Below are 56931 nucleotides of genomic sequence, written 5' to 3' on the forward strand. Positions count from 1 at the left end.
CGTTTGGCTCATCGAACCGTCCGCATTGGTGGTGTAGGTGGGCAGGCTCGCCTGGCTCAGCAGGTAACCGGACGTATCGGCCAGCGCATAGGCAGGAACCCATGCCGCCTTCAGCTCCATCGCCATGGACAGGTAGTCAATGGCCATCTCAAGGCTGGGAATGGTCGCGCCGCTCTGGGCCGCGACAAGTGTCTTGGCCTTTTCGATATCGTCCGCGTTGCCACCGATCGCACCGGCGATGACGGGCCCCAGCTCGGACTCGGCTGCCTCAAAGGCCGCGATGATCTCTTTGATCACGTCCTCGGCCACGACATCCAGACAGAAGGACAGCAGGAACATTGCGTTCAACGCGCCCTGTTCGCCCGAAGTCGAGGCATAGTCATTCACCAGCCCGTAGATCAGCGCCTGACAGATCGAAGTGTGATCCGCCGGAAACTCCTCGAACGTGGTCGACGACGGCTCTGCCAGTTTTTGCGCCCGAACATAGCCAAAGGGGCGGTTGGTATGGACGCTGTAGTAAACCAGCGGCGCGGGATCATCCGCGGTTGGTTGTGTGGCCGGCGTCAGAAACAGAACCCCGTCGCTGCCCGCCTGTGCAACCGTGTCGTTCACCTGGTCGGTCTTCGATCCGCGTGCCAGTCCCGTCGTGACCCCTGCGCCCTGCACCTCAAGGCTGTCGCCATCCAGACGATAGAAGAACTCGCTCGAAAAGACATAGCTAGGGTCGTCACCGGGCTGTTCGTTCGGGAAGGTGCACGCCTGACCCGCCTGGCACAGATCATCCGTCACGGTCGATGTCAGCCACAGGAACATCTGCGACGACCATTTGAAGAACGAACAATTGGTGTTTTCGTTGGCGTAGTCGCCGCTCAGGTTCTCGGTGAAATTCGGACCGTCCGCCGGAAAGACGTACACCATGCCCGATGTCTTGTCATAGGCCGGGCCAACCGGTCCGTCGCCGACGATCCTGGCCGCCAGTGATCCTTCGGGGAACGTGATCTTGGCCCAGTCGGTGTTGAATGTGTCCTGATCCAATGTGCAGCTCATCGCGGTGTCGGAGGGCAACACGGCGGATGGGTCCGCATGGGCAAGGGTGGCTGATGCAGCCACAAGGGCCGCGCTTCGAAATAGGATTTTGTGTAACATCTTTTCCTCAATTGCTCGATAATCCGTGCCCGTATGGAATATCCACTCAGGGTTGAAATCAACTCTAAAGAGCGGCGCTGTTACCTCATATTTTTATTGCTTTTGTGCAGCCGTTATGCCTACCAATACGGGAAGTCGTCTTTGGCTGCATGTCTTGCTGCGGTCTAGTTTTCTATGGCGACCAGCGTTAAGGTTTCGGTAACAAACCGGACCGTTCGCCCCGTTAACCCCTGCCATTTGACCATTTCGGGGTACGACCGGTGCACAGGGTGTGTACAGGCTGTGTACGGGTTGTGACCAGGCCAACCGCCTTGTTTGCAGGGGTTAACGGCCCTGTTTCGATCGGACCCTGTCGCACGGCCTGCAGGTGTTGCGCGTACGGTGCCCCGTCAGGCGAACGACCCGTGACAGAACCACCCCGGCGACATGCCGCCCCCATGGGCATAGAACAACCACAGCCGCTGCCCGTCCGTCGTATCCGTCACCCAGTAATCCCGCGTCCCCGACCGCCAGTTCGGATCGTCCAGCCACCATTCGGGTGCAATGCGTTCAGGCCCGATGGCGCGCTGCCGGGTCAGGTCCATGCCGCGCCAGCGAAAGGTCTGTGGCATCTTGGGTGTGGCCGGCGCATGCACCGGCTCGGGATGCCACAACAGCAAGGGGCGCGGGTTCGTGGGCTTCGGCCACGGCCCCTCATGTGGTTTGGACCAGGCGGCGGACAGGATTTTGTGCGACTTTTCAGGGATATTGCTGTCGGCCGGTTCAAAGCGCCTGATGGCGTCCAAACCCACACGCGCGCCCAGCCGACCGATCAGATCGTCCAGCGCATTTGCATTGTTCAGACGCGCCTGCACCGCCGCGCCCGCCTCGCGGTGGCCCACGGTCATCACGTCATGGATGGGTTCGACCTGCGTGGCCAGCACCCGGATCATGTCGATGCCAAAGCCCGCGTCGATCTCCTCGATCTTCATTTCCAACAAGGGGCGGATACGGTGCGGATCATGGGTTGGCCGGGCCAGACCAACCTCGATCACCTCGACCGCATGGTCGCTGCGATAGGCCTGCAACATCACGTGCCGCGCGCCTTTTCCCTTGTCCTCCAACATCTTGCAGAGGCGCGGCAAGGTCCGGTCGATGGCTGCCATCACGTCCTCGGCCAGGCCAATGGGATCGGGCAGGGTCATGCGCACCGCAAAATGATCCGGCGGCTTGGCCGGTGACACAGGTTCCGGCGCGCTGCCCATCGCCTGATCCAGCCGCAGCACCAGACCCCGGCCAAACCGGCGCGCCAGCCCAGCGCGCGGTTGCCCCAGCAGATCCCCCACCCGACGCAGACCCAACCGGCCCAGTTGCGCCGTCATCTCCGGGTCCAACCGCAGCGCTGCGATGGGCAGGGGCGACAGCGCACCATAGGTCTGACCGGGGGGCGCAATGCGTGTGACATCAGGGGCGTGCGCCGCCACCGCCGGGGCCGCACCTCCCTTGGTCCAGTGCCGGCGCTTGCCTGCACGGGACCGCGTGGCACGTGCCTCCTGATCAATGGAATCCCCCGACCGGTCCGACCCTGCCGCCTTGCCTGCATACCGCGCCAGCGCCCAGGCCGCCCCGCGCGTATCGGCCATGCCCATCAGCACGCTCAGGCCCAGATCGGTACAGTCATCCTGCACCACCTGCATCAACTGCGGCTCTCCCCCGAACAGATGCGCGCAGCCGGTCAGATCCACCACCAGCGCATCCCCATCCTCCGGTGCGACCCAGGGGGAAAATTTGCCCGCCCAGCGCTGCAAGGCCTCAAGAAACCGGGTTTCGGCCTGTTGTGACCGGGGAAAGGTCAGCAATCCGGGACACATCGCATGGGCGTCGCGCACCGGCTGACCGATCTGCAAGCCGTCGACCTGCGCAACACCGTTCAGACTTGTGATAACCTGCATGTTCTGGTGCTCTTCCACAACGGCCACAGGCTGATCGACCAGCATAGGCTGACGACGGATCAGACGCTCGACCCCCAGCCGAGGGAACCAGATGGACAGGATACGACGGTCGGACATCACCAAATGTTCGCATTTTGTTCTAAATCTGGATACGCTGAGTCGGGGACCCGAGTCGAGACATCAGAAACGGTAAATCAGGCGCCGTAGCGGGCCAGAAAGGTCTCGACCGCGCTGTCGACAACCCGGTCGATATCGGCATCCGTGACCGTATCGATCACCCCGAACATCAGACGCGGCCAGATGTCGGCCTTGCACAACTCGCCAAACTGATCGGCAGCCAGGGTAAAATCCTCGATCTGCAATTCGCCGCGCGCCACGGCCGCCTGGAAATACTCGCCCATTTCGGCCCGCATACGTTCGGGTCCCGACTTGTAAAAGGCGCGCCCGATCTCGGGAAAGCGGTCCGATTCCCCCACACAGATCCGAAAGATCTGCTGGCCGAATTTCGACGTGATAAAGCGCAGGAAATGCCTGCCCGCCTGACACAGCACGTCGCGCGGCGGGGCGGTCAAGTCGATATTGTCGATGGCATCCTGGCTTTGACGTGCGCATTCCATGTTGGCCACTTCCATGAACAACAGGCGCTTGTCAGGAAAATAGCTGTAAAGCGTCGCCTTGCTGACACCTGCCGCGCGGGCGATGTCGTCCACGCTTGCGCCTTCGAAACCGTCAACCATGAACACGTCGCGTGCACCATCCAGAACCTGGTCAAACTTCCGGCCCTTGCGGACGATGGGGGTGGCGTCGTTCATCTGCCTTCCTGTCTTGCGGAGTGAAACACAATATAAACCGCCTCGTTCACTTTCTATAAGAAAAACCGCCGCAGGGACATGACATATTGTGTCAGCAGCCCCGTATGGCCGGGAGGTGAAGATCAGCAGTAGATTGCGGGCCGCTCACAAGCTATCCAGAGGTCATGCTGCCCATCCTTTTCAAAACGCTTCCCTTTTTTGCCCTGATCGGGCTGGGTTACTGGGCCGGGCGGACCCGTTTCTTTACCGAAGAGGCAACCGCGTACCTCACCAAGTTCGTATTTTACTTTGCGCTGTCGGCCATGATCTTCCGCTTCGCCGCGAACCTGGAATTGGCGCAGGTCTGGGATGGCCGCCTGGTGGCCGCCTACCTCTGGGGCACGGCTTTCGTCTATGGCATCGCGACCATGGTCGGCTTTCTCAGGGGGCTGGATGTCGAAACCAACGCAGTCGAGGCGCAATGCGCCGTCATCGGCAATGTGGGGTTTCTCGGCCTGCCCATGCTGGCCCTGCTCTTTGGACCCGAAGCCATCGGCCCGGTCATGCTGGTGCTGGCGACCGACTTGATCATCTTCTCCAGCCTCATTGTCATCCTGATCACGGTCAGCCGCGATGGCCGCATGTCGCCCGCAATATTCAAGGTTGTTGGCCTTGGCCTGATCAGGAACCCCATGATTGTCGCGATGGCACTTGGCCTCTTGTGGTCGGGCCTGCAAATCCCGATCCCCGACCCGATGAATGATTTCCTGTCGATCCTCGGGGGCGCCGCCACGCCGGGTGCCCTCTTTGCCATCGGCGCCTCGCTTGCGACCAAATCGGCGGAACGGGTGCAGATCGCGGGATGGCTCAGCTTTTGCAAGCTGGTGCTGCACCCGGCCTTCGTCGCGTTCTCGGCCCTCTACCTTTTTGGCGTATCGGACTTCGGCACCGCCATGATCATTGCCTGCGCCGCCATGCCCGTGGCCGGAAACGTCTACATCCTCGCCCAGCACTACGGGGTCGCCCCGCAACGCGTGTCAGCGGCCATCCTGGTCTCGACCGCGATCAGCATCGCAACCCTCACAGCGGTCATTGCCTGGGTCAGTTGATCTTCTTTCGACCAAAAATACGACCGCCGGAGGCTCCCGCAACTTGCCGCAAGCGCGTACGCCCGCTAGCGAGGGAGGAACGAAAGGATCACGCCCATGCAAACCCAATCCGAAAACGCCTGCTTTGGCGGCACCCAAGGGGTCTATACGCACCGCTCGAACGCCTGCGCGTGCGACATGACCTTTGGCCTGTTCCTGCCGCAAGAGGCCAGGGACGGCCCCGTGCCCCTGCTGTGGTACCTGTCGGGTCTGACCTGCACGCATGAAAACGCCATGACCAAGGCCGGGGCGCAGGCCTGGGCGGCCGAACACGGGATCGCCATCTGTTTCCCCGACACGTCCCCGCGCGGCCAAGACGTGGCAGATGATGATGGGTATGACTTGGGCAAAGGTGCAGGGTTCTATGTAAACGCCACCGAAGACCCCTGGGCGTCTCACTACCGCATGTGGGACTATGTGATGGACGAATTGCCAGAGCATCTTGGCAATCACTTCGCCCTCGACATGGACCGCCAATCGATCACCGGGCATTCGATGGGCGGGCACGGGGCGCTGACGATGGCGATGTCCCCGCGGGGACAGTTCCGGTCGGTGTCGGGCTTTTCCCCGATCACGAATCCCACCGCCAGCGACTGGGGGCGCAAGCAGCTCTCTGCATATTTGGGGAACAATGAAGACCTCTGGTCCCCTCATGATGCGACCCTGTGCATGCGAGACCGCGGCTTTGACGGGCCGATGCTGATCGACACGGGCACCGATGACCAGTTCATCGACCTTCTGAAGCCCGAGGCGCTGGCCGAAGCCGCCGCAGCGCGTCGCCAGCAAATCCAGTTCCGAATGCAGCCCGGATATGATCACTCGTACTTCTTCGTGTCGACCTTCATGGAAGACCACGTGGCGTTCCATGCGGAACATCTCTGGGCATGACGACCCTCTATATCGATGCGGATGCCTGCCCGGTCAAAGCTGAAGCGGAAAAGGTGGCAACACGTCACAAGATACCGATGAAAATCGTATCGAACGGCGGGCTGCGGCCATCACAAAACCCGTTGGTAGAGACCGTCATCGTCCCCGAAGGCCCGGACATTGCGGACATGTGGATCGCGGACCGGGCAACCAGGGGCGACGTGGTCATCACCGGCGACATTCCCCTTGCCGCCAAATGTGTCGAGGCCGGCGCGCGGGTCCTCAAACACAATGGCGAGGCGCTGACGGCCGCCAATATCGGCAATGTGCTGGCCACCCGCGACCTGATGGCCGACCTGCGTGCGGCGGACCCGTTCCGCCAAGGCGGCGGCAAAGGCTTTACCAAGGCCGACAGATCGCGTTTTCTGGATGCGCTTGAACGGGAATTGAGGGCCGCCAAAAGATGAAGATCGAAGCCGTCGTGTTCGACATCGGAAATGTACTGATCGAATGGCAACCCGAACGCTTTTATGACAGCGTCATCGGCGAGGACCGCCGCCGCGCCATGTTCCGGGCGGTGGACCTGCACGGCATGAATGACAAGGTTGATCTGGGCCACCCGTTCACCGAAACCATCTATGCCACTGCCGAAGACCACCCGGACTGGCGCGACGAAATCCGCATGTGGCACGACCGCTGGATCGAAATGGCGACGCCCGTGATCGACAGGTCCGTACGCCTGATGAAGGCACTGCAAGCCAAGGATATTCCGGTCTTTTCGCTGACGAATTTCGGCATCGGCAGCTACGATTTTGCGGCCACCCACTACGGTTTTCTCAATGATTTTGACCGCGACTTCATCTCGGGGCACATGCAGGTGATCAAACCGGACCCATCCATCTACCGCATGCTGGAAGAAGCGAGCGGCCTGCGCGGCGAAAGCCTGATCTTTGCGGACGACAGGGCCGACAACATTGCCGCAGCCCAGATGCGCGGCTGGCGCACCCACCATTTCAAGGGCCCCGAGGGATGGGCCAACCGACTGGTCCGCGAGGGATTGCTGACCGAGAGTGAGGCCGCGTGACATCCGTCCCCCATATCCCCTTTACCGAGGGCGAGGCGGTGCTGGACTGGATTGGCCTGACCGATGCGCTGGTCGCGGGCCACACCCTGCCCAAGGCCGAGATTGGCGACACCTTCCTTTACCGCGATCCCGACACGCTGCTCAGCCGCGCGGCATGGATCGACGGGATGGGCATGGCAGTGAAAACCGCCACCGTCTTTCCCGGCAATCCGGGGCGTGGGGCACCCATGATCAACGGGGGCGTGAACCTTTATTCCGACGCGGACGGCACACTTCAGGCCATCATCGACTTTCATCTGGTGACCAAGTGGAAGACCGCCGGTGACAGCCTTCTGGCGGCGCGCAAGCTGGCGCGACCCGACAGCCGCCACATCCTGATCGTCGGCGCCGGCACCGTCGGCCGCGCCCTGCATGATGCCTATTCCGCCATCTTCCCCGACGCACATTTCCAGATCTGGAACCGCACCCGCGACAATGCCCTGACCATGGCCGCCGAACGCCCGATGCTCAGTGTCGCCGACGATCTGGAACAGGCGGTGCGCAAGGCCGATATCGTCACAAGTGCCACGATGTCGACCGAACCCCTGATCCGGGGCGACTGGTTGCGCCCCGGCCAGCACATCGACCTGATCGGCGCCTACCGCCCCGACATGCGCGAAGTTGATGATGCTGCCCTGCTGAAATCCCGGGTTTTCGTAGACAGCTTTGACACCACGGTGGGCCATATCGGAGAGGTCAAGATACCGCTTGAGGCAGGCACGATCCAACGCGATCATCTTCTGGCGGACTACTACGATCTGCACGCCTTCGAACGGACGCCCGAAGACATCACCCTCTTCAAGAACGGTGGCGGCGCGCATCTGGACCTGATGACCAGCCGCTACATCCTGGATCGGTGGATTGCCTCGTGACCTGGGTTTTGCTCATCCTGCTGGGTCTGATCGCCATTCCGGTAACCACCGAATTGATGCGCACCGGCATGTCCGATGCAGTGCGCAGCAACGCGCCTGGTGAATTTGCACTCTTGTCCCAGGGAACGACCCATTACGAATGGCTGGGACCGGAGCGGGGCGCGGTGGCGGTTTGCGTGCACGGCCTGACCACGCCGTCCTACGTCTGGTACGGCATGGCGCGGGGGTTGGCGCTGCTTGGATTTCGGGTCCTTATCTATGACCAGTACGGGCGCGGTTTTTCGGACCGCATAGGCGGAAAACAAACCGCCGCGTTCTTCAACCAACAGCTGACCGACCTGTTGTCCCATCAGAACGTGACCGAACCGGTGACCCTGCTGGGCTATTCGATGGGGGGTGCTGTGGCCGCACATTTCACGGCCCTGCATCCGGAGCGGGTCAAGCAACTGATCCTTCTGGCCCCGGCCGGGATGATGCAGCTTGGCGGGCGCAAGATTGCCCTGACACGCGATTTGCCGGTCATCGGCGACTGGCTGTTTCTGGCGGGCTACCCCTGGGTCGTGCGGCGCGGCATTGCCGCCGAAGCACATGTGCCCAGTTCGGTGACCGACATCTACGAACTGCAACAGGTCGAAACGGGGCGGCGCGGGTATTTCCCCGCTGTGCTGTCCAGCCTGCGGGGTCTGTTGCGCAACACATGCGAGGACCAGCACAAGGCAATTGCTGCGGCGGGTGTCCCGGTTCTGGCTGTCTGGGGGGACACGGACGACGTCATACCGCTGTCCTGCAAGGATACGTTGGCCGCGTGGAACCCGGCAGCACTGCAATCGGTGGTGACCGATGCGGGGCACGGGTTGCCGCATACGCACACGGATGCGGTGATCGACGCGATCCGAGGCTCTCGGGGTTAGGCCACCGCAGGTTGGCCCAGGGGGCGTTCCCGGATCGGCAAGTGCACAACCGCGCTGAACGCGCCGACGGCGACGCCGATCCACCAGACCTGATCATAGGTGCCGTACGCATCGTAAAGCCGCCCGCCCAGCCACACGCCCAGGAACGACCCAAGCTGATGGCTGAGGAAAATGATCCCGTAAAGCGTGCCCATGTACCGCAACCCATAGATATGCGCGACCAGTCCGCTGGTAAGCGGCACGGTCGCCAACCACAGCGAACCCATGGCGATCGAAAACAGAATCACCGTGGTCGGCGTCATCGGCAGGATGATGAAAAGTGACGCAACCACCGTCCGGCCCGCATAGATTCCCGCCAGCAGGTATTTCTTTGGAAAATATTTGCCGGCCCAGCCCGCCGCCAGCGTGCCAGCGATGTTGGCCAGACCGATCAAGGACAACGCGACAGCACCCAGCGCGGACGTGGTCGTGATGCCGATATTGTGCAACATACCACCGGGCACGATGGGGCCGCAGACCTCGGTCACAAAGGCCGGGAGGTGCGCCGTCATGAAGGCCACCTGATAGCCGCAGGAAAAGAATCCAAGGAAGATGAGGGTATAGGACGGGTCCCTGAACGCCTTGATCAGGACCTGCCCAAGCGATTCCTCCAACTCGGCCTTTGATGCCATCGGCGGCACCTTCATCGCGGGCAGGGTCAGGACCAACAGGATGACAGCAACGGCAAACCATAGAAAGACGGACTGCCAGGGCATGAATCCCAGCATCCACTCCGCGACCGGCGCGCCAAAGATCTGACCGGCCGATCCCATGGCCGCCACGATGGCAAGCGACATGGACCGGTTTTCATCACTGCTGGCGCGCCCAACCACTGCGAGGATGACGCCGAACCCGGTGCCCGCGATACCAAAGCCCACCAGCCACGCGTATAGCTGATGTTCGATCGGGGTGGTCGATCCGGCACTCAGGACCAGACCGACAGCATAGACGATTGCCCCCATGAGGATGGCCTTGCGATCCCCGATCTTCTCGGCAATCGCGCCAAAGATCGGCTGCCCGATCCCCCAGGCAAGGTTCTGGATGGCGATGGCCAGCGAAAACTCTGTCCGCAGCCACCCGAATTCGTCGGCGATCGGGATTTGAAACACGCCAAAGGATGCGCGCACGGCAAAGCTGACCATGATGATCACGCAGCCCACGATGAGGACAGGGGTAAACAGGGGCATGCGGTCTGACATGGCGGTACTTCCTTGGTGCTGTGACGACTGTCACGGACAAGCTGGCAGCGGTCAAATCAGGAATTCTTGGCGTCGCATCACTATTCCTGAACCGGCGCCGGTTTTCCTTGGGCTTCCCATGGACGGATACGCGCGCTACCACGGACCGCGATGACCGATTTGCTGACTGAATATCAGGCGCTTGTGGACAAGGGCGCGTTGCGTTCCGACGATGCGCAACTGGCTGTTCTGCCTGAATTCGAACGCATTCGTGCAGCCCTGGCCACGCCCGCAAAAAAGGGGCTGTTCCGCAAGGCGCCCGAACCGCCAAAGGGCTTGTATCTCTGGGGCGGCGTCGGGCGGGGCAAATCGATGCTGATGGACTTCTTTGCATCCCGTCTTGATGTGCCTGCGCGCAGGGTCCATTTCCACGCGTTCATGCAGGAAATCCACGCATCCATGCATGCCGCCCGCCAACGCGGCGTGGATGACGCAATCGCACCTGTCGCCGCCGATGTGGCCGCGTCGGTCCGGCTGCTGGCCTTTGATGAAATGCAGATCACGGACATCACGGACGCCATGATCGTGGGCCGCCTGTTCGAAGCGCTGTTCGCCGCGGGCGTGGTGGTTGTGACGACGTCGAACCGCGTGCCGGATGACCTCTACAAGGATGGGCTGAACCGGCAGCTTTTTGTGCCCTTCATCGACCTGCTGAAGGACAAGATGAAAGTATGGGAACTGGCCTCGCCCACCGATTACCGGCAGGACCGGCTGTCCGGAAGCCCGGTCTATTTCACACCGCTCGGGGCCGCCGCCCGCGCGGAAATGGACGCGCTTTGGACCGACCTGTCGGGCGGGGCGTCAGACCCTTTGGACATAACGATCAAGGGGCGGACCGTGACCATCCCGCAGTTCCGCAATGGCGTGGGGCGCAGCAGCTTTTTTGACTTATGTGCGAAACCGCTGGGGCCGGGCGACTATCTGGCGGTGGCCGATGCCTGCAAAGTGCTGATGATCGACGATATTCCCTGCCTTGGGCGCAGCAACTTCAACGAAGCAAAGCGTTTCGTGACCCTGATCGACGCGCTCTACGAAGCACAGGTGCGGCTGATCTGTTCGGCAGCGGACACGCCCGAGATGCTGTATCTGGAAGGCGAAGGCACGTTCGAATTCGAACGCACCGCATCACGGCTGAGAGAAATGCAAAGCGCAGATTGGGGCGGTTGACGCCTGCAACACACAGATTGCAGGGTCAGCGGCTTTCTGGAAAACGCGCCAGCCGACATCTGATTATTCAAAGCGCAGAACCGCCCGAACCGACCCCTATCCCTGTGACTGGCGCACAAGCGCCATCAAAAGCGTTTCGGTGTCCAATCGGCCTGCGGCGGTCGTCAACTGGCGTGGCAGGGCAAATTCGCCCCGCGCCGCTGCCGTGTTCAACAGCGCATCGATATAGGCGTTCGACTGCCCTTCGGTCAGCGCCTGCACCAGCAAGGCTTGCAGGCGGTCATCCTGCTGCGGCGTATGTCCAAATCCGATCAGTACCGCGGCGGTCAGGCTGCGCAGGTCCGTGTGTCGGGCGTCGGTATCTGTCAGGCGGATGGGTTGGCGCAACTGGCGGCTCACCGCCTCGGATGCCGGCAGGGACCGAATGTCCAAAAGCGATGCATCGGCCCGTGTCACCTCTGGCTCAGGCTCGTCCGACCCGACACTTGAAAGGGGCACGTTTGCGACGTCCTGAACCGGCGCGGTGGCCGGACCCGGTTGCAACAGGATCAACCCGATCGTCACCACCAGAAAGGCGGCCGCGATCAACAGCATCTTCATGTTGGATGAGGAATATTCCTCGGGCTCCCTGGCCCCTCGCGGCGATGAAACATCCGCGTCTTTACGCCTGAACATACTGCTTCCCCAAAAGCAGACCCGTCACGGTTGATCCATGTTGGGGTCTAAAACTGCACCAGATATAGCAAATTCGACCCCGTTTGGTCAACATAATGCGGCATCGGGCAGGTATTGAGAACTCGTTTCGGCGCGATGTCAGCCGTTTTCCCGCAACACCGCGCCAGCAAGGTACAGCGATCCACACACAAGCACGCGCGAATGGGGCACGCGGGTCAGGATCGCCTCAAGGGCCGCATGGACATCCTCTGCCTCGTCCGCGTCAATTCCGACATCGCGTGCGGCTTTGGCGGTCTGGGCAGCAGGCAGCGTGTTCTTTTCACCGGGGATCGACAGGGCGGTCAGGCCGTCGATCTCGGCGCCGAGCGGGGCAAGATAGCCGCGCGCGTCCTTGGTGTTCAGCATGCCGCAGATCAGGTATGTGGGCCGGCGCGGCAGGCCGTGCAGAACCGATGCAATTGCCTGTCCCGCTGCCGGGTTGTGCCCACCATCAAGCCACAGTTCGGCCCCGGCTTTGGCCGCCCTGTCCGCCAGTGGCCCCGTGCGCAAGCGCTGCATGCGCGCAGGCCATTCGGCCTTGGTCACAGCGGCATGGCAGGCGGCCTGGTCGCAGCCCAGATGGCGCAGCGCGGCCAGCGCCATACCGGCGTTCTGGATCTGGTGATCGCCGGGCAAGACCGGGCGCGGCAGATCAAGCAGACCGACCTCATCCTGATAGATCATTCCGTCCCGTTCGGGCGCGGCATGCCAGTGCTGCCCAAAGGCCAGAACGGGTGCGCCCAGCCGTGTCGCCTGCGCCTCGATCACGTCCAGCCCGTCATCCTCTTGCGGGCCGACGATACAGGGCACGCGACGTTTGATGATCCCGGCCTTTTCGCCCGCGATCTTGGCCAATGTGTCGCCCAGAAACGCCTCGTGATCCATGGACACCGGTGTGATGATCGTCAGCGCGGGCGTGTCGATGACATTGGTCGCATCCAGACGCCCGCCAAGGCCCACCTCCAGCAGGGTGTAGTCTGCCGGAGTGCGTGCAAAGGCCAGGATCGCGGCACAGGTCGTGATCTCGAAATAGGTGATGTCCTGATCACCGTTCGCCCTGTAACACGCGTCCAGGTGCGCGGTCAGGTCGGGCTCGGAAATCAGCTCGCCTGCCAGCCGGATCCGTTCGTGAAACCGCGCCAGATGGGGCGAAGTATAGGCATGCACCCGGTGCCCCGCGGCCTCAAGACCCGCGCGGATCATCGCCTGGGTCGATCCTTTGCCATTGGTGCCTGCAATATGGATGACGGGCGGCAGGTCGTTCTGGGGATTGCCCAGCGCGTCCAGCAGACGCCACACCCGGTCCAGGGTCAGATCAATGATCTTGGGGTGCAGCGCCATCATCCGGTCCAGGATGGCGTCGGAACCGGTGCTCATTCCTTGGGGGCGTCCTCGGTCACGGCCTCTTCCTGCGTGGGCTCGGGCGCAGGAAGATCGCCCTTCACGGCGGGGGGTAACCCCATGAGCATGCGGACAATGGTGATCAACTCGTCCCGCATCTCGGTCCGCTTGGTCACACGGTCCAGCATACCGTGATCCAGCAGATACTCGGCCCGCTGGAACCCCTCGGGCAGCTTTTCACGGATCGTCTGTTCGATCACACGCGGCCCGGCAAAGCAGATCAGGGCGTTGGGTTCGGCAATATGCACATCGCCCAGCATGGCATAGCTGGCCGTGACGCCGCCCGTGGTGGGGTGAGTCAGCACAACGATGTAAGGCAGGTTCGCCTCTTTCAGCATCTGCACCGCCACGGTTGTGCGGGGCATCTGCATCAGGCTCAGGATACCCTCCTGCATCCGCGCACCGCCGGCGGCGGAAAACAGGATCAGCGGGCGCTTCAGCTTCACCGCCTCTTCGGCGGCGGCGATGATCGCGTTGCCCACATACATCCCCATGGACCCGCCCATGAAGGAAAAGTCCTGACCGCAGGCCACGATAGGTGTGCGCCCCATCTCTCCGGCGGCGACCAGCATCGCCTCGCTTTCGCCCGTCGACTTTTGGGCCGACTTCATCCGGTCGGGATACTTCTTCTGATCGCGGAAATGCAGCGGGTCGGCCAGCGGCGCGGGCACCTCGATCTCGGTGAAAATGCCGCCGTCAAACAGGGCGGTGAACCGATCCCGCGGGGTGATCGCCATGTGATGCCCGCAATTGGTGCAGACGTTCAGATTGTCCGACAGCTCGCGGTGAAACAGCATCGTGCCGCACTCATCGCATTTGGTCCACAGGTTGTCCGGGGTTTCGCGCCGCGAAAAGATCGAATTGATCCGGGGCCGGACATAGTTGGTGATCCAGTTCATAAAGGCTTCCTGCTGCGGTTCACTGCATCAGTTAATCCGGGGCTGCGCCAATTGCAATCAGGCGCGGATCGCCAACCGGGCCGCCAACCAGCTGACCAACATGAAACCGAAGTCGACGGGCAACCACGCTGCCATCGCTGCCTCGTCCCCGATGCCGAAGGGCAGGACATAAAGCGCAAGGCCCGACATCTCGTCCGGGGTGGCGGTCAGCACCATGGCCGAGATGTTGTTGGCGAAATGCACCGCCATCGCCGGACCCAGCGTGCCGGACCGCGCAGTCAAATCCGCCATCAGCATGGCGAACACGGTGGCCCACAGGGCAATTGTCACCGCATTGCTGCCGGCGCTGTCAGGCAGGTAGTGACCGGCACCGAACAGGATGGCGGGCAGGACCATCCAGACCAGGGGCGACCGGAATCGCGCGGCCAGTTGTTGCTGCAGGTACCCGCGAAACAGGATTTCCTCTGCCCCGATCTGTACCATCACCGCGACCACCGCGATGGGCAACAGCAGCATCCACCGGCCGATCGGCATGTTCGCGGTCAACGTGCCTTCGCCGATTTCATAGGGCGGCAAGATCCAAAGGGCCGCCGTCAGCAGGACCATCATGAACAGCACCGCACCAAACTGTCGCACTGCAAGGCCAAGGGGCCCGACCAGCGTCCAGGGTCGGCGCCGGTGCACCATGATCACGACCATCGCCGTAGCGACGGCCAGAAGACCCAGCTGAAACAGCAACAGCAACATGCCACCGGCGGTCTGCCCGGTCTGTGCGTCACGCAGCACATCCGATGCTGTCTGCGGGTCCAGCACGCCAAGGATCGTGCCGAAGACCAGATTGCTCAGCACCAGGAAAAACCCGGCCACCAGCACGATGCCCAGCACCAGACGCCACAGTTGCGCCCGATCACGCGCAGGGTCGATGAACCGCGCATGCGGCCGGTAATCAAAGCTTAGGACCCGCATCATTCGTCCAGGGGCGGAGGGGGTGGCCCCTCGTCCTGCGGTATCTGCACATTGGCCTGCCGCAACAACTCCGCCGCGCCCGTCAGGTGGCCTGCCACGGTGTTCAGCAGGCTGCGCAGCACGGTCGCGTCTTCTTCCAGCACCAACCGGAATTCAGCCGCCCCGATCCGCAGAAAGGTGACCTCGGTCAGCGCCGTCAGGTGCAACTGGCGCGGCTCGTTCAGGATGATCGCCAGATCCCCGATCAAGCGCCCCGGTTCGACAACGGACACCTGCCGGTCTTCGCCGTCTTCGCTGTCGTAACTCAAGACGGCACTGCCCTTCACACACAGATAGGCGGCATCGGGTTTCTCCTCCATCGAGAAGATGCGTTGCTCCGGCTCGGCCGTGTACCACTGCGCGGCAAAGGCCAGCAGGCGCTGGTTCTGGCTGGTCACGCGCGAAAACAGGTCCGCGCGGGAAATCACCCGCAATTTCCGGCTCAGGTCGTCGGCCTCTTCATCGTCGTCTTCATTGCCCTGAACCCCGTCAATCCGCCCATCCTTGATCTCGACAAACAGGTCATAGGCGTCCGGGTTGTTGAAACTCTCCTCAAGGAAAACAAGGGTCGCATCCGGAAGCAATTCGCGCAGGGCGTTGCGCGTCTTGCGGCGCTGGTTGGCGCCATGGCTCGACAGGGCGCGATCCAGAACAAGGATATCGGGCCGCTTGATACCCGCCCGCGAAAACGCGGCGCGTTCGTGGAAAATGGTGGGCAGGTTCGTTCCGCCCAGCCCGGTGCGAATGTCAAACACCGTCTCGGCCACCTGCCGACGCAGATGATTGTCATTCAGCAATTCGGCCACAAGATCCTCGATCAACTCGCCCTTGGTTCCCGCCACCATCGATATCCGACCATACAGCGCGTTTTCCAGCAACGTCAGACGTGGCAGATAGGTGTCCGGGGCAATCGGAATGAAAATCCCTTCGGTCTGGGCGCGCAAGGCCGCGCCACTGGTCTTGCGGATCTGGACAATCTCGTTCTTGAAACTTTCGGGAAAGGCAGGGCCGATCTGTTCCGCCGTAAAGGCAAAGGGCACCGTCAGCAAAAGCGAAAATTCGTCATCCGTCAGGGCAACATCACCCCGTTCGCGACGCCGGGCCGAAATATCGACCAGCTGCTCGTACATCTCTTCTTCGATGTTCAGCGCGGTGAACAACGGGTGGCTGGTGCCATCGCGGCCAAAGGTCTGGTGCAGGGTCTCGATCAGCGTTTGCGAGATGGCAATACCCTGTTCGGCCAGTCCATGTTCGAACACCAGGTTGATGAACCGGTGGTCACGCGCCAGGCCCTGTTGCGAAATCTCTCGCGACGGGGCGGCGAACAACAGGTTGCCCCCAAGCGGCACAGCCGGGTTGAACTCGTCGGGATCAAAACGGTGCACGTCCTCCAGCACGCCCTTGTCGCGCAGGCACTCTTCGACCGCGGGCCGCAGATCGACGATGGCCTTGGCCAGGCCCGGATGGCGCTCCGGGTCAATGCGGCTGTTCAACATGCGGCGGAACATGAATTCGTCGATGCCCATCGCCTCGACCAGTTCGAACCACCAGGCGCGTACCTCGTCCTCGGTGCCCAGACCGGCAAGACCCGGATCGACCCAGTCGGTGTCGATGCGATCCAGGCTGTTGCCGGACCTGCGCGCTTCGGACAGGAACCGGTCCTTGCGGCCCTTGTCCCACGGCACGGTGTTCGGGCGCGTCATAAGCGGCATCAACAGGTTCGACCCAAGGGTGCCGTCAAACAGGTACGGGCGCGTTTGGGCATAGCCGATGCGGGCAGACACGACCTCTTGGTGCAGCTGCGACAAGTCATGCCCGGCCACCGAAATCTTGCCCCTAGTCGGAAGAACCTCGCGCACCAGCAATTCGGCCAACGCCTGCCTTTCGCTTTGGTTCTTGACCTGTACGGCAACGCGCGCGCCCGCTGGAATGGTCAGATCGATCCGCTCAAGCACGGGTGTGTTTTCGGCATTGCGCACCGTTACATTGTCCAGAACGATGTCGCCCTGCAGATGCGGGATAACCTCGGGCTCGCCTTCGAACAGGCTTTCGTCGATCATGTCGCGCGGGGCAAAGCGGTCGGTGACAATTTCCCACCGCAGCGCCATGTCCTGCGTCTGGTTGTAGTAGGTCAGCAGCTCTTTCCACGGGCTGGACAGGTCCTTGTAGGCGGCAATGGCCGCCACAAGCGCGCCCACGGTGATATCCCCGCGAATGGCAAGGTACCCGCCCACGGAATAGAAGAAGAACGGCGTCAACTGGGTGATGAAGTTGTTCAGGAACTTCATGAAGAATTTTTTCTGGTAGATCTTGAACCGGATCTCGAACAGCTTGCCCAACCGGTCCGTGAACTGCGCCAGCCGATAGCGCAGCCCGCCATTGGTGCGCAGGTCGGAAATACCCGCCGCGCTCTCGCCAATCTCCGACGAAAACGCACGCACTTCGCGGATACGCTCCTTGTTCAGCAGGTTGATCTGGCGTTGCAGCATCGGGATGATCCACGCCTGCAACGGGATCAGCGCGATACCGGCCAACCCGAACCACACCGATTGCAGGAACAAGAACACCACGATGATCAGCATCTGACCCGCCTGGAACACCGGCTGGGCCACCATGTCGCCCATCAGCCCGCCCATCGGCTCGGCCTCGGACGACACCATGCTGACCAGTTCGCCCTGGCTGGTCGAACGGAAATAGCTGCGGGGAAACCGCAACATACGGCTGATCAACTGGAACCGGAAACGGCGCAACAGGCGCTCGGCCGTGACGCCCTTCATGGTGTTCAGGCGCATCTTCAGCAGACCATGCGCCAGAACGGCCCCCAGATACCCAAAGCACAAGGTCAACAGGAACTGGATTTGGGTCAAATCGAACCCGAAGAACCCGACGGTATCACCTGACGCACCGATGGCGTCGTTGATGATCCGCTTGGGCAGTTCCAGCGTGGCATACAGAAACGGGAACGTGACAAGTGTCAGTCCCAACAGCATCATCTGATCACGCTTGGAGTGCTTCCAAATGAAAGCGAAAATGGTGGAATCCATAACTCGTCCTGCCGGGTGCCGCCCCTGTCCAAACGGCTGACACGGCAGCCGGGTGCGACCCGTCCGGAAAACCTAGTGCCCGCAATGCCCTATTACAACCGCACACGCTTGCAGGGCGCGGGACCAATGGCTATTCCGGTCGGCAACGCTTTTACCGGGAGACGCCAGATGCTCAAAGGCAAGTTCGACAAGTCCAAATTGCCCAGCCGCCACGTGACCGAAGGGCCCGCACGCGCGCCGCACCGGTCCTACTACTACGCCATGGGCATGACCGAGGCTGAGATTCACCAGCCCCTCGTCGGCGTCGCCACCTGCTGGAACGAGGCGGCCCCCTGCAACATCGCCCTGAACCGTCAGGCGCAAGCGGTGAAGATGGGTGTGAAATCAGCCAGCGGCACGCCCCGCGAATTCACCACAATCACCGTCACCGACGGCATCGCCATGGGGCACGAGGGGATGCGGTCGTCGCTCGCCAGCCGCGAGGCCATCGCAGACACGGTCGAACTGACCATGCGCGGTCACTGCTATGACGCCCTCGTGGGTCTGGCAGGCTGCGACAAATCCCTGCCCGGCATGATGATGGCGATGATCCGGCTGAACGTACCGTCCGTTTTCCTTTATGGCGGATCGATCCTGCCGGGCCGCGCACCCGTGGGTGCCAAGGTTCCGGCGGAATACGCCAACCGCGACCTGACCGTGCAAGACATGTTCGAAGCGGTCGGCCACCAGCAAAACGGCACCATGACCGAAGCAGAGCTGGACGTGCTGGAACGCGTCGCATGCCCGTCTGCGGGCGCATGCGGCGGCCAGTTCACAGCCAACACCATGGCCTGCGTGTCCGAGGCCATCGGCCTCGCCCTGCCCAACTCTGCCGGTGCGCCCGCGCCGTACGAGTCCCGCGACCAATACGCCGAAGCGTCCGGTGCGGCGGTCATGACACTGATCGAGAAAAACATCCGCGCCCGCGACATCTGCACCCGCGAAGCGTTCGAAAATGCGGCCCGCGTTGTGGCTTGCACTGGTGGGTCCACCAACGCCGGTCTGCACCTGCCCGCCATGGCGCACGAGGCCGGGATTGATTTCTATCTGGATGATGTGTGCGAGATTTTCCGCGACACACCCTACTTCGTCGACCTGAAACCGGGCGGGCAATACGTTGCCAAGGACATGTACGAAGCCGGCGGCATCTATGTCGTGATGAAGGAACTGCGCAAGGCGGGCCTCATTCACGAGGATTGCATGACAGCCACCGGCTATTCCATCGGCGAAGAGCTGGACAAGATCAGCCTCGAAGCCGACGGGCGCGTCATCTATCCCATTGAAACCCCGATCACCAAGACGGGCGGTGTCGTCGGCCTCAAGGGCAACGTGGCCCCCGAAGGTGCCATCGTGAAGGTCGCGGGCATGGAAGCGCAGCACCAGATCTTTACCGGCCCGGCCCGCGTGTTCGAATGCGAACAGGACGCGTTCGAGGCGGTCCAGAACCGCACCTACGAGGAAGGTGACGTGTTCGTCATCCGTAATGAAGGGCCGTCTGGCGGCCCCGGCATGCGCGAAATGCTGGCGACAACCGCGGCCTTGTCGGGCCAGGGCATGGGCAAGAAGGTGGCGCTGATCACCGACGGCCGCTTTTCCGGCGCGACGCGCGGTTTCTGCATCGGCCATGTCGGACCAGAGGCAGCCCATGGGGGCCCCATCGCGCTGCTGAAAGACGGTGACGTGATCACCATCAACGCGATCGAGGGGACGATCAATGTCGACCTCACGGACGAGGAACTGGCCGAGCGCAAGGCCAACTGGTCCGGCCCGCGCGAAAACATCTATGCCTCGGGCGCGCTGTGGAAATACGCGCAACTGGTTGGCGAAACCTACAAGGGCGCAGTCACGCACCCCGGCGCCAAGGCGGAACGGCATGAATACTGGGACCTCTAGGGGGGTCCTGTTCGGGTCCATCCTGCTGGGTCTCGCAGCGTGCGAGGATTTCGCCGCGCTGGACCTGGCTGGTGCGACCACAGGCGAAAACCTGGCCTTGACCAACGCGACACTTGGCGGCGGCATGATTAAGCTGGTTCCGCCGCCGGGTTTTTGCGTGGACAAACGCAGCCTGCGGCAAAGCTTTGCCATCATGGCGCGGTGCGACACGCTGGGCGGTCAACTGACCACGGACGCGCCGCTGGCCCTGATCACGGCGACAACTGTCAAAGTGACGGGCCCCGTGGCGGTCAGCACATCGGATTTTGAAAGCCCCGCGGAACAGGTGCTGCAACGGCGCGATGACAATGACCTTGCGCTGGTACAGGTGCGCGGCAGCCCCCCCGGCGACGGCATGCGCGACACCTATTGGCGGGCGGCGGCACGGATCGGCAACCAGGTGGTGGGCCTTGCGCTTTATGAACCGTCGGATGGCCGCGATCTTGGCGCGACTGCCCCGGCATTGTTGACGCAGATGGTGGAACGAACGCACGAACAATCGGTCATTGCGGCTGTCGCCGCACAGGACAATTCTGCAACGGCGGGGCCGAAACCGGCACGACAAGGGTTCCTCTCGGGTTTATTTGAGTGAAACCTTTGACATAGATAAACTACCGGCACGAGAACCGGCACAGGGGCAAATGGCAGGCAACCGCATCACATTCATTGACAGGCTGGCGCATCGGCGCGCGGTGCGGCGTTGGGCACGTGCGGCCCGCAATGCGACTGAATCCGACCTGTCGGAATTGCGCGGCCTGCGGTCTGCCGCGCGGCTGTTGCGCAGCCATCTTGACCGGCTGATCCACCGCGCAGACGAACGGCTGGCCTTGCCCGCCATCGGCTCGACCGCCTTTCCGCGACCGCACAATGCCGACTGGGCCTGGCGTCCCGAACTGTGGCGCGGCTCGCTCCCGTCTCCGGGGATGTCCACGGTTCAGACGAAATCGATGCTGGGCAACGAAGTGACCCTGTTTCACGATTGCGCGTTCAGCGAACTGACCCTGCGCCAATTGCGCAACCTGCGGGAAGAAGACCTTGCACCCTACGGCGTGCGACTGGACGTGTTCAAGTTTGACGGGTCGTTCCTGTCGCTGGTCATTGATCTGCCCGATGACGCGGTCAAGGGGCTGACCAAGAACCATCTTCTGGGCATGAACACGATTGTCGAAATGGAAAAACCGCTCGAAATCTTTGCCCGTCTGAATGTCCGGCACGGCCCGAACACGGAACAGATCGTGCGTGAACTGCCGCTGTTCGAACAGGATGTGACCGTCGAATTTGACCTCGCCTATTCCAAGTTGAATGAAAAGCGTGTGGAACGCGCGTGGATCGACCTGATCTTTGAGGGGCCGGAAATGAACCAGGTCACCCTGCGCGATATCACCTTCTCGCGCCGCCCGCGCGCGGCCCTGTGATGAAAGGGAAAGCATGAGCACACTGACCCTCACCCCCACCAAGATGCGCTATGGCATCTGGCAAGGCCTCATCCAGCAGAAGGGCACGGGCGTCCCCCAGATCAAGGTCACGCACTTGAACGCCGATGTGCCCGATGTGCAGGTCACGGAACAGGGCGATACCGGTCAATGGCTGTTGCAGGTCCCGATCCCGGCCGAGGCCATTGCAGATGGCGTCCAGGTCTTTGTCATCTCTGACGCGACGGATGACGAAAAGCTGGGCCATTTCACCCTGATCGCCGGCGAAGCCCTGGGGGACGACATCCGGGGCGAAGTGGCCCTGCTGCGCGAGGAACTGGATATGCTCAAACGCGCCTTCCGCCGCCACTGCGTCGAAACCACCTAGCGCAGCAGGGCAGACGCCCACGCCTCCAGAAACAGCGCCCGTTTCAACCGGTCCAGGTACACCAGCAATCCAGGGTCCAGGCTGACAACACTCAGCACCTGTGCATCCGCAGCCCCGATCGAAGGCAACGGAAAACCGGGCCGATCCCGCGCCGCCCAGGTGCCCGACGTCAGGTAGCTGACCAGGGCCTCTGCCGCATCGCCCAGCGCGGTGCTGTCCAGCACCAACGCCGTCCGCATCATCGTTGTCGCGAAATCCTCGGGCGTGATGATCGTGACCTTGTCCAACGTCTCGGGCCGGGTCGACGCATAGCTGCCCAGCACATTATACGCCACGAACAACTCGCCCGACGCCAGATCGTCGATCATGTCCCCGGAACAGCAATACAGCCGCGCATCAAGGTTCCCGAACACCTCCATCAACCGCCAGAACGTCTCGGACGCCCGCGCATCCTGCGTCGCGAACAGGTATCCCAACCCCGACAGCCGCACATCATATGTGCCCAACCGCCCGCGAAAATGCTCGGGGTCCGCGCGCAATGCTTCAATCAGCGCCTGTCGCGTCCTGGGCAAGTCACGCCCCTCGAACGCAGCGCGGTTCAGCACCACGGTCGCAGGCTCCAAAGTGAAGCCAAACACGCTTTGCCGCCACTGTGACCCACCCGTCGCCAACCCGTCTAGGCGCCGCGCCAGCCCGTCATTGGCCAGCTTCAACTGCAAGTCCATGGCGCTGGATATGACCACGTCAAAGCAATCGCCGCATTCGGCAATCAACGTCACGATATCCGCAGATCCCGCCACGGCGTAATCCACCGACACCGACGGATTGCGGGCAATGAACCCGTCCAGGATGGGCGCAAAGATATCCGTATCCGTGCTCGACAGCACGCGCAGGGTCACGCCGTCCTCGCCGTGAAAGACCCGGCGGTCCTCCAACTCGGCCGCACCCGCCACCGACACGCAAAACCACAGCGCTAAAGATACAAAGATGCGCACGCCCCGCCCCCTTCGGCATTTGCCAGTTCCAGACGCCCGCCATGCGCCTCGGCCACATCCTGCGCGATGGTCAAACCCAAACCGGACCCCACCGTATCGCCCGCATTCGCCCCGCGCTGAAACCGCTGGGACAACTCCGCCATCTGCTCGGCCGGAAACCCGTCGCCCGCATCACACACCACAATCGCCACGGGATCAGTCCCAACCTCGATCCGCACAATCCCTTCGGGAGGCGAGTATTTCAACGCATTGTCAATCAGGTTCCGCACCGCATTCTGGATCAGGATCGGATCGCCCTGCACCTCGACGGGCCCGTCCGATCGCAGAACCAACTCCAGATCCTTCATCTCGGCCACCGGGGTCAGCCGATCCACCAACTCACCGCAGATCGCGACCAGATCGACGGGGCGCCGTTCCATCTGGTCGCCACGAAAGGTCACCATCGCATGATCCAGCAACTGTCCCGCAGCCCGAGAACTCTCATCAATTGCCCGGATCATCGACCGCAGTGCCGCCCGGTTCTCGTCCTTGTCCACCCGCATCAAGGTTGCCTCCGCATGCGTGCGCACCGTCGCCAGCGGCGTCCGCACCCGGTGCGCGGCCTCGGCAATGAACGTCTCTGACTGGGTCAACGACGCGCTCAGCCGCGTCATCAGCGAATTTAAAGAGGTCACCAATGGCGACAATTCGGTCGGCACAGGCCGCACCACCGGACGCAAATCCCGCGGCCCCCGGCGCGCCACGGCCTCGGCCATCTGGCTCAGCGGTCGCACGGTCGACCGCGATGTCCACAGCGCCATGCCCGCCGCCAATGCAAAAAACGCCCCGCCAAACAATGCCGCATTGACCGAGATCGAAAACAACGTGCCCGCCAGATTGTCCCGCGTCTGCGCCACGGACACGGTCAGCAACACCGGCGCGGGGCTGGCTGGCAACGATTGGGTCAACGAGGCCATCCGCACCTCTGCCCCGCCAAACGCCTGCGTCTGGAACGCGGGCCGCGCCGCAGGCTCAAACGGGCCCGCAAACAACCCGTCATAGCCGGTCAAAAGCGCGCCCCCCTGATGCACCGCGTAAAACACCCGGTCATCGGCGGCCGTGTCCAGCATCGCAAACGCGGCATAGGGCACATCGACCTCCACCTGGCCCTCGCGCACCACGGCGGCATCCATCAACGACGTCAGCGACGCCTCCAGAATCCGGTCCTGGCTTTGCTGCGCGATCTGCTGGGCATAGGTCCGCACGACCAGGTAAAACAGCACGGCCAACAGCGCCGCGCCCCCGATCAATGTCCAGGTCAGTCGCCGCCGCAGGGATGTGGCCCTACCCCTCATCCAACCGATACCCCAAACCACGATGGGTCGATATGGTCAGGCTCGACGGCTCCAGATGCTTGCGCAAGCGGCCCACATACACCTCGATCGCGTTGTCCGTGACCGTCCCGTCATAGGAAAACAGCCGATCCACCAGCTTGTCCTTGGAAAAAATCTGCCCCGGCGCATTCATGAACAACTCCAACAACCGCAACTCGCGATTGCGCAAGGTCACCTCCGCCTCCCCAATCGTCAAAACAGACGCCAACGGATCAAGTGACGCGTCCCCCCGCCGAATGACGGTCTGCGCAGACCCCACGCGGCGACGCAAGACCGCCCGGCAGCGGGCCTGTAACTCCGCATGATCAAACGGCTTGGTCAGGTAGTCATCGGCGCCCAGATCCAGCATGCCAACCCTGTCGGACACCTCTGACCGCGCGGTCAGGACGATGACGGGCGTGTCATCCTCGCGTGCCCTGTGCCGCTCAAGAAACCCGCGCCCATCGCCATCGGGCAGCATGATGTCCAACAGGATCAGATCGTATTCACCTACACGCAGGTAATCCGACCCTTCGGATAATGTCGCTGCATGATCAATGGCATGTCCATCCAGACGCATGCGGTTGCACAACGCGCCTGCCAGTTCGGCATTGTCCTCGATCAACAGGTATTTCATCGTATCCGCCCACGCAGCGCCGCCATGACAGGTCTGTGTCAGGTTCGCATGTTTTCACGGCAGCATTCGCGTGAAACCGCGCGAAGTCAAATGGGAGGACATCATGAAAACCTTTGAGATGGGCCGCCGCGCCCTGCTCGGCGCAGCTATGGCATTTGGCCTTGGCGGGGCCGCACTCGCAGACGGCCACCAGGTCGTCGACAGCATCCACTTCCTGATCCCCGGCGGTGCCGGTGGCGGTTGGGACGGCACCGCGCGTGGCACGGGCGAGGCGCTGACCGGCGCGGGCCTTGTGGGCACCGCATCGTTCGAAAACATGTCGGGCGGTGGTGGCGGCAAAGCCATCGGCTACCTGATCGAAAACGCCGACAGCAACCATGGCACGCTGATGGTCAACTCGACCCCCATCGTGATCCGCTCGCTGACCGGTGTGTTCCCGCACAACTTCCGCGACCTGACCCTGGTTGCAGGCACCATCGGTGACTACGCGGCCATCGTGGTGGGCAAGGACAGCCCCATCAATTCGATGGACGACCTTCTGGCTGCCTATGACGCTGATCCCGATGGCACTGCCGTGGGCGGTGGTTCGGTTCCCGGCGGCATGGACCACCTCGTGGCGGCCATGGTGATGGAAGCGGCCGGCAAGGATGCGCTGGGCGTGAAATACATCCCCTATGACGCGGGCGGCAAAGCCATGGCGGCCCTTTTGTCGGGCGAAATCGCGGCTCTGTCCACCGGCTTCTCCGAAGCGGTCGATCTGGCCAACGCAGGCGAAGTGAAGATCATCGGCGTCACCTCGCCCGAACGCGTGGATGCAGCCCCCGATGCCATGACCATGAAGGAACAGGGCATCGACACCGAGTTCGTGAACTGGCGCGGGTTCTTCGCCGCTCCGGGCCTGCCCGAGGACAAGCTGGCCGCCTATCAGGATGCACTGACCAAGATGTATGACACCCCCGAATGGGAAGACGTCCGTGCGCGCAACGGCTGGGTCAACATCCACAACAACGGGGACGACTTCAACGCCTTCCTCGAAGATCAGGAAAAGGTCATCGGCGACCTGATGAAGAAGCTGGGCTTCCTCTGATCTGATCACCTTTCGGGTGCGGCGGACCACTGCCGCACCCGCCTCAAACGGGGCCTAAGCCGTTAAAATTAAGTAAAATTAACCCTTTTCTTCAATGAAAACAGGGGTGTCCCCGCGGGGACAGATCAATCGGGGGGACAACATGGCACTTGATCGCTGGATCGGACTGATCCTTTTGGGCATTTTTGCCGCCTACGGCTATGCGGCGTGGTTCACCATGGACGGCAGCCTCGCCCCCTTCATGCAGCGCAATCCCATCTGGCCCTCGACCTTCCCCAAGGTGCTCTCGATCATGGGCATCCTCGTCGGTCTGATCATCGTGCTGGGCCTTGAAAAGGTCGACGCCCCCAAGGATGACGCGCCGGGTGTTCTCGAACAGATCAAAGGCTACAAACTCGGCCAGGCCGGTCTGCTCCTCGGCCTCATGGTGGCCTACGCGCTGCTCTTGCGCCCCGCGGGCTTCATCATCGCAACGGTCGGGTTCCTGATGCTCGGCTCGATCATCTTGGGCGAGCGTCGTTGGATCGCGATGCTGATCGTCGCGGGCCTGGCCACCGGCATCGTCTGGTATCTGGTGCAGGTCGTGCTGGGCATCTTCCTGCGCCCGCTGCCTGCGTTCATGGGAATATAAGATCATGCTCGAAGGAATCCTGATCGGCCTACAAACGGCCTTCTCCCTCCAGAACCTGCTCATGGTCATCGGCGGCTGCCTGATCGGCACGTTCATCGGCATGCTTCCGGGCCTCGGGCCGATGTCGATCATCGCCATCATGATCCCCGTCGCCATCTCGCTTGGCGACCCCTCCGCCGCGCTCATCCTTCTTGCAGGCGTCTACTACGGCGCGATCTTCGGCGGCTCGACCTCCTCCATCCTGCTGAACGCGCCGGGGGTCGCCGGCACGGTCGCGACCAGCTTTGATGGCTATCCCATGGCGCGCGATGGCAAGGCCGGCAAGGCGTTGACCATCGCCGCCATCGCGTCTTTCTGCGGTGGGTCCATCGGGGCGATCCTGTTGATGATCTTTGCGCCGATGCTGTCATCGGTCGCACTGCTCTTCCACTCCGCCGAATACTTCGCGCTGATGGTCGTGGGCCTGTCGGCCATCGCTGCCTTCGCGGGCACGGGCCAGGTGGCCAAGGCCATCATGATGACCCTGCTGGGCCTGATCATGGCAACGGTGGGCGAAGGTGCGCTGTTCAACATGCCGCGCTTCACCATGGGGCTGATGGACCTGCAATCCGGCTTCGCTTTCATCACGCTTGCCATGGCAATGTTCGCCCTGCCCGAGGCACTCTTCCTCGTCATGGATCCGGCGCGATCGAAGTCCGGTAAGTCCGGCGACATCAAGGACCTGCGGATCACGCGGGCCGAGGCCAGGTCCATCGCGCCGGTCATTGGCCGCCAGTCCCTGCAGGGATTTTTCATCGGTGTCCTGCCGGGCGCGGGTGCCACCATCGCGTCCTTCCTGGGCTACGCGGTCGAACGCAACATCGCGCCCGAGAAGGAAAAGCAGGAGTTCGGCAAAGGGTCCATCAAGGGCCTCGCCGCACCCGAGACTGCCAACAACGCGGCCTGTACGGGCTCGTTTGTTCCGTTGCTTACCTTGGGCATCCCCGGCTCGGGCACGACGGCCATCCTGCTGGGCGCGCTCATCGCGCTGAACGTTACGCCCGGCCCGCGCCTGATGGTCGATGATCCACAGATCTTCTGGGCTGTCATCATATCGATGTATATCGGCAACCTGGTCCTGTTGATCCTGAACCTTCCGCTGATCCCCTACATCGCGAAAATCCTTGCGGTGCCGCGCAATTTCCTGATCCCCTTCATCCTCTTCTTCACGCTGATGGGGGCGTATATCGGGCAGAACAACGCGACCGAATTGTTGCTGCTCGTGGGTTTTGGCATCTGTGCCACGATCCTGCGCTTTGCCGACTACCCGCTGGCCCCGCTGCTGATCGGCTTTATCCTCGGCGGGATGCTCGAGGACAACTTCAGCCGCTCCATGCAGCTTTACGATGGCGTCAGCTTTATCTGGGAACGGCCCATGACGCTGGGCCTGTTGGTCATCGCGGCCCTTCTGGTGATCCTGCCCAGCTACCGCGCGCGGCGGGCGCGGCTGCGAGCGCAAGGGGTGGCGGATGGGGATTGAGGCCGGGGATGGTGGGCAGATTGCCCACCCTACGCCCCTGAATGGGGTCCGGGTTCTTGATTTGACCAATGTCCTGGCGGGACCGTTCTGTTGTCACCAACTGGCCCACATGGGGGCCGAGGTGATCAAGGTCGAAGCGCCGGGACGCGGGGACCTGGCGCGCCAACTGGGCGCTGATCCCGAGCTGAATGCGCAGGGGATGGGCGTGTCGTTCCTTGCGCAGAACGCGGGCAAGAAGTCAGTCACGGTGAACTTCAAGCACCCGGATGGCAAAGCGCTGTTTTTGCGGCTTGTTGAAACGGCGGACGTGGTGGTCGAAAACTTTCGCCCCGGCGTGATGGACCGCTTGGGCCTTGGCTACGAGGCTCTGAAACAACACAAACCAGATCTGATCTATTGCGCGATTTCCGGGTTTGGTCAGGACGGACCGTGGGTGGACCGCCCGGCGTATGATCAAATCGTTCAGGGTGTGTCCGGGGTCATGTCGATCACCGGGGATGGCGACAGTGCCCCCTTGCGCGTCGGTTACCCGGTTGCGGACACGGTGGGTGGCATGACGGCGGCCTTTGCGGTGGCGGCCGCACTTAACGCCCGTCCCCGCGGGGCGTTCATTGATTGTTCAATGTTGGAGAGCGTGCTGGCGACCATGGGCTGGGTTGTGTCGAACCACATGATTGCCGGTGTCGACCCTTCGGCCCATGGAAATGAAAACCCGACCTCTGCCCCGTCGGGTGCGTTTCAGACGGGCGACGGGTTGATCAACATTGCGGCCAACAAGGATGAACAATGGGTTCTGTTGACTGATTTCCTTGGGCTGAAAGCGCTGCGCGACCGCGCGGAGTATGCCACGCGGGAAGATCGAAAACGGAACCGTATGGCGCTGCGAGACGATATTGAAGCGGCGTTGACCGACTGGTCCGCGCGTGACCTTGCGCGGGCGTTGAACGCGGTTGGTGTCCCAGCCGGGGCGGTGATGTCCGTGCCCGAGATCCTGACCCATCCGCAGGTGGCAGGCCGGGGGTTGATGACACGCTATGCCGATGTGCCGGGTGTTGGGCGCGACATCGACGTCGTCAATACCGGGGTCAAAATGAACGGCGCGCCGTTGACGGTGCCGACGCCGCCGCCGCAGCTTGGACAACACGGGGCGGAGGTGTGGGGTGCGCTTGGGCTGAGTGACCACGACATCGGGGCCTTGGCCAAAAAGGGGGCGATATGAGCGACGTGTCAGACTGGTGGAGCACCGACATCATCGACATGGCCCCGGGTCAGATCAGGATGCGCGGACATCCGATTGAGGACCTGATCGGGGCGGTGAGTTTTCCGCAAATGATCTGGTTGATGACGCGGGGCGGCCTGCCGTCCGAGGCGGAGGCCAGATTGCTTGAAGCTGCTTTGGTGGCCGCCGTGGATCATGGTCCGCAGGCCCCGTCGATTGCGGCGGCACGGATGGCCGTGACCTGTGGTTTGCCGTTGAACGGCGCGATGGCGTCTGCCGTGAACATGCTGGATGACGTGCATGGCGGGGCCGGGGAACAGGCGGTCACACTGTATGCGCGCGTGAGTGCGTCGGACGATCCGGTGCCCGATGTGCTGGATGCCTGGCGCACCGACCACGGGCCGTTCATACCCGGCTTTGGCCACCGGTTTCACAAACCTGTCGATCCGCGTGCACCACGGTTGCTGACGCTTGTGGACGAGGCAGCCGCGGTTGGTACCGTGTCCGGTCGTTTTGCGGGGATCGCCCGTGAAATCGAGGCCGCATTGGCCGACGAAAAGGGCAAGCCCGTGCCCATGAATATCGACGGCGCGACGGCTGTCATCTTTGCGGAACTGGGGTTTCCCGCCGCGTTGGCGCGGGGCCTGTTTTGCCTGTCACGCAGCGTCGGCATTCTATCCCACGCTTACGAACAGCAACAGCAGGGGGGTCGAAACAAGGGGCCGACCCCGCCCGGCTATCGTTGGACCTATACCGGACCTCGTCCCATCGAAGATTAGCGGCCCATCCAACCCCCATCGACCAGCATGACGTGACCGTGCATGTAAGCCGACGCGTCGGAGGCAAGGAAGACGGCGGGACCTTTGAAGTCGTCCGGTTTGCCCCACCGGCCCGCCGGGATACGCTCCAGTATGGACTTTGAGCGCACCGGGTCGCTGCGCAATGCCTCGGTGTTGTCGGTGTCGATATAGCCGGGCGCGATGGCGTTCACGTTCACACCCTTGCCCGCCCATTCGTTGGCAAAGGCCATGGTGAGTTGCCCGATGCCCCCCTTGGACGCGGCATAGCCCGGCACGGTGATCCCGCCCTGAAACGTGAGCAGTGACGCGGTGAAGATGATCTTGCCCGCGCCGCGTTCGACCATGGTTTTGCCGACCTCCCGCGTGAGGATGAACTGGGCGTTCAGGTTCACCTCGATCACCGTGTCCCACATGTCGTCGGGGTGATCCGCCGCAGGTGTGCGCAGGATGGTGCCCGCGTTGTTGATCAGGATGTCGATTTGCGGATGGTCGGAGAGGACCTGGGCCGCGAAGGATTTGACCGCGGCGCGATCAGAGAAGTCGCAAGCGTATGGCGTGAAGGTGCGACCCATGGCTTCGACCTTTTGCTGGACATCCGAGCCGGCGGCAAGCGTCGCGCTGACGCCGATGATGTCTGCGCCCGCTTCGGCCAGCGCCTCGGCCATGCCGCGTCCGATGCCGCGTTTGGCGCCTGTCACAAGGGCGGTCTTGCCCGCAAGGTCGAAACTGTCGAGAACGGTCATTGCAGGCCCTCCGTCACGCGGATCATGGATTTCATCGCGTTCGGGTTCTCGGTCAGGGATTTGAACGCCCCTTCGATATCGTCCAGCGCCCGAATGTCGGTGATAAACGCGTCGCAATCGACGACGCCCCTGGCGAGCAGGTCCATGGCCTTGTCGTAATCCTTGGGCCGGTAGACACGCGCGCCGATCAGGTCCAGTTCGCGCCAGAAGAACTGGAACATGTCGATCTGCGGTTTGGTGGCGTGGATCGCGACCATGACGATGCGCCCGCGTGTGGCGGCGGCAGCGGTCATCAGGTCGACACCGGGCTGGCTGCCCGACACTTCGAACACCACGTCAGCGCCTTTGCCGCCTGTCGCCTCGTGCATGGCCTGAGCGACGTCGGTGGTCTTGGGGTCCATCGTGGTGAACCCGATCTTTTGCGCAAAGGCGAGGCGGTTGTCGTTAATCTCGGCCACTGTCACATTTGCGCCTGCGTGACGCGCCGCCATGGCAACCAGCATGCCGATGGGGCCGCCGCCGATGACAAGCACGTCTTCGCCCGGTTGCACCTTGCCACGGTCCACGTCGTGGACGGCCACGGCAAGCGGTTCGATCAGGGCGGCGTGGGACAGGTCGAGGTCCGCAGGCAGGACATGGACGGTGTGGGCCGGGACGTTCCATTTCTGCTGAAACGCCCCATCGCTGTCGATGCCGATGAATTTGAGGTTGTGGCAGATGTGCTGGTGGCCGGCCGTGCAGGCGGGGCACTGGCCGCAGTGATCAAGGGGGCGCACAACGATCTTCTGGCCCGGCGCGAGGCCATCGACGCCGTCACCTGTGGCAGAGACAACGCCCGACATCTCGTGCCCGATGGTGCGTTCAAATCCGACGCGCCCGTCCATGTGACCAAGATAGATGTGCAGGTCCGTGCCGCAGATTCCACAAAAGGCGACATCGATCTGCACCTGGCCGGGCCCAGGGGGCGGGGTGTTCACCGCCTCGACCGAGAAGTGTTTGTCGCCGCGATAAAATGCCGCCTGGTGCGTCATGATGTGTCCCCTATTCCTTGTGCCGCGACATTGGACCGGAGGCGAAGGCGCGATCAAGGGTGGCGGTGAATTTCGTTAAACCGGAATCTCAAGACTTGGCGAGCAGGGCCTTGGCGGCATCCACGATCCCGGCGGTCGAGGGCAGGGTGGCCGCGTAAGCAGGGCCTGTCGCGATAAAGCAGTCTTCGGCGGTCAGGCGGGCGAAACGGGCCAGCTTCGCCTCGGCCAGAAGGGTCATGAGCGCCTCGGATTGGCTGCCGGTGCGGCGACATTCATCTACGATCAGGGTCGCGTCGCAGGTGCGTGCCTGATCAAGGATCGCATCGGTGGCAAGCGGCGCCAGCCAGCGCAGGTCGACGACGCGGGTGGCGATACCATCGGCGTTCAGATGCTTTGCGGCTTGTTCAGACAGGTACCTGCCATTGCCGTAGGTGAGGATCGCAAGGTCGGTGCCATCTCCGCTGACACCGATGTCGCCCAACCCGATCCTTTCGTCGGGGGTGGGGTAGGTGGACATCCATGCCTTGTCCCCGTCGTCGTGCAGGTCGCGCATGGGATAGAGGGCGATGGGTTCGACAAAGACGACAACACGCTGGTCTTCGCGGGCAAGGCGCACCGCCTCGCGCAGCATTTTGGCCGCATCGTCCCCGCGTGAAGGGCAGGCAATGATCAGGCCGGGGATGTCGCGCAGGACGGCAAGGGAGTTGTCGTTGTGGAAGTGCCCGCCGAACCCGCGTTGATACCCAAGGCCCGCGATGCGCAGGACCATCGGATTGGCATACTGCCCGTTCGAGAAGAAGGGGAGCGTGGCCGCTTCGCCCCGCAGCTGATCCTCTGCGTTGTGGAGATAGGCGAGGAACTGGATTTCGGGGATCGGGACAAAACCGTTATGGGCCATGCCGATGGCGAGGCCGAGGATCGATTGTTCATCCAGCAGCGTGTCGATGACACGGTGGGGGCCGAAGCGGGATTGCAGCTTTTGGGTGGCGCCGTAGACGCCGCCTTTGCGTCCGATATCCTCGCCTGCCATGACCAGTTCGGGGTGTTCGAGCATGAGGTCGGTGAGCGCCCACGAAATGAGTTTGCTCATCACTTGCGGCTCCGACAGGGCCTTGAGGTCACTGCCGAAAGCGGCTTCACGCGCTTTGGGTGTTGGGCCATTGGTGGGGGTACAGGCACGAACGGGCGGCATGAGGCTGGCGCTTACATCGCTGGCGTTCCGCAGACGCGGGCGTTTGGTGGCCTTGGCAGCCAACGCGGCGCACTCTGCGCCAGTCTCTTCGTAGATACCCAGCGCCTTGGCTGGCGTACACGCGCCGCTGTCGCGCAGCAGGCGGGTTGTGTGCAAAAGCGGATCATTGGCCTCGTCCGCCTCGATCTGCGCCTTTCCGCGATAGGTGGCTTCGACGTCGGACCCGGCATGACCATACAGCCGGACAGTGCGGATGTGCAGAAAGGCCGGGGATTTGTGACGCCGGACATGGGCCGCCGCCTTTGCCGCGACTTCGGCAGTTTCCGCAACATTCAGACCGTCACAGGCGAAGTAGGTGAGGCCGGGTTTTTGTGCGAAGTTGGCGGCGATCCAGCCCGACGGCGTCGGGGTCGAGATGCCGATGCCGTTATCCTCGCACACAAACAGCAGGGGCAATGGCACGTTCTGAAAGCTGGTCCAGCAGGCCGTGTTGATGGCCCCCTGCGCCGTGGAGTGGTTGGCCGAGGCATCCCCGAAACTGCACATGACGATGCTGTCGTCCGGCAGGTGCGCGTGTTCGGGACGCGCGCGTTTGGCAAGGCCGATGGAATAGGCCGCCCCGACCGCCTTTGCCAGGTGACTGGCAATGGTCGAGGTTTGCGGCGGGATGTTCAGCGCCTTTGACCCGAGCACCTTGTGACGACCGCCGGACATGGGGTCATCGGATGACGCCGCAAAGCTGAGCAGGATGTCCCAGGCAGGGGTTTGGTTCGGCACCTGGCCTGCGCGTGCGATCTGGAACGCCGCGTCGCGGTAGTGCAGGAACGCCATGTCGGTGGGGCGCAGGGCGTGGGCGACGCCCGCCATCCCCTCGTGCCCGCTGGACCCGATGGTGTAATACCCCTGCCCCGCCTTTTGCATGGCCCGGCTGGTCCGGTCGAGTTGGCGGGACAGGCATTGCGCGCGGTAGAGCGTCAGAAGCGTTTCGCCGTCCATTTCCCCGGCGCCGGAGCCGTCCGGCAAGTCGTTGGCCGTGAGCCGCCGGTGGAAGTTGTCGTGAACGATGGCGGCGCGATCCATGGGGTAGGTCCGATATGCTGGAGGTCAGTCCAGCCATAGAACAGCGCCTGTGCAGGATCGTCCAGCGGACAATAAAAGCGTTACGAATTTTTACAACATATACCAAATTGTGTAACATTAATCATTGATCGGAATCAGCGACCGCTCTATTTTCCATGTAGGAGGAGTTTCATGGACGCATGGATTTGTGACGCGCAGCGCACGCCCATCGGGCGCTATGGCGGGGCCTTGTCCGGTGTGCGCGCCGACGATCTGGCGGCGGCACCGATTGCTGCGCTGGTGGCCCGGACCCCCGATCTGGATTGGGCGCGCGTCGATGATGTGATCCTGGGCTGCGCCAATCAAGCGGGCGAAGACAATCGCAATGTCGCCCGGATGGCCGGATTGCTGGCCGGTCTGCCCGTGGATGTGCCGGGGATCACCGTCAACCGCCTGTGTGCGTCGGGCATGGATGCCGTGGGCATGGCCGCGCGCGGGATCAAGGCGGGCGACATGGACATGGTCATCGCCGGTGGGATCGAAAGCATGAGCCGCGCGCCTTTCGTCATGCCCAAGGCGGAGGCCGCGTTTAGCCGTGCCAATCAGGTCTATGACACAACCATCGGGTGGCGGTTCGTGAACCCGAAGATGAAAGCGGAACATGGCATCGATTCCATGCCGCAGACCGCCGACAACGTGGCAGCGGACTGGCAGGTTGCGCGTGAGGCGCAGGACGCCTTTGCCGCGCGGTCGCAGGCCCGGTGGGCGGCGGCGCACGAGGCTGGAGTTTTTGCGGAAGAGATCGCGCCGGTGACCATTCCGCAGCGCAAGGGCGATCCGGTTGTGATGGACACGGACGAACATCCGCGTCCGGGCACATCTGCTGAAAAGCTGGCGGGCTTGCGCGGGATCAACGGGCCGGACCTGACGGTGACAGCCGGAAACGCATCGGGCGTGAACGATGGGGCGGCTGCGCTGCTGATCGCCTCGACCGAGGCGGCGCAGGATCTGTCGCCCATGGCACGAATTGTGGGCATGTGTGCCGCTGGGGTTGAACCGCGTGTCATGGGGATTGGGCCGGTGCCTGCGTCTGAAAAGGTGTTGAACCGGGCGGGTCTGAGCATCGATCAGATGGACGTGATCGAATTGAACGAGGCGTTTGCATCACAAGGGCTTGCGACGCTGCGCAGCCTGGGTGTCGCGGATGATGATCCGCGCGTGAACGCGCAAGGCGGGGCCATCGCAATCGGCCACCCGTTGGGCATGTCGGGCGCACGGCTGGTGATGACCGCCGCCTATCAGTTGAAACGAACCGGTGGCCGCTATGCGCTGTGCACCATGTGTGTGGGCGTGGGGCAAGGGGTTGCCATGGTACTTGAAAGGGCTTGAGACGATGTATGCGCAGATGATCAAATCCGAAGCGTCGCAGGACGATCCCGAGAAACTGGCCGCCTTTCAGGCCCGCATCGATGCGGGCGACAAGATTGAGCCGAAGGACTGGATGCCCGACGGCTATCGCAAGACCCTGATCCGCCAGATCGGTCAGCACGCCCATTCCGAGATTGTCGGTCAACTGCCCGAAGGCAACTGGATCACCCGCGCGCCCACGCTGGAGCGCAAGGCGATCCTGCTGGCGAAGGTGCAGGATGAGGCGGGGCATGGGCTGTACCTGTATTGCGCGGCCGAGACGTTGGGTGTGTCCCGCGATGAGCTGACCGGGATGCTTTTGGATGGCCGGATGAAGTATTCGTCCATCTTCAGTTACCCGACCCTGACATGGGCGGATATGGGCGCAGTGGGCTGGTTGGTCGATGGTGCTGCGATCATGAACCAGGTGCCGTTGCAGCGCACCTCTTATGGCCCCTATGCCCGATCGATGGTGCGGATCTGCAAAGAGGAATCATTCCACCAGCGGCAGGGGTTCGACATCATGATGAAGATGGCGAACGGAACAGAGGCGCAGAAGCGGATGGCGCAGGATGCGCTGAACCGGTTCTGGTATCCATCGCTGATGATGTTCGGCCCGTCGGACAGCGAAAGCGTGCATTCAGAGCAGTCGATGCGCTGGAAGATCAAGATGAATTCCAACGACGAGCTGCGCCAGAAATTCGTGGATCAGACGGTGCCGCAGGCGGAATACCTGGGCCTGACGATCCCGGACGAGACGCTGGCCTGGAACGAGGAAAAGGGCGGGTACGACTTTGCCGAACCGGACTGGTCCGAGTTCTTTGACGTGCTGAAGGGCAACGGCCCCTGTTCGGTCGAGCGGACCGAGGCGCGGCAGAAGGCATGGGACGATGGCGCGTGGGTGCGCGAGGCGCGGATGGCGCACGCGGCGAAGAAGCAGGCGGCGAAGGTGGCTGCGGAGTAAACATGTCCGAAATCACCCCTCTTCCAGATGAGATAGCTACGGCTGTTCAAGGAAATGTGCAGCTTGTCCGGGACGAACTGTTGAAGCAGGCAGGTGTGGCGCAGGACGACTGGCCAAGCGCCGTCATGTACCTGTCGGGTTTTCTAGATCGACAGCGCGAACACGCAGATGCGTCCAACGCAAGTCGGTTGGCCCAGACAATTGGCTGCTACCTAGGCGAAGCAATAGTGCGACATTACGGCGGTAGATGGATGCTGAATGAAGCAAACGGAGTTGGAATCGACATCGACGGGTTGCATGCTTTTCCCCTGAACAAGGCCGCAAAACACCTACAGAACGGGAGCGAAGACAACATCAACAGCTTTTTTTCGGTGATCCCGAAGTTATTGGAACAGCGGAAGGAGCGGAAGCAATGACCAAGCAGGAGTGGCCCCTTTGGGAAGTGTTCATCCGCGGCCAGCACGGGTTGTCGCACCGGCATGTCGGATCCCTGCACGCGACCGACGCTGAACACGCAATCCAGAACGCGCGCGACGTCTATACCCGTCGCAAGGAAGGCGTCAGCATCTGGGTGGTGCCTGCGGCTGACATCACCGCCTCGTCCCCTGATGACAAGGGGTCGCTCTATGACCCAGCGGATGACAAGGTGTACCGCCACCCGACATTTTTCGACATCCCGGACGATGTGGGGGCGATGTGAGTATCGCGGGCCTCATACGCATGGGCGACAACACGATGGTTCTGGGCCAACGTGTGTCGGAATGGTGTGGGCATGCGCCCGCGCTTGAGGAAGACATCGCGCTGGCAAACACGGCGCTGGACCTGATCGGGCAGACGCAGTTGTGGCTGGGCCTCGCGGCAGATCGCGAGGGCGCGGGGCGTACCGCAGACACGCTCGCCTACCACCGCGATGCGTGGGACTTTCGGAACCTGCTGCTGGTCGAACAGCCGAACCGGGACTTTGGCGTCACGATGATGCGGCAGTTCCTGTTCGATGCGTGGCATCTGGAGGCGCTGAAAGCGCTTGCGGCGCATGATGATACAGAAATTTCTGCCATTGCTCAGAAGTCGGTGAAAGAGGTCACGTATCATCGCGAACGCTCCTCCGATACCGTCATCGCCCTGGGCGATGGGACCGAGGAAAGCCAGAGGCGCATGCAATCCGCGCTGGATCGGTTGTGGCCCTATGTGGGCGAGATGTTCAGCACGGACGCGGATGATCTGGTGGACATGGCTGCCCTTCGCCCTGCGTTTGACGCTTTTGTAGAGCCTGTTTTGGCAGAAGCGACGCTGACAGAACCCGACAGCGACTTTGCACATATAGGTGGCAAGACAGGTGCCCGGCATACCGAACACCTAGGCCACATGTTGGCCACCATGCAGGTACTGCCGCGCAGTTATCCGGACGCGACATGGTGACGACACTGCCATCAACCCAGGACGTATGGGCATGGCTGGCGGACGTGCCGGACCCGGAAATCCCGGTGATCTCTCTGGTCGATCTGGGCATTATCCGCGACGTGCAGTGGCAAGGTGAGACACTGGAAGTGACGGTGACGCCCACCTATTCCGGCTGCCCTGCCACCGCGATCATCAACATGGAGATCGAGGCGGCGTTGCGTGCCAGGGGCATCGAAAACCTGTCTCTAAAAAGGCAAATTGCGCCGCCCTGGACCACAGATTGGATGACGGACGCTGGCAAGGCCAAGCTGGAAAGCTATGGCATTGCGCCCCCGCAGGCGGCGGGTGGACCCAGGCACTGTCCACATTGCCAATCGACCCGGGTGGAAAAGATCAGCCAGTTCGGATCAACCCCGTGCAAGGCGCAATGGCGCTGCACCGACTGCCTGGAACCCTTTGACTATTTCAAGTGCATTTGAAGGAGCCATTGCCATGCCTGACGTAACCGCAACCCCCAAGGACGTCATCGAAGCCTATATCAAGGGAACGGCCACCCGCGATATCGCACTGCTGAAAACCATCTTTCACGCGGACGCGGTGATGACAGGATGGCTTGGCCCCGATCTGCTGCACGGCGGACCCGAGCCGTTCTATGGCGCACTGGAAGCGAATGAGGTCGGTGACGACTACTCCGCCGGAATCACCGCATTGCAGGTCGATGACCGGATTGCCACCGCATCAATCGAGGAACGCAACCTGCTGGGCATGTCCTTTGAAAACCATTTTCAGATGATCCAGCTGGCGGATGGCACCTGGCGCCTGTCGGCCAAGCTGTTCCGGCACTTCTGACTCAACTTCCGATGGCGCAGTTTCATCCCCTGACCGTGACCGACATTCACCGCACCATTCGCGATGCGGTGGTTTTGACGCTGGAGCCCGACAACCCGGACGCGTTTCGCTTTGTTCAAGGCCAGTACCTGACATTCAAACAGGATTTCGACGGAACCGAACTGCGCCGCAACTATTCGATCTGTGCGGGCCTGGATGACGGCAAGTTGCAGGTTGGGATCAAGCGCGTCGATGGCGGTGCGTTTTCCACCTTTGCCAATACGGAATTGCGGGTGGGCGACACCCTGAACGCGATGCCGCCGATGGGGACGTTTCACACGGACATAGAACCTGACAGGGCCAAATCATATCTTGGCTTTGCCGGCGGGTCAGGGATCACGCCCGTTCTGTCGATCCTGAAAACCGTGTTGGCACGTGAACCGGACAGCACCTTCACCCTCGTTTATGCCAACCGGGCCGTGCACACGATCATGTTCCGGGAAGAGCTGGAGGATCTGAAGAACCGTTACATGGGGCGGCTGACCCTGATCCATGTGCTGGAAACCGGGCAGGACATCGACCTTTTTTCGGGCCGTGTGGACCAGGACAAATGCGCGCTGCTGTTCAAGTCGTGGATCAATGTCGGGGCGGTCGATACGGCGTTTATTTGCGGACCCGAGCCGATGATGCTGGCGATTGCCGAAGCGCTTGAGGCGCATGGCCTGTCTAAGGATCAGATCAAGTTCGAACTGTTTGGGGCAGGCCAGCAGGGCCGCCTGGCGAAGAAGGCGGTGACCGCGCGGGCCGAAGGTGCACCAGACACCACTGTAAAGATTACCCTGGATGGCACGACGCACCAGATCGAGATGCGCAAGGATTCGTCCGTGCTAGAGACTGCATTGGACAATGCGCTGGATGCCCCCTTTGCCTGCAAGGCCGGTGTCTGTTCGACGTGCAAGGCCAAGGTGACGGACGGCGAGTACGAGATGCTGACCAATCATGCTTTGGAAGATTACGAGGTGGAGGCCGGGTTTGTCCTGACCTGCCAGTGCTATCCGATCAGCGACACGCTGAGCATCGACTACGATCAACACTAGGGGGGCGTCATGCGCCAGGTTCATTCATTTGCCGCCGGGATCTGGGTGCCGCCCGGTGCGGGCGCGCGGGCCATTTCCAGCGCCATCACCGGCGATGTGATCGCCGAGGCCGGGAACGATGGCCTGGACGTGCACGGCATGCGTACCTATGCGCGCGATGTCGGCGGCCCTGCCTTGCGCGCGATGACGTTTCATGACCGGGCGCGCATGCTCAAGGCGCTGGCCCTGCATCTGAAGGCGCATCGACAGACGCTCTATGACCTCAGCTTTGACACCGGCGCCACGCAGTCCGATCACCTGATCGATGTGGATGGCGGGATTGGCACGATGCTCGTGTTCGCGTCCAAGGGGCGGCGCGAGATGCCGGATGCACAGGTCTATCTGGACGGCACGCCCGAGCAGTTGGGGCGTGCGGGGCAGTTTCTTGGCCAGCACATCTGCACCCCGTTGCACGGTGTCGCGCTGCATATCAACGCGTTCAATTTCCCCGTCTGGGGGATGCTGGAGAAGGTGGCACCGACCCTGCTGGCGGGTGTGCCGGCCATTGTTAAGCCTGCCACGGCGACGTCCTATGTGACCGAGGCCTGCGTGCGCCTGATGATCGACAGCGGGTACCTGCCCGACGGGGCGTTGCAGCTGGTTTCGGGTGGCGTAGGCGATCTGCTGGACCACATGGATTGCCAGGATGTGGTGACCTTTACCGGCTCCGCCGATACGGCGCGCAAGCTACGCGGCAATGCCAACCTACTGAACAACGCGGTGCGGTTCACGGCCGAACAGGACAGTTTGAACGCCTCGGTCCTTGGGCCCGACGCGGTGCCGGGCACGCCCGAATTCGATCTGTTCGTCAAGGAGGTTCAGCGCGAGATGACCGCCAAGGCAGGCCAGAAATGCACCGCCATCCGCAGGATCATGGCGCCTGCGGCCCAAGTGGATGCGGTGATTGCGGCAGTGCGCGCGCGTTTGGAAGGTGTGACCATTGGCGACCCGCGGGACGAGGCCACTCATATGGGTGCACTTGTCTCTAACCCGCAGAAAAACGACGTTCTGGACAAGGCCGCACAGATCGGCACCGAGGCGGAGCGGGTGTTTGGTGATCCCGGCGATTTTGCGATGTCAGACAGCAAGGGCGCGTTTGTGCCGCCCATGCTGTTCCATTGTGCCGACCCGGACGCTGCGCAGGCCGTGCATGATATTGAGGCCTTTGGCCCGGTGTCCACCATCATGCCCTACCGCGATCTGACCCATGCCGCCGGGCTGCTGAACCGGGGCAAGGGGTCGCTTGTGGCGTCGGTCATCACGCGGGATGGCGATGTTGCGCGCGCGATCACCATGGCATCTGCGGCATTCCACGGTCGGCTGTACTTCAACAATCGCGACAGCATGGCCGAGGCGACGGGACACGGTGCACCGCTGCCGCATATGGTGCACGGCGGACCGGGCCGGGCTGGCGGCGGCGAGGAATTGGGCGGCATTCGCGCTGTCAAACACTATATGCAGCGCACCGCGGTGCAGGGCAGTCCCGACATCCTGACATCAATTGGCCGACGCTGGGTGCCCGGCGCGGCCGAGGCCACGGAAAAACCCCACCCCTTCACGCGCGTCTTTGGTGATCTGGCCCTGGGCGACACGTTTCACAGCCCGTCGCGCAAGGTCACGCTGGACGACATCGAAACCTTTGCCCATTTCACCGGCGACACGTTCTATGCCCATATGGATGATGCGGCCGCCAGGGCGAACCCGTTCTTTCCGGGGCGTGTTGCGCATGGCTATCTGCTGCTCAGCTTTGCGGCGGGGCTGTTTGTACAGCCGGATCCGGGGCCTGTGCTGGCGAATACCGGCCTCGACTCCTTGCGGTTTATGAAGCCGGTCGAGGCGGGCGACAGCATCAAGGTCCGTCTGACGGTCAAGGCCAAGACGCCGCGCAATGATGACTATGGCGAGGTGCGCTGGCACGTGACCCTGACCAACCAGGACGACGAGGCGGTGGCCGAATACGAGCTGCTGACGATGAATGCCGACTGACGCCTACACCCAGGCATTGCGCAGTCTGAGCGATCTGGGCCCAATGCGTGTTTGGTCCCTGTTAGTGACTGTTTTTGGTGATCTGGCGCCGGATCGACCACTGAAAGGGCCGACCCTGTCGGCAATCATGGCAGAGATCGGGATCAAGCCGGAAGCGTCGCGTGTCGCCCTGCACAGGTTGCGCAGCGATGGGTGGATCGTTTCGGAAAAACAGGGGCGCACCAGCTTGCACGCGCTGACGCACAAGGGGCAGTCGGACAGCGACGCCGCGCGGCGACGGATCTATGGCGACATCCATGCCCGGGATGCGGTGCTGTTTCTGACCACAACACCGGTTGATCTGGACTCGACCCGATTTGCCCAGATTGCGCCGCGCGTCTTTATGGCAGCACAAGACGCCCCTGCCCCGCAGAACGCGATACGCCTGATACCCGACAGCCTGCCCACCTGGCTGGGCGCGCAGATCGAAACGGATCAGATGCGCGACGCGTACAAATCCCTGCACGCCGTTCTGACCGACATCACCGAAGAATTGGCGGACGACCTGACCGCGCTGGAAACCGCGGCATTGCGGGTTTTGATCGTGCATGGCTGGCGACGTCTGACATTGAAGCATCCCGATCTGCCCCGCGCCGCGCATTCCGCAGAGTGGCGCGGCCATGACTGCCGAATGCTGGTTGCCGGACTGCTTGCCCGCTATCCGCGTCCTGATCTGGATACGATCAAACCTGCCTAAACCACGCTTTCCCAACGCCTATTCGCGCGCTATAGCGAGCGAATGACAAACCACTTGCATATATCCGACCTGCCCGATGACCTTGATCTGGGGCCGGTTGTCGCCATCGACTGTGAAACCATGGGTCTGAACCCGCACCGCGACCGGTTGTGCGTCGTGCAATTGTCCGGCGGCGACGGCGATGCCCATATCGTGCAGATCACGTTGGGCCAAAGCGAGGCGCCGAACCTGTGCCGCCTTCTGGAAGACCCGAACGTGTTGAAGCTGTTCCACTTTGGCCGCTTCGACATCGCGGCGATGCTGAACGCGTTTGGGGCGGTGACTGCCCCGATCTACTGCACCAAGATCGCAAGCCGCCTGATCCGCACCTATACGGACCGGCACGGGTTGAAGAACCTGCTGCAGGAATTGCTGGGCATCGACATATCGAAACAGCAGCAATCGAGTGATTGGGGAGCAGAAACGCTGTCGGATGCGCAACTGGAATATGCGGCATCCGACGTGCTGTACCTGCACCAGCTGCGCGACGTGCTGAATGAACGCCTGATACGCGAGGGCCGGATGGAGATGGCGCAGGCCTGTTTTGACTTCTTGCCGATGCGCGCGCGCCTGGACCTGGCAGGCTGGCCCGAGACGGATATTTTTGCGCACTCATGACCAGCAAGACACCCTTCATCGACACGGCCCGCCGCGTCATCCGGACCGAAGCCGAGGCTCTTGTCGTTCTGGCGGATAGCCTTGATGGCAGTTTCCGTGACGCCATCGACGTGATGCTGAATGCCACAGGGCGTGTGATTGTCACAGGCATCGGAAAGTCGGGGCATATCGCGCGCAAGATCGCGGCCACACTGGCCAGCACGGGCACGCCCGCGCAATTCGTACACCCGGCCGAGGCGAGCCATGGGGACCTGGGCATGGTGACGCGGGCCGATGTGGTGCTGGCCATCTCGAATTCCGGCGAGGCGCCGGAACTGGCGAACATGATTGCCTTTTCCCGCCGCTTTGAAATTCCCCTTATCGGCATCACCAAAGCGCCCCGAAGCGCACTGGGCGTCGAATGCGATGTCGTGCTGACACTGCCCGACCTGGGAGAAGCCTGTGGCACGGGTGTCGTGCCCACGACGTCAACCACGCTGACGCTGGCGATGGGCGACGCGCTGGCCGTGGCGTTGATGGAACATCGGGACTTTACCGCGGAACACTTTCGCGACTTCCATCCTGGCGGCAAACTGGGCGCACGTCTCAGCCGGGTGCGCGATTTGATGCACACCGGCGACGCAATGCCATTGGTGGCGGAAACCACGCCGATGGCAGACGCGCTGATCGAGATCAGCAAGAAAAGCCTGGGCGTTGTGGGGGTCACAGGCACAGGCGGCACACTGACAGGCATCATCACCGACGGTGACCTTCGGCGTCACATGGATGGGCTGCTGTCCTTGAAAGCCGCCGACGTGATGACCACCTCACCCACAACGATTGACGTGACCGCACTGGCCGAAGAAGCGGTGGCGCTGATGAATGCACGCAAGATCACATGCGTGTTTGCAGTAGACGCAGATGCACCCGGCACGCCGCGCGGGATCCTGCATATCCACGATTGCCTGCGCGTGGGCCTGGGCTGAGGAAAATGGCATGGACGGTTATTCAAGACTGGTCGCCTGGCTCAAGGTGCTGCTGCCGCTGACGGCGCTGGCCCTGTTGTCGATGCTGTTTCTACTGTCGCGCAATGTCGATCCGGTCGCATCCATTCCCTTTGCAGAGACCGAGATTCAGGAACGCTTGCGCGGCCAACAGATCACCGCACCATTCTTTTCGGGGACGTCGAAAAGCGGAGACAGGGTGTCTGTGTCCGCCGGCACGATGGCGACGGCCGGGGGGGCACGGAACGCGGCCACTGACCTTGCCGCCCATATCGACCTGACAGGCGGCACCCGCGTCATCCTGTTTTCGGACCGGGGTGAATTTGACATGTCGGCGGGGGCATCCCTTCTGGAAGGCAATGTCGTGATCACCACGTCAACGGGTTACAAGTTGAACTCGGAAGAATTGCAGACGGATTTCGACGCCATGACAGTGACGTCGCCGGGACCGGTCAGCGGAACCGGTCTGTCCGGCACCCTGGAAGCGGGCAATATGCGCCTTGAAAAACAGGCGGACACCGGCAACGCCCATTTGATTTTCACAAATGGCGTAAAGTTGATATACCGCCCCCAAGAATTGGAAGAGTAATAGACCCGTGACTTTCTTGCGTGCCATAGCCTGCCTGATCCTTTTGGGTCTGATCACTCCACTTTACGCTCAGGGAACGCAGATTGCGTTCGGTGCGATCCGACAGGATACGTCCGCCCCGGTCGAGGTCAGCGCCGATGAACTGAATGTCGATCAGGAAACGGGTGCTGCCATATTCACGGGCAATGTGGTTATCGGGCAGGGCGACATGCGCCTGTCTGCGCCACGGGTTCTGGTTGTCTACCGAGAGGATCAGGCGGGGATCGAACGAATGGAGGCCACGGGCGGCGTGACACTGGTATCCGGCCCGGATGCCGCTGAATCGCAGCGTGCGGATTACAGCATCGACACCGGCCTGATCGTAATGACGGGCGACGTGTTGCTGGCCCAGGGCCAAAGCGCAATTTCGTCCGACCGGATGACCGTGAACCTGGACGATGGCACCGCCCGTATGCAGGGCAACGTCAAAACCATCCTGCAGACCGGCAACAACTGATGGCGGCCCCGGAACTGAAAGTCGCGGGCGGGTCGTCGGGCCTGAAAATTTCGCATCTGCGCAAATCCTACCGCAAGAAACTGGTGATCCGCGACTTTTCCATGGAGCTGAACCGCGGCGAGGTTGTTGCCCTGCTGGGGCCCAACGGATCGGGTAAGACAACGACGTTCTACGCCGTGGCCGGTCTGGTCACACCCGAAGGCGGCACCGTCACGCTGGACGGCACGGACGTCACCAGTCTGCCAATGTACCGGCGCGCCCAGATGGGCATCGGGTACCTGCCCCAGGAAATGAGCATCTTTCGCGGCCTCAGCGTGCAGGACAACATTCTGGCCATCCTCGACATCACCGAGCCCGACCGGCACAAACGCCGCGAACGGTTGGAAGAATTGCTGAGCGAGTTTTCCATCGAACACATGCGGCGGGCACCCGCGCTGGCCCTGTCCGGCGGTGAGCGGCGGCGCGTGGAAATCGCGCGGTCACTGGCCGCGAACCCGAATTACCTGCTGCTTGATGAACCCTTTGCCGGGGTTGATCCCATTTCCGTCGGTGACATCCGTCACCTTGTGGCCGATCTGAAAAAGCGTGGCATTGGCGTTCTGATCACCGATCACAATGTGCGCGAAACGCTCGAGATCGTGGACCGGGCCTATATTCTGCATGACGGGCAGGTGTTGATGTCGGGTACGCCCCAAGATGTTGTGCAGAATGAAAATGTGCGCCGGGTGTATCTCGGCGAGAACTTTCGGATTGGGTAAAACCCGGGACGCTTTTCCGTGCGCTTTTCATTGACTCGGACCCGCCTTTTGGCGTGCAATGAGATATGGCTTTGATGCTGTTCCCGATCCGCGTGTCACCCATCCTGATGTCAGGGTGGGCAGGGTGTCAGGGGCGGACAACGCCGATTCCGCACAACTGACGTCATGCCCCCGGTCGGTCATAGACACGGGTGACATACGCGCTGCGGACAAAACAGAAGGAGCGAGAATGCAGTATCAAATCAGTGGCAAACAGATCGATATCGGCGAGGCCCTGCAAACCCATGTGCGGGATGATTTGGGAGCGGTTGTGCAGAAATATGCCGAACGCCCGACAAACGCGCAGGTGGTTTTTTCGAAGTCCGCGCATGAATATGTCTGTGAAGCAACAGTGCACCTCTCGACCGGCCTGACCGCTCAGGCCAAGGCGCATGCCACTGAAATCTATGCAGCTTTTGATGGTTGTTCCGAAAAGATGGAGAAACAATTGCGGCGCTACAAGCGGCGTCTCAAGGACCATCACAAGGATCGCGTACAGCCGGTTGAACTCTCTGGCGCGGCCTCTTATATCCTCGCCTCTGATGTGGGTGTGGACGACTCGGAACCCGAGACGCTGCAACCTATGATCGTGGCCGAGATGGAAACCAAGATCCCATCCCTCTCGGTCGGAGAAGCGGTCATGCAAATGGAATTGGCGGGCGCCCCTGTGCTGGTGTTCCGAAACGAAGGGAAAGACGGGCTGAATGTGGTCTACCGTCGCGAAGACGGGAACATTGGCTGGATCGACCCGTAAGGGATCGGTGTCACGACGCACCGACAAGCGAGCAGAATGAATTTTGGGACTCTTTTGAAATCTGAGGCGGTCAAGGTTGTGACCTCCGCCTCATCGAAGAAACGGCTTTTTCACGAGATCGGCGAACTCGTGCAGTCTGCCTATGACGTGAATGCAGGTCAGGTGGTTGAATCGCTGATCGCGCGCGAAGCCTTGGGTCCCACGGGCGTGGGCCACGGTGTGGCCCTGCCCCATGCGCGCCTTGATGGCATTTCGGATGTCATGGGCGCGTTTGTCCTGCTTGATAAACCCATCGACTTTGATGCGGTCGATCGTCAGCCGGTCGACATCGCCTTTGCCCTGTTCGCCCCGGAAGAGGCTGGTGTCGAACACCTCAAGGCGCTGGCGCTGGTGTCCCGCACCCTGCGCGACAGCGCGATCTGCACCAAGCTGCGCGCCAACCCGGACGCCAGCACCCTGTTTGCGATTCTGAACGAATCGAAACCGGCCCAGGCCGCCTAGGCCGGCGCCCAGTCCAGAAATCCGAACATGAGATAGTCGCGCGAATACGCCGCGCGGCACAGCGCTTCGACTTCCGCGTCGTAGATGTCGACAAGCGGGTGCGGGGCATCCTGCGCATCGTTTTGCAGCGCGGGGGGCGTAGCCAAACCGACAGTCGCGCTCAACTCGGCCAATTCATAGGCCAACGTATCCGCACGCATCAACCGCCCCGGCAGGGCAAACTCCGCAAACCCTTCGAGTGTCTTGGCCTGGCTTGCCCAATCGGGATCGACACGTATCCCGGTCTGCCCATTCAGGTTGGCCTTCAGAAACCGAAGGAACGCCACAAACGCCGTGCGATGCGCCGCCTTGTCATACGCTTGATCGGCGGGATCATCCGGCAGATCCAGCTTGTAGCGCTTGCTGAGCGTGCTGCGGATCCCGCCATACCCACCTTTTCCCGTGTTCAGGATCCGGTGGCAGAACACGCTGTGCGCCCGCGCCAGCGGATGGCGCAAAACGGTAAAGCTGCGGTGACCGGGATGGGCGCGCATCCAGTCACGCATGTCATTTTGTGACAACTTGGACGCAGGTTTGATCCCATCCGCCCCATCAATTGCCTGCAACCACCGCAGCGCCGGATCCTCGGGCCAGCCCCGGATGGGCAGGTACAGGATGGGATGCGTTTGACTGGCGAAATAGGTGGGCACCGCCGCCCCGCGCCGCGGTTCGAAATTCGGCGTGCGCGTCAGGTTGAACCGATCCAGCCCCGACAGCGCCTCGGTCATCTGGGTAAAGTTGCTGACCTTGTCGGACAACGCGGCCGGGTTCTGCACCTTGAGGCTTTTGTCCAGTGCCTCCAGCTGGCTGTCGACGCCCAACCACATGGCCAACCCGTTCATCACCGACAGAGACTGCAAGTCTTCGTACGCCACATAAAACGCCGTCTGCCCGGTTGATTGCAGCCGGTTGAGCAGCGTGACCTGAAAGGACTGCAATGCATTCAGATGCTCGGCGAATTCATCCGCGTCAAAGGTTGCCTTGCCGTCCTTGCGGGCCTTGGCATCCGTCAGTTTCCATTGCCCGGTCGCCTTGGCGATCTTCCAGGACACATAGCTGTCAACCGGATTGCGGGTCAGTACGATCTTGGCGCATTTCGGATCGTCGACAACCTTGTCAAAGATGCGCGGATCGTGGTCATGGAAATAGCGAAAACCGCTCAACTCCGGCGTCTTTCTGATTTCGCGCAGCAATTGCCTGGGGTCTTCGTCACGGGCAGCTTGTGACACGCCAAGGATCTCGTCCCTGTTCGGGTACCCGATGAAGGCGGGGTTGAACGCCTCACCATGACAGCTGATCCCGTCAAATGCGTTCAGGTTGGTTTCCAGAAAATTGGACCCTGTGCGCATCTCGGCAAACACAACGAAGTAGTCGAATTTTGCCATGTCAGATCAACGTACCAGATAGGGTTTGCGCGGCGAATCCTGCACGGGTTGCGGGCCAATCGCCACCGGGAAATCGCCCATCAGGTGCGGGTGCATGCCCTGGTTCTTGAGGTTTTGCAGGAACTGGCCAAACCCGGTCAGATTGACCAGCTTCGGCACCTCGGACAACCGGCGGGCATGGGTCAGGCCAATCTCGTCAAGTATGCCTTGCAACGGCTCCATCGGCGCCTCGACGAACTCGGCCATGGTCCAGATGCGGATACGTGCCTTGGCCCAATGCGACCGCAGAACATCCAAATGTTCGCTTTCGATTTTCTGCAGCCGCGCGGCTTCTTTGCGGATGTCCAGAAAGTTCATGTTCGACCGGAAAAGCGGCACCGACCAGGCCCCCGAAATGACCGAGATCTGGGCGTTGGGATCCTTGGCAACCTTCCAGTTGATCCGCTGGTTGTCTGCTGGCCCGAACTGGAAACACTGACGTTCGCCGCGTGTATTCCAGATCAGGTTTGTCAAAAAACCCGTCGGGTTATAGTCGCGCATCTTCGCGCTGTTGGACAAGGCCCCGTTCAGGGTCTTCTGACCTTCCGCAAATTCAACCCGGTCCGGATGAAACAGGTGCCCGTGCACGCGCGCGCCCGTGGCCCTGGCCAGCCACGGTTCGAAATTCTCGAAAATCTCGGAAAAGCCCTGGAACATCGAATAGGGCGCTGCCGTCACCCCGTTTTCCCAATCCTCGTTGGGAAAACGGCTTTGCATATACAGGCCCGGCCGCCCGCGCGTCCGTCGTTCAACCGCCTTGGCAAAGATGCGGTCAATCTTGCCCGGATTCGGTTCGGTACGCTTCATCGCGCCGGATGGGTCCGTCAGGAACGTCTCGTACAACCGGTTGGCATGGGGCCAGATCTTGCGCGCCACGAAACAGTCGGACCGGCGCAGCAGCTGCAGGTGATCGTCATAGAAAATATGCGGCTTGCCCTGAAAGTCGAACTTGGACAGGGTCAGTGACCGGCTTTCAATTTCGATGGCGTACTGCCGCGCCAGGGTCTGGTAGTAGCTTTCATCAGGGATCCAGACGCGTCTGAAATATGCGTCGTATTCCTTGCGATCCGGCCCTTGCAGGATCGCGGACAGCGTTTGCCGGGTCAGGCACCACCATTGGCTGCCCATATGCGGCACGAGGCCAGCCGGGATTCTGCGTTTGACGCGCAACCTGCGTTGCAATTCGACATAGCGATCAAACAGGAACCGTTGTCGCTTCCATGAAAACGGAAACCGCAGCGTGAACCGTTCGTGGTCAAGGCCGCCAACCGTCCAGGGCACGTCGGCCGTTGTCGCACTTTCGATAAAGTCTGTGCGCGGTCGCGCCGCGAGGTAATCCACCAGTTCTTCAACCGGGCGCAAAGGCAAACACGATCCCGATGCCAGGTAGACATGCCGGACATCATCAAATTCGGCCAGCATCAGCTCCGATGCTGCCTGGCTGGCCGCGACAATGCCCCAAGTACCCCATTCACAGCGAAACCGCTTGGAAAACTTTATGGTGGGGATGTCGGACAGCGCCTTGGCAAATGTGGCGTAGGTCTTTTTCGGCACTTTTACGTCAACATGGATCACCACCGGGCAACCGCCCGTGGCCCAGAACCGCGCGGCCTGTTCCGCCCGGTCCAGCGCCGTGTGCACCAGCATGACGATGCCGACGCTCATGCCCAGTTCCCTTTTGACATGAGCCCAAGAATTTCAAGCTGCCGCCAATTGATGTATTTTTCGGACCACTTGCACCAGAGGTCCAGTTCGTCGTCCTTGGCGGCGGCATAGGCCCTGTATTCAATCGACGCACCGTAATGCTGTCGGCGCTCCAGCTCCTCCTTGGCCTTTTGGGTGAACGTGTCCAGAAACTTGGTGTGCAGCAGGACACCCGACGCTTTTTCGCCGCCCCATTCGTCATAGACCAGGTTCAGCCCGCGCGGCAGCATCATGTGGGTCGAATCGACATAGGCGTACCGCTTGCTCCACTTCACCAGCGGCACCTTGTTCAGGGCTGGCGCCTTGTACGGGTTATCCGCAAAAAAGGTGCGCGCACGCGGTCCGCCCTGTATCCACAAATTGCCGTACTGGTGGTTCCGCGCGATGGTGTAGTTGCCGCTGTCAAACCAACTGGCGATCTGCAGCGGGTCCTGCCCGGCCACGTAGGGCTGTTCGGAAATCCGCCCCTTGGGATACATGTCCAGAAGCATCGCACTGAAGCTGCGGATGTTTGAATTTTCAAGCCAATCGGTCAGCGCCCGGACCGACCGCGTATCGCAGAACGGATACACAAACAATTCGTCCGGATCGACCACCAGCATCCAATGCCCATCGGCGTATTTGCGGGCCAGCCAATTGACCCAATCCACGCCGAACTTGGACGCCTTGTAGCTGGCTGTGGTGTGCCACGCCGATACGTCCGGCATGCCGGCGATGTAATCCAGGGTGCCATCGGTACTGTCATTGTCCACAAACAGGAAATGATCCACGCCCAGGGATCGGTAGTAATCCAGGAAATGCGGCAAGCGGATCTTTTCGTTCCGCATCGTGCTGATCAGAAGAATATCATTGGGCTTGATCTGTGCGGTGCGGTCTTGAAAAACCTTCAACTCCAACGACTTACGCGCAGATCGAACCAGTCGATACTTGCGTCGCAAACGCATCCGGTAAGAGTCCCAAAGCCCCAAAGCTAGCCCGTTCTTATTGGTGCCTCAGCCGCCGTCGCGGCCCAGCGATGATATCATGAACTGCCATTACACCGCTATAGATTAGAACTTCGTAAAAATTGCAATGAGTTACAAGGTAGAACTCGTTTCCGCATGAACCTGTGATCTGTGTGTGACTGAAGGCGCATTGGAAACAATCGCGGTCAATCGGGTTTGGCGAAACCGCCATCGGACATCAGGCCCAACTGAACCAGTTGCGTCCATCCGGTGTACCGGGTGGATCCGGCGTACCAGAGCACAGGCATCTGCCGGATCGCATCATAGTAGTCGACAAAGACATCCGGGTTGTGAAAATGCTGGCGTCGGCTCAGGTCCTCTTTGGCCCGCTCCACAACGTCCGGCAGGAATTTGGTGTGAAGCAGCACGCCCGAGGGCGCCGTTCCGCCGGGCCCGTCATAGGCAAAGTTCATGCGGCGGGGCAGCATGGAATGCGTGGAATTCACATAGGTGAACCGCCTGTCCCACCGCACCAGCGGCAACTTGTTCAGGGTTGGCGCGCGGCGTGGATCATCGGCAAAGAATGCGCGGTCCCGCGCACCGCCCTGCACCCAAAGATTGCCCAGCGGCTCCTGACGTGTTGCCCGGTACGGCCCCGCATCGAACCCTTCCAGAATACGCAGCGGGTCGCGTGCGGCATCGTCCGCGCCCAGCGCGGCCCGGGCGTACATGTCCAACATCAAGGCACCAAAGGCGCGTTGACCCTGACCGTCCAACCACCGCGTCAGGGCATTCAGGTCCTGCCGTTCGTGATCTGCATAGACCAGCAGTTCATCGGCATCGACCAGCAGGCACCACGCACCATGCCCATAGCGCGCCAGCAACCAGTTCATCCAATCAAGGCCAAACCGCGCGTCCCGATAACTGGCCGTTGTCCGCCACAATGACACATCCGGCTGTTCCGCCAAAAAGGCCTGCGACCCATCGGTGCTGTCATTGTCGACCACCAGAAACCGCGTCACGCCAAGGCGCCGGTAATGGTCCAGGAAATGGGGCAGGCGCAGCATTTCGTTGCGCAGGCAGACAAAGGCGCGGATCGCATCCGGGGCCAGATCTGCGGTCCGGTCGTGCACAACTGTCAGGGCGTGGCGGCTGCGGAATGCGCGCCACCGAAGGCGGCGGCGCTTCCAGACAAGCTTATAGGCGGCCCACAATGCGCGCATCGCTACCTTTCATAATGCCCGGACTGGTGCCAACGCCACGCGTCCCGGATCATGGTTTCAAGGGTCGACCGTGTCGGGGTCCAGCCAAGTTCAACCTCGGCCCGGGTCGAGCCGGACACGAGTTTGGTACAATCGCCGGGGCGGCGGTCGCCTTCGACAAAAGGTACGGATTTGTTGGTAACCGCACGTGAATGATCAATGACCTCGCGTACGGAAAATCCGTCGCCCGTGCCCAGGTTGAACACCCGGCTGCCTTTGTCGTCGCGCAGCCAGCGCAGGCCCAGCACATGGGCGTCCACCAGGTCGCACACATGGACATAGTCGCGAATGCAGGTGCCGTCCGGCGTGTCGTAATCCGTGCCGAACACCGTCAGCGCATCACGCTTTCCGTCAATCGCATCCAGCATCAAGGGAATCAGATGGGTCTCGGGCTGATGGAACTCGCCAACCTCGCCCTCGGGGTCCGCACCGGCCACGTTGAAATAGCGAAAGATCACGTGACGCAACCCATGGGCGACTTCGAAATCCCTCAGGATATCCTCGATCGCACGTTTTGAGGCCCCATAGGCGTTGATGGGGTGCTGCGCGCTGTTTTCATCCAGCACGACATTGTCCTGATCGCCATAGGTTGCGCAGGTCGATGAAAACACAAAATCAAGACACCCGGCGGCCACTGCGGCCTCGATCAGTGTCAGTGACCCGACGACGTTGTTGCGCCAGTAGCGGCCCGGGTCCTGCATGCTTTCGCCCACCTGGCTCAGTGCGGCAAAGTGCATGACAGCAACGGGGGCATATTCGGCAAACGCGGTATCCAGCGCTGCGCGATCTGTCAGGTCGCCGTGAATACAGGGGCCGAATTTGACGGCGTCCCGCCAGCCGGTTTCGAAATTGTCAAAGGTGATTGGCGTGTATCCGGCAGCCTGCAGCGCTTTGCAGGCGTGCGACCCGATGTACCCCGCCCCGCCGGTGACCAATACGTTCGTCACGTTTCAGTCCCGTTCTATTCGGCAGCCTTGTCCATCTGGACAACGTCACGGATATACGCGTGCAGATCGTCGCGCAAATCGTCCCGGGCCAGGCCAAAGGCGACTGTGGCCTGCAGAAATCCGGATTTCGATCCGCAGTCAAAACGCTGGCCCCGGAACCGGTAGCCATAGACTCCGTCCTCGCCTCCGATTTCGTTGGCGATGGCGTCGGTCAGCTGGATCTCGCCACCGGACCCCGCTTTCATCTGGTTAAGCGACCGCAGCACCTTGGTGGTCAGGATGTAACGTCCAATCACAGCGAGGTTCGAGGGCGCCTGACCGGCCGGCGGCTTTTCAACCATACCCTTGACTTCGACCAGCTGACCCATGTCGTTCTTGATATCCAGCACACCATAGGATGACGCGCGCTCGGGCGGGACCTCCATTGCGGCAACGATGTTGCCACCGGTTTCATTATACGCGTCGACCATCTGTTGCAGACAGGGCGTATCCGCAGCGATCACGTCGTCGGGCAGGATCACCGCAAAGGGTTCGTTGCCAATCAGACGGCGGGCGCACCACACGGCATGACCAAGGCCCAGCGCCTTGTGCTGACGGATATAGGCGATGGCGCCGCTTTCCATATTGGTGCTTTTCAGCACCTCCAGCAGCTTGTCCTTGCCCTTTTTCCGCAGTTCCTGCTCCAGGGTCGGCGCGTGGTCGAAATAATCCTCCAGCGCGCCTTTGCCGCGCGAGGTCACGAAGATAAACTCCTTGATACCTGCGGCGCGCGCCTCATCAATGGCGTATTGGATCAAAGGTCTGTCGACCAGCGTCATGATCTCTTTCGGTACCGATTTGGTTGCAGGCAAGAACCGCGTTCCCAGACCCGCCACCGGAAAAATCGCCTTGGTCACCTTCTTGCGCATCTCAAACCTCTGCTCACAAAACTCGTCCTTGGCTTGTCTTTACTACTAACCCGCAATTAACAAATATCCAATTCCTCAAAGTCGGTCAGCGTCGGTCAAGTGTTGCCCAGACGCGCCAAACAGATCACGAGATCAGCCGCTGTTTGCCAATGCGGCGTGTTTCGGCCGCGACCCTTTCCCGGAAACTGAAGAATCGAAAAACCGGCGCATCGCGCACCGAACGGCCAAACAGGCCGCCGCGTTGAACCCAGAACCCCACCGGGTCGAATTGGACGTGATGATACAGCGCCGTTGGCGAAAACAGAAACAGACTGACGATATCTCCCGCTTCTGTGCGCTTTGCCGCCTCGGCCCGCATCCGGCGATGTTGCCAACTGCGCCCGGCCAGAACCACCGACGCGCGCGACCGGTAGGGAAACAGCTTGAAGGGGGAAACCGGGCTGCGGGCGATCTGGGCACCGCCCCTTTGGCGCATTAGACCCTGACCATACCCCTGGTCCATCCGCGCGACGAGGTGCCGCACATCCCGTGGCAGAAGGCGCCCGGCCACCATATGGCCGATCACGCGGCGGCGTTCCGCCTCTCTTATGAGTCGCCAATGATCCTTGCGCTGCGCTTCGCCCATGTATTTGCGCTGAAACACGGCCCAGCCCGATCCGGTGTCAAACAGATCGCGCGGCGCGCGATCGGTGCGTCTGCGTGGGCTGGATCGAAACCCATGGTGGACCTCGGCAAGGGGCACCACCGCCGTGGCATGTCCGGCACGCGCCAGCCGCAGGTTCAGATCCGTCGTTTCCAGACTGAAAGCAAAGCCGGGATCGAACCCCTCCAGTGCGACCAGAACATCACGACGTACCGCCATGTTGGTGCCATGCGTCCGGATGGCCCGGTGCCCCTTGGGCGTCATGACGGTGGCCCGATGCGGGCTGACATCAAACGGTTCGATCACGCCCATCGGATCGACCGTGTGCGCCCTGGACTGCCAGGAAATGCCGTTGCGGGCCCGAACGAACCCGCCCATCGCCGCCACATTTGGTCGCTGCGCCGGGGCGATCAGATAATGCAGCCAACTGGGTTCGGGCACCGCATCATCATCGATGAACGCAACAATGTCGCCCGCCGCATGGCTGATCCCAAGGTTGCGCGCCTCAGAGATGTTGGGTTGGTCATAGGGCGCCAGCTTGATCAGGTCGGACAGCGCGCTTGCGCCAACAGCCTCGCACCCCGCCGGGTCGGCCACGACAACAATCTCGAAATTGGGATATTGAAGCTGCGACAGCCCCGTCAGGCACCGGATCAGCGCGGTTGGCCGGTCGCGGCTGACAACCACAACGCTGACCGGCGGATGGGTCATGCGACCCCCATCTCCGCCATCATCGCTTCGATCTTGGGCACGTCGGCGGGATTGTTCAGTTCCCAGAACTGCCGGTCCCGCGCCTCCACCTCGACACACAGAACCTGCCGCCCGTTCTCCATAAAGCGCAACTGTTCGAGGCCCTCCAATGTCTCCAATGGGCCCACGGGCCAGGACGGATAGGCCGCCAGCGCATCAGGTCGGTATGCATAAACACCCACGTGATGGAACACGGGCGTTTGCGCATCATCGGCATAGGTGTCGTTGGTGAAGGGGATCACTTCCTTGGAAAAGTACATGGCCTGCCGGGCTGCACCGAACACCGCTGTCGTGCCGCCGACGCGGCCCGCCTTGCGGTCCTCGAGGAAACCGCGCAGCGTCGCGCCGTCACAGCGCAACACCGGCGTTGCAATCTCGGCGTCGGGCGCACGACGCAGGCCGTCAATCAACCCTTCGACAAACCAGGCCGGGGTCAGCGGGGCGTCGCCCTGCAAATTCACCACAAAGTCATAGCCACCGCCCAGCGCGGCGTGGGCTTCGGCACAGCGTTCTGTGCCGTTCTGGCACGTCTCTGATGTCATCACGACTTCGGCGCCAAACGCCTCCGACACGTCCTTGATCCGGTCGTCATCCGTGGCAACAACCACGCGGTCCACACCTGACACGGCCATGGCTGCGCGCCAGCTGCGTTCGATCAACGTCTGGGCCTCGCCGGTTGCCCCTGTCAACGGCACCAATGGCTTGCCGGGATAGCGGGACGAGGCATAGCGGGCCGGAATGGC

56 protein-coding genes (2 of these 56 running past the window's edge) are annotated in these 56931 nt (G+C 61.8%); 33 read left to right on the top strand and 23 right to left on the bottom strand.

The window, feature by feature from the left end; translation table 11 throughout:
* The 3 genes from Q0844_RS11720 to Q0844_RS11730 form a co-directional block, all read right to left on the bottom strand.
* Positions 1-1146, bottom strand: partial view of a hypothetical protein gene (locus Q0844_RS11720; protein ID WP_299044937.1) — the 5' portion only. 741 nt of this gene lie to the left of the window's left edge; the window shows 1146 of its 1887 coding nt (coding positions 1-1146); it begins with the start codon at positions 1144-1146; its stop codon lies off the left edge, out of view.
* A gap of 389 nt (positions 1147-1535) precedes the next feature.
* Entirely contained in the window at positions 1536-3194 is a 1659-nt protein-coding gene (locus Q0844_RS11725; RefSeq protein ID WP_299044939.1) for a DNA polymerase Y family protein, read from the bottom strand.
* 77 nt (positions 3195-3271) lie between these two features.
* Positions 3272-3889: a TetR/AcrR family transcriptional regulator gene (locus tag Q0844_RS11730; RefSeq protein WP_299044941.1), complete on the bottom strand. Its 618-nt coding sequence runs from the start codon at positions 3887-3889 to the stop codon at positions 3272-3274.
* A 164-nt stretch (positions 3890-4053) separates the two neighbouring features.
* On the opposite strand from Q0844_RS11730, the gene Q0844_RS11735 reads away from it, so the two are divergent.
* The 6 genes from Q0844_RS11735 to Q0844_RS11760 all read left to right on the top strand — a co-directional run bounded on the left by Q0844_RS11735 (position 4054) and on the right by Q0844_RS11760 (position 8789).
* Positions 4054-4977, top strand: coding sequence for an AEC family transporter (locus tag Q0844_RS11735; RefSeq protein WP_299044943.1), 924 nt, complete (start codon positions 4054-4056; stop codon positions 4975-4977).
* Between the two features lie 96 nt (positions 4978-5073).
* Positions 5074-5904 carry an S-formylglutathione hydrolase gene (gene fghA, locus Q0844_RS11740; protein ID WP_299044944.1) on the top strand — a complete coding sequence of 277 codons (831 nt, stop codon included), beginning with the start codon at positions 5074-5076 and terminating at the stop codon, positions 5902-5904.
* Positions 5901-6350 (top strand): YaiI/YqxD family protein, encoded by a 450-nt coding sequence (locus tag Q0844_RS11745; RefSeq protein WP_299044946.1) that lies wholly within the window; start codon positions 5901-5903, stop codon positions 6348-6350. The genes fghA and Q0844_RS11745 overlap by 4 nt, the downstream gene beginning before the upstream one ends.
* Positions 6347-6967, top strand: a complete 621-nt coding sequence (locus tag Q0844_RS11750; protein ID WP_299044948.1) for an HAD-IA family hydrolase — start codon at positions 6347-6349, stop codon at positions 6965-6967. The genes Q0844_RS11745 and Q0844_RS11750 overlap by 4 nt, the downstream gene beginning before the upstream one ends.
* Positions 6964-7878, top strand: a complete 915-nt coding sequence (locus Q0844_RS11755) for an ornithine cyclodeaminase (RefSeq protein ID WP_299044949.1) — start codon at positions 6964-6966, stop codon at positions 7876-7878. Before Q0844_RS11750 ends, Q0844_RS11755 begins: the two co-directional genes overlap by 4 nt.
* On the top strand, positions 7875-8789 hold the full coding sequence (locus Q0844_RS11760; protein ID WP_299044951.1) for an alpha/beta hydrolase: 915 nt from the start codon (positions 7875-7877) through the stop codon (positions 8787-8789). Before Q0844_RS11755 ends, Q0844_RS11760 begins: the two co-directional genes overlap by 4 nt.
* Here the strand turns inward: Q0844_RS11760 and Q0844_RS11765 are convergent.
* Positions 8786-10027, bottom strand: a complete 1242-nt coding sequence (locus tag Q0844_RS11765; RefSeq protein ID WP_299044953.1) for an MFS transporter — start codon at positions 10025-10027, stop codon at positions 8786-8788. The genes Q0844_RS11760 and Q0844_RS11765 overlap by 4 nt on opposite strands.
* Positions 10028-10177: 150 nt before the next feature.
* Here Q0844_RS11765 and zapE point away from each other — a divergent pair, with 150 nt between their 5' ends.
* Complete coding sequence (zapE, locus tag Q0844_RS11770) at positions 10178-11233, top strand: cell division protein ZapE (RefSeq protein ID WP_299044955.1); 1056 nt, start codon at positions 10178-10180, stop codon at positions 11231-11233.
* 96 nt (positions 11234-11329) lie between these two features.
* On the opposite strand, the gene Q0844_RS11775 is transcribed toward zapE, so the two are convergent.
* The 5 genes from Q0844_RS11775 to Q0844_RS11795 form a co-directional block, all read right to left on the bottom strand.
* The gene (locus Q0844_RS11775) at positions 11330-11833 is read right to left on the bottom strand and encodes a hypothetical protein (RefSeq protein ID WP_299044957.1); all 504 of its coding nucleotides are present in this window, start codon (positions 11831-11833) and stop codon (positions 11330-11332) included.
* Between the two features lie 213 nt (positions 11834-12046).
* Positions 12047-13324, bottom strand: coding sequence for a folylpolyglutamate synthase/dihydrofolate synthase family protein (locus Q0844_RS11780; RefSeq protein WP_299044959.1), 1278 nt, complete (start codon positions 13322-13324; stop codon positions 12047-12049).
* Complete coding sequence (accD, locus tag Q0844_RS11785; protein WP_299044961.1) at positions 13321-14247, bottom strand: acetyl-CoA carboxylase, carboxyltransferase subunit beta; 927 nt, start codon at positions 14245-14247, stop codon at positions 13321-13323. Before accD ends, Q0844_RS11780 begins: the two co-directional genes overlap by 4 nt.
* A gap of 57 nt (positions 14248-14304) precedes the next feature.
* Entirely contained in the window at positions 14305-15216 is a 912-nt protein-coding gene (locus Q0844_RS11790; RefSeq protein WP_299044963.1) for a CPBP family intramembrane glutamic endopeptidase, read from the bottom strand.
* Complete coding sequence (locus Q0844_RS11795) at positions 15213-18296, bottom strand: ABC transporter transmembrane domain-containing protein (RefSeq protein ID WP_299044964.1); 3084 nt, start codon at positions 18294-18296, stop codon at positions 15213-15215. The genes Q0844_RS11790 and Q0844_RS11795 overlap by 4 nt, the downstream gene beginning before the upstream one ends.
* Before the next feature lie 168 nt (positions 18297-18464).
* Between Q0844_RS11795 and ilvD the strand changes: the two genes are divergently transcribed.
* The 4 genes from ilvD to Q0844_RS11815 are packed head-to-tail and all read left to right on the top strand — an operon-like array spanning position 18465 to position 22067.
* A complete protein-coding gene (ilvD, locus tag Q0844_RS11800; RefSeq protein WP_299044965.1) occupies positions 18465-20228 on the top strand; it encodes a dihydroxy-acid dehydratase in 1764 nt (587 codons plus the stop codon).
* On the top strand, positions 20209-20859 hold the full coding sequence (locus tag Q0844_RS11805) for a hypothetical protein (protein WP_299044966.1): 651 nt from the start codon (positions 20209-20211) through the stop codon (positions 20857-20859). The genes ilvD and Q0844_RS11805 overlap by 20 nt, the downstream gene beginning before the upstream one ends.
* A gap of 49 nt (positions 20860-20908) precedes the next feature.
* Positions 20909-21682 carry a DUF6478 family protein gene (locus Q0844_RS11810; protein ID WP_299044968.1) on the top strand — a complete coding sequence of 258 codons (774 nt, stop codon included), beginning with the start codon at positions 20909-20911 and terminating at the stop codon, positions 21680-21682.
* Between the two features lie 13 nt (positions 21683-21695).
* On the top strand, positions 21696-22067 hold the full coding sequence (locus Q0844_RS11815) for a hypothetical protein (RefSeq protein WP_299044970.1): 372 nt from the start codon (positions 21696-21698) through the stop codon (positions 22065-22067).
* Here Q0844_RS11815 and Q0844_RS11820 read toward each other — a convergent pair.
* The 3 genes from Q0844_RS11820 to Q0844_RS11830 are packed head-to-tail and all read right to left on the bottom strand — an operon-like array spanning position 22064 to position 25051.
* Positions 22064-23062: a substrate-binding domain-containing protein gene (locus Q0844_RS11820; RefSeq protein WP_299044971.1), complete on the bottom strand. Its 999-nt coding sequence runs from the start codon at positions 23060-23062 to the stop codon at positions 22064-22066. The genes Q0844_RS11815 and Q0844_RS11820 overlap by 4 nt on opposite strands.
* On the bottom strand, positions 23041-24396 hold the full coding sequence (locus tag Q0844_RS11825; protein ID WP_299044972.1) for a sensor histidine kinase: 1356 nt from the start codon (positions 24394-24396) through the stop codon (positions 23041-23043). The genes Q0844_RS11820 and Q0844_RS11825 overlap by 22 nt, the downstream gene beginning before the upstream one ends.
* Entirely contained in the window at positions 24386-25051 is a 666-nt protein-coding gene (locus Q0844_RS11830; RefSeq protein WP_299044973.1) for a response regulator transcription factor, read from the bottom strand. Before Q0844_RS11830 ends, Q0844_RS11825 begins: the two co-directional genes overlap by 11 nt.
* A gap of 103 nt (positions 25052-25154) precedes the next feature.
* Here Q0844_RS11830 and Q0844_RS11835 point away from each other — a divergent pair, with 103 nt between their 5' ends.
* From Q0844_RS11835 to Q0844_RS11855, 5 genes are all read left to right on the top strand, one after another.
* Positions 25155-26138: a tripartite tricarboxylate transporter substrate-binding protein gene (locus Q0844_RS11835; protein WP_299044975.1), complete on the top strand. Its 984-nt coding sequence runs from the start codon at positions 25155-25157 to the stop codon at positions 26136-26138.
* Between the two features lie 142 nt (positions 26139-26280).
* Positions 26281-26769, top strand: a complete 489-nt coding sequence (locus Q0844_RS11840; protein WP_299044977.1) for a tripartite tricarboxylate transporter TctB family protein — start codon at positions 26281-26283, stop codon at positions 26767-26769.
* A gap of 4 nt (positions 26770-26773) precedes the next feature.
* Entirely contained in the window at positions 26774-28288 is a 1515-nt protein-coding gene (locus tag Q0844_RS11845; RefSeq protein WP_299044979.1) for a tripartite tricarboxylate transporter permease, read from the top strand.
* Complete coding sequence (locus tag Q0844_RS11850) at positions 28278-29507, top strand: CoA transferase (RefSeq protein ID WP_299044981.1); 1230 nt, start codon at positions 28278-28280, stop codon at positions 29505-29507. Before Q0844_RS11845 ends, Q0844_RS11850 begins: the two co-directional genes overlap by 11 nt.
* The gene (locus Q0844_RS11855; RefSeq protein WP_299044983.1) at positions 29504-30286 is read left to right on the top strand and encodes a citryl-CoA lyase; all 783 of its coding nucleotides are present in this window, start codon (positions 29504-29506) and stop codon (positions 30284-30286) included. The genes Q0844_RS11850 and Q0844_RS11855 overlap by 4 nt, the downstream gene beginning before the upstream one ends.
* Here Q0844_RS11855 and Q0844_RS11860 read toward each other — a convergent pair.
* From Q0844_RS11860 to Q0844_RS11870, 3 genes are all read right to left on the bottom strand, one after another.
* Positions 30283-31050 (bottom strand): SDR family oxidoreductase, encoded by a 768-nt coding sequence (locus tag Q0844_RS11860; protein ID WP_299044985.1) that lies wholly within the window; start codon positions 31048-31050, stop codon positions 30283-30285. The two genes, Q0844_RS11855 and Q0844_RS11860, sit on opposite strands and share 4 nt — an antisense overlap.
* The gene (locus tag Q0844_RS11865; protein ID WP_299044986.1) at positions 31047-32081 is read right to left on the bottom strand and encodes an alcohol dehydrogenase catalytic domain-containing protein; all 1035 of its coding nucleotides are present in this window, start codon (positions 32079-32081) and stop codon (positions 31047-31049) included. Before Q0844_RS11865 ends, Q0844_RS11860 begins: the two co-directional genes overlap by 4 nt.
* An 88-nt stretch (positions 32082-32169) precedes the next feature.
* Positions 32170-34353: a thiamine pyrophosphate-dependent enzyme gene (locus Q0844_RS11870; RefSeq protein ID WP_299044987.1), complete on the bottom strand. Its 2184-nt coding sequence runs from the start codon at positions 34351-34353 to the stop codon at positions 32170-32172.
* Positions 34354-34524: 171 nt separating this feature from the next.
* On the opposite strand from Q0844_RS11870, the gene pcaF reads away from it, so the two are divergent.
* The 17 genes from pcaF (at position 34525) to Q0844_RS11955 (ending at position 47567) form a co-directional block, all read left to right on the top strand.
* Positions 34525-35721: a 3-oxoadipyl-CoA thiolase gene (gene pcaF / locus Q0844_RS11875; RefSeq protein ID WP_299044989.1), complete on the top strand. Its 1197-nt coding sequence runs from the start codon at positions 34525-34527 to the stop codon at positions 35719-35721.
* 4 nt (positions 35722-35725) lie between these two features.
* Positions 35726-36703, top strand: a complete 978-nt coding sequence (gene paaA / locus Q0844_RS11880; protein ID WP_299044991.1) for a 1,2-phenylacetyl-CoA epoxidase subunit PaaA — start codon at positions 35726-35728, stop codon at positions 36701-36703.
* 2 nt (positions 36704-36705) lie between these two features.
* Entirely contained in the window at positions 36706-37119 is a 414-nt protein-coding gene (locus Q0844_RS11885) for a hypothetical protein (RefSeq protein WP_299044993.1), read from the top strand.
* On the top strand, positions 37116-37403 hold the full coding sequence (paaB, locus tag Q0844_RS11890) for a 1,2-phenylacetyl-CoA epoxidase subunit PaaB (RefSeq protein WP_299044995.1): 288 nt from the start codon (positions 37116-37118) through the stop codon (positions 37401-37403). The genes Q0844_RS11885 and paaB overlap by 4 nt, the downstream gene beginning before the upstream one ends.
* Positions 37404-37423: 20 nt before the next feature.
* On the top strand, positions 37424-38122 hold the full coding sequence (paaC, locus tag Q0844_RS11895; RefSeq protein ID WP_299044996.1) for a 1,2-phenylacetyl-CoA epoxidase subunit PaaC: 699 nt from the start codon (positions 37424-37426) through the stop codon (positions 38120-38122).
* Positions 38116-38583 carry a 1,2-phenylacetyl-CoA epoxidase subunit PaaD gene (gene paaD / locus Q0844_RS11900; RefSeq protein WP_299044997.1) on the top strand — a complete coding sequence of 156 codons (468 nt, stop codon included), beginning with the start codon at positions 38116-38118 and terminating at the stop codon, positions 38581-38583. Before paaC ends, paaD begins: the two co-directional genes overlap by 7 nt.
* 13 nt (positions 38584-38596) lie before the next feature.
* Positions 38597-38953, top strand: a complete 357-nt coding sequence (locus Q0844_RS11905; protein ID WP_299044998.1) for a nuclear transport factor 2 family protein — start codon at positions 38597-38599, stop codon at positions 38951-38953.
* Positions 38954-38964: 11 nt separating this feature from the next.
* On the top strand, positions 38965-40029 hold the full coding sequence (locus Q0844_RS11910; RefSeq protein ID WP_299044999.1) for a 2Fe-2S iron-sulfur cluster-binding protein: 1065 nt from the start codon (positions 38965-38967) through the stop codon (positions 40027-40029).
* A gap of 9 nt (positions 40030-40038) precedes the next feature.
* A complete protein-coding gene (paaZ, locus tag Q0844_RS11915) occupies positions 40039-42054 on the top strand; it encodes a phenylacetic acid degradation bifunctional protein PaaZ (RefSeq protein ID WP_299045001.1) in 2016 nt (671 codons plus the stop codon).
* A gap of 43 nt (positions 42055-42097) precedes the next feature.
* Positions 42098-42790: a PaaX family transcriptional regulator C-terminal domain-containing protein gene (locus tag Q0844_RS11920; RefSeq protein WP_299045002.1), complete on the top strand. Its 693-nt coding sequence runs from the start codon at positions 42098-42100 to the stop codon at positions 42788-42790.
* A gap of 42 nt (positions 42791-42832) precedes the next feature.
* Positions 42833-43447: a ribonuclease D gene (locus tag Q0844_RS11925; protein WP_299045004.1), complete on the top strand. Its 615-nt coding sequence runs from the start codon at positions 42833-42835 to the stop codon at positions 43445-43447.
* The gene (locus tag Q0844_RS11930; protein WP_299045005.1) at positions 43444-44412 is read left to right on the top strand and encodes a KpsF/GutQ family sugar-phosphate isomerase; all 969 of its coding nucleotides are present in this window, start codon (positions 43444-43446) and stop codon (positions 44410-44412) included. The genes Q0844_RS11925 and Q0844_RS11930 overlap by 4 nt, the downstream gene beginning before the upstream one ends.
* A 10-nt stretch (positions 44413-44422) precedes the next feature.
* Positions 44423-45019, top strand: a complete 597-nt coding sequence (locus Q0844_RS11935) for a hypothetical protein (protein ID WP_299045006.1) — start codon at positions 44423-44425, stop codon at positions 45017-45019.
* Between the two features lie 7 nt (positions 45020-45026).
* The gene (gene lptA / locus Q0844_RS11940) at positions 45027-45515 is read left to right on the top strand and encodes a lipopolysaccharide transport periplasmic protein LptA (RefSeq protein WP_299045007.1); all 489 of its coding nucleotides are present in this window, start codon (positions 45027-45029) and stop codon (positions 45513-45515) included.
* Entirely contained in the window at positions 45515-46273 is a 759-nt protein-coding gene (gene lptB / locus Q0844_RS11945; RefSeq protein WP_299045008.1) for an LPS export ABC transporter ATP-binding protein, read from the top strand. Before lptA ends, lptB begins: the two co-directional genes overlap by 1 nt.
* Before the next feature lie 229 nt (positions 46274-46502).
* Positions 46503-47066: a ribosome-associated translation inhibitor RaiA gene (raiA, locus tag Q0844_RS11950; RefSeq protein ID WP_299045009.1), complete on the top strand. Its 564-nt coding sequence runs from the start codon at positions 46503-46505 to the stop codon at positions 47064-47066.
* A gap of 36 nt (positions 47067-47102) precedes the next feature.
* Positions 47103-47567 (top strand): PTS sugar transporter subunit IIA, encoded by a 465-nt coding sequence (locus Q0844_RS11955; RefSeq protein ID WP_299045010.1) that lies wholly within the window; start codon positions 47103-47105, stop codon positions 47565-47567.
* On the opposite strand, the gene Q0844_RS11960 is transcribed toward Q0844_RS11955, so the two are convergent.
* From Q0844_RS11960 to Q0844_RS11995, 8 genes are all read right to left on the bottom strand, one after another.
* A complete protein-coding gene (locus Q0844_RS11960; protein ID WP_299045012.1) occupies positions 47564-48991 on the bottom strand; it encodes a nodulation protein NodH in 1428 nt (475 codons plus the stop codon). The two genes, Q0844_RS11955 and Q0844_RS11960, sit on opposite strands and share 4 nt — an antisense overlap.
* A gap of 6 nt (positions 48992-48997) precedes the next feature.
* On the bottom strand, positions 48998-50695 hold the full coding sequence (locus tag Q0844_RS11965; protein ID WP_299045014.1) for a beta-1,6-N-acetylglucosaminyltransferase: 1698 nt from the start codon (positions 50693-50695) through the stop codon (positions 48998-49000).
* Complete coding sequence (locus Q0844_RS11970; RefSeq protein ID WP_299045016.1) at positions 50692-51678, bottom strand: glycosyltransferase family 2 protein; 987 nt, start codon at positions 51676-51678, stop codon at positions 50692-50694. The genes Q0844_RS11965 and Q0844_RS11970 overlap by 4 nt, the downstream gene beginning before the upstream one ends.
* A gap of 206 nt (positions 51679-51884) precedes the next feature.
* Complete coding sequence (locus Q0844_RS11975; protein WP_299045018.1) at positions 51885-52901, bottom strand: glycosyltransferase family 2 protein; 1017 nt, start codon at positions 52899-52901, stop codon at positions 51885-51887.
* Positions 52902-52903: 2 nt separating this feature from the next.
* Complete coding sequence (galE, locus tag Q0844_RS11980) at positions 52904-53887, bottom strand: UDP-glucose 4-epimerase GalE (RefSeq protein ID WP_299045020.1); 984 nt, start codon at positions 53885-53887, stop codon at positions 52904-52906.
* Between the two features lie 14 nt (positions 53888-53901).
* Positions 53902-54795, bottom strand: a complete 894-nt coding sequence (galU, locus tag Q0844_RS11985; RefSeq protein WP_299045022.1) for a UTP--glucose-1-phosphate uridylyltransferase GalU — start codon at positions 54793-54795, stop codon at positions 53902-53904.
* A gap of 124 nt (positions 54796-54919) precedes the next feature.
* Positions 54920-56149 (bottom strand): glycosyltransferase, encoded by a 1230-nt coding sequence (locus Q0844_RS11990; protein WP_299045024.1) that lies wholly within the window; start codon positions 56147-56149, stop codon positions 54920-54922.
* A protein-coding gene (locus Q0844_RS11995; RefSeq protein ID WP_299045026.1) for a manno-octulosonate cytidylyltransferase crosses the window boundary here: on the bottom strand, positions 56146-56931 show its 3' portion. 15 nt of this gene lie beyond the right edge of the window; 786 of the gene's 801 nt are visible here — the last part of the coding sequence; the start codon falls outside the window, past its right edge; its stop codon occupies positions 56146-56148. Before Q0844_RS11995 ends, Q0844_RS11990 begins: the two co-directional genes overlap by 4 nt.

The sequence above is a fragment of the uncultured Tateyamaria sp. genome, assembly GCF_947503465.1.
Lineage (GTDB): Bacteria > Pseudomonadota > Alphaproteobacteria > Rhodobacterales > Rhodobacteraceae > Tateyamaria.

Coding starts and splice junctions, on each gene's coding strand:
- Q0844_RS11805 (WP_299044966.1), top strand. CDS start 20,209: ATGAATACTGGGACCTCTAGGGGGGTCCTGTTCGGGTCCATCCTGCTG.
- Q0844_RS11885 (WP_299044993.1), top strand. CDS start 36,706: ATGTCCGAAATCACCCCTCTTCCAGATGAGATAGCTACGGCTGTTCAA.
- Q0844_RS11825 (WP_299044972.1), bottom strand. CDS start 24,396: ATGAGGGGTAGGGCCACATCCCTGCGGCGGCGACTGACCTGGACATTG.
- Q0844_RS11840 (WP_299044977.1), top strand. CDS start 26,281: ATGGCACTTGATCGCTGGATCGGACTGATCCTTTTGGGCATTTTTGCC.
- Q0844_RS11735 (WP_299044943.1), top strand. CDS start 4,054: ATGCTGCCCATCCTTTTCAAAACGCTTCCCTTTTTTGCCCTGATCGGG.
- paaA (WP_299044991.1), top strand. CDS start 35,726: ATGTATGCGCAGATGATCAAATCCGAAGCGTCGCAGGACGATCCCGAG.
- Q0844_RS11835 (WP_299044975.1), top strand. CDS start 25,155: ATGAAAACCTTTGAGATGGGCCGCCGCGCCCTGCTCGGCGCAGCTATG.
- Q0844_RS11775 (WP_299044957.1), bottom strand. CDS start 11,833: ATGAAGATGCTGTTGATCGCGGCCGCCTTTCTGGTGGTGACGATCGGG.
- Q0844_RS11730 (WP_299044941.1), bottom strand. CDS start 3,889: ATGAACGACGCCACCCCCATCGTCCGCAAGGGCCGGAAGTTTGACCAG.
- Q0844_RS11975 (WP_299045018.1), bottom strand. CDS start 52,901: ATGCGCGCATTGTGGGCCGCCTATAAGCTTGTCTGGAAGCGCCGCCGC.
- accD (WP_299044961.1), bottom strand. CDS start 14,247: ATGAACTGGATCACCAACTATGTCCGGCCCCGGATCAATTCGATCTTT.
- galU (WP_299045022.1), bottom strand. CDS start 54,795: ATGCGCAAGAAGGTGACCAAGGCGATTTTTCCGGTGGCGGGTCTGGGA.
- Q0844_RS11925 (WP_299045004.1), top strand. CDS start 42,833: ATGACAAACCACTTGCATATATCCGACCTGCCCGATGACCTTGATCTG.
- Q0844_RS11955 (WP_299045010.1), top strand. CDS start 47,103: ATGAATTTTGGGACTCTTTTGAAATCTGAGGCGGTCAAGGTTGTGACC.
- Q0844_RS11910 (WP_299044999.1), top strand. CDS start 38,965: ATGGCGCAGTTTCATCCCCTGACCGTGACCGACATTCACCGCACCATT.
- Q0844_RS11795 (WP_299044964.1), bottom strand. CDS start 18,296: ATGGATTCCACCATTTTCGCTTTCATTTGGAAGCACTCCAAGCGTGAT.
- lptB (WP_299045008.1), top strand. CDS start 45,515: ATGGCGGCCCCGGAACTGAAAGTCGCGGGCGGGTCGTCGGGCCTGAAA.
- Q0844_RS11870 (WP_299044987.1), bottom strand. CDS start 34,353: ATGGATCGCGCCGCCATCGTTCACGACAACTTCCACCGGCGGCTCACG.
- Q0844_RS11865 (WP_299044986.1), bottom strand. CDS start 32,081: ATGACGCACCAGGCGGCATTTTATCGCGGCGACAAACACTTCTCGGTC.
- Q0844_RS11830 (WP_299044973.1), bottom strand. CDS start 25,051: ATGAAATACCTGTTGATCGAGGACAATGCCGAACTGGCAGGCGCGTTG.
- Q0844_RS11920 (WP_299045002.1), top strand. CDS start 42,098: ATGCGTGTTTGGTCCCTGTTAGTGACTGTTTTTGGTGATCTGGCGCCG.
- raiA (WP_299045009.1), top strand. CDS start 46,503: ATGCAGTATCAAATCAGTGGCAAACAGATCGATATCGGCGAGGCCCTG.
- Q0844_RS11810 (WP_299044968.1), top strand. CDS start 20,909: ATGGCAGGCAACCGCATCACATTCATTGACAGGCTGGCGCATCGGCGC.
- Q0844_RS11780 (WP_299044959.1), bottom strand. CDS start 13,324: ATGAGCACCGGTTCCGACGCCATCCTGGACCGGATGATGGCGCTGCAC.
- paaZ (WP_299045001.1), top strand. CDS start 40,039: ATGCGCCAGGTTCATTCATTTGCCGCCGGGATCTGGGTGCCGCCCGGT.
- paaC (WP_299044996.1), top strand. CDS start 37,424: ATGGGCGACAACACGATGGTTCTGGGCCAACGTGTGTCGGAATGGTGT.
- Q0844_RS11765 (WP_299044953.1), bottom strand. CDS start 10,027: ATGTCAGACCGCATGCCCCTGTTTACCCCTGTCCTCATCGTGGGCTGC.
- Q0844_RS11965 (WP_299045014.1), bottom strand. CDS start 50,695: ATGAGCGTCGGCATCGTCATGCTGGTGCACACGGCGCTGGACCGGGCG.
- Q0844_RS11745 (WP_299044946.1), top strand. CDS start 5,901: ATGACGACCCTCTATATCGATGCGGATGCCTGCCCGGTCAAAGCTGAA.
- Q0844_RS11990 (WP_299045024.1), bottom strand. CDS start 56,149: ATGACCCATCCGCCGGTCAGCGTTGTGGTTGTCAGCCGCGACCGGCCA.
- Q0844_RS11930 (WP_299045005.1), top strand. CDS start 43,444: ATGACCAGCAAGACACCCTTCATCGACACGGCCCGCCGCGTCATCCGG.
- Q0844_RS11790 (WP_299044963.1), bottom strand. CDS start 15,216: ATGATGCGGGTCCTAAGCTTTGATTACCGGCCGCATGCGCGGTTCATC.
- zapE (WP_299044955.1), top strand. CDS start 10,178: ATGACCGATTTGCTGACTGAATATCAGGCGCTTGTGGACAAGGGCGCG.
- Q0844_RS11860 (WP_299044985.1), bottom strand. CDS start 31,050: ATGACCGTTCTCGACAGTTTCGACCTTGCGGGCAAGACCGCCCTTGTG.
- Q0844_RS11845 (WP_299044979.1), top strand. CDS start 26,774: ATGCTCGAAGGAATCCTGATCGGCCTACAAACGGCCTTCTCCCTCCAG.
- Q0844_RS11815 (WP_299044970.1), top strand. CDS start 21,696: ATGAGCACACTGACCCTCACCCCCACCAAGATGCGCTATGGCATCTGG.
- Q0844_RS11935 (WP_299045006.1), top strand. CDS start 44,423: ATGGACGGTTATTCAAGACTGGTCGCCTGGCTCAAGGTGCTGCTGCCG.
- Q0844_RS11960 (WP_299045012.1), bottom strand. CDS start 48,991: ATGGCAAAATTCGACTACTTCGTTGTGTTTGCCGAGATGCGCACAGGG.
- Q0844_RS11750 (WP_299044948.1), top strand. CDS start 6,347: ATGAAGATCGAAGCCGTCGTGTTCGACATCGGAAATGTACTGATCGAA.
- fghA (WP_299044944.1), top strand. CDS start 5,074: ATGCAAACCCAATCCGAAAACGCCTGCTTTGGCGGCACCCAAGGGGTC.
- Q0844_RS11905 (WP_299044998.1), top strand. CDS start 38,597: ATGCCTGACGTAACCGCAACCCCCAAGGACGTCATCGAAGCCTATATC.
- Q0844_RS11725 (WP_299044939.1), bottom strand. CDS start 3,194: ATGTCCGACCGTCGTATCCTGTCCATCTGGTTCCCTCGGCTGGGGGTC.
- Q0844_RS11855 (WP_299044983.1), top strand. CDS start 29,504: ATGAGCGACGTGTCAGACTGGTGGAGCACCGACATCATCGACATGGCC.
- ilvD (WP_299044965.1), top strand. CDS start 18,465: ATGCTCAAAGGCAAGTTCGACAAGTCCAAATTGCCCAGCCGCCACGTG.
- paaB (WP_299044995.1), top strand. CDS start 37,116: ATGACCAAGCAGGAGTGGCCCCTTTGGGAAGTGTTCATCCGCGGCCAG.
- Q0844_RS11850 (WP_299044981.1), top strand. CDS start 28,278: ATGGGGATTGAGGCCGGGGATGGTGGGCAGATTGCCCACCCTACGCCC.
- pcaF (WP_299044989.1), top strand. CDS start 34,525: ATGGACGCATGGATTTGTGACGCGCAGCGCACGCCCATCGGGCGCTAT.
- paaD (WP_299044997.1), top strand. CDS start 38,116: ATGGTGACGACACTGCCATCAACCCAGGACGTATGGGCATGGCTGGCG.
- Q0844_RS11970 (WP_299045016.1), bottom strand. CDS start 51,678: ATGCGTTTGCGACGCAAGTATCGACTGGTTCGATCTGCGCGTAAGTCG.